The organism is Paenibacillus agricola (genome assembly GCF_011440305.1).
In the GTDB taxonomy this organism is placed as follows: domain Bacteria; phylum Bacillota; class Bacilli; order Paenibacillales; family NBRC-103111; genus Paenibacillus_S; species Paenibacillus_S agricola.
The window spans coordinates 427,577-485,247 of the sequence record NZ_JAAOIW010000003.1 but is presented as its reverse complement, the minus strand read 5'-3'; the positions used below and the strand labels follow the sequence as shown (position 1 = coordinate 485,247).

48 protein-coding genes and 1 pseudogene (1 of these 49 cut by a window edge) are annotated in these 57,671 nt (G+C 45.0%); 40 read left to right on the top strand and 9 right to left on the bottom strand.

What is annotated here, in order from left to right; genetic code table 11:
• The 19 genes from G9U52_RS10160 to G9U52_RS10070 all read left to right on the top strand — a co-directional run.
• A protein-coding gene (locus G9U52_RS10160; RefSeq protein ID WP_166148950.1) for an NAD-dependent epimerase/dehydratase family protein crosses the window boundary here: on the top strand, positions 1-163 show its final stretch. It extends 800 nt beyond the left edge of the window; only the last 163 of its 963 coding nucleotides appear in the window; the start codon falls outside the window, past its left edge; the stop codon is at positions 161-163.
• A 67-nt stretch (positions 164-230) separates the two neighbouring features.
• A complete protein-coding gene (locus G9U52_RS10155; protein WP_166148948.1) occupies positions 231-1,319 on the top strand; it encodes a YheC/YheD family endospore coat-associated protein in 1,089 nt (362 codons plus the stop codon).
• A 190-nt stretch (positions 1,320-1,509) separates the two neighbouring features.
• Positions 1,510-1,878, top strand: coding sequence for a beta/gamma crystallin family protein (locus G9U52_RS10150; RefSeq protein WP_166148946.1), 369 nt, complete (start codon positions 1,510-1,512; stop codon positions 1,876-1,878).
• Positions 1,879-2,042: 164 nt separating this feature from the next.
• Positions 2,043-2,333, top strand: coding sequence for a hypothetical protein (locus tag G9U52_RS10145; protein WP_166148944.1), 291 nt, complete (start codon positions 2,043-2,045; stop codon positions 2,331-2,333).
• A gap of 11 nt (positions 2,334-2,344) precedes the next feature.
• Positions 2,345-2,683, top strand: coding sequence for an alpha-helical endospore appendage domain-containing protein (locus tag G9U52_RS10140; RefSeq protein ID WP_166148942.1), 339 nt, complete (start codon positions 2,345-2,347; stop codon positions 2,681-2,683).
• Positions 2,680-2,988: a hypothetical protein gene (locus tag G9U52_RS10135; protein WP_243767246.1), complete on the top strand. Its 309-nt coding sequence runs from the start codon at positions 2,680-2,682 to the stop codon at positions 2,986-2,988. The genes G9U52_RS10140 and G9U52_RS10135 overlap by 4 nt, the downstream gene beginning before the upstream one ends.
• A gap of 59 nt (positions 2,989-3,047) precedes the next feature.
• Positions 3,048-3,323 carry a hypothetical protein gene (locus tag G9U52_RS10130; RefSeq protein ID WP_166148940.1) on the top strand — a complete coding sequence of 92 codons (276 nt, stop codon included), beginning with the start codon at positions 3,048-3,050 and terminating at the stop codon, positions 3,321-3,323.
• A 328-nt stretch (positions 3,324-3,651) separates the two neighbouring features.
• Positions 3,652-4,860, top strand: coding sequence for an S-layer homology domain-containing protein (locus G9U52_RS10125; RefSeq protein ID WP_166148938.1), 1,209 nt, complete (start codon positions 3,652-3,654; stop codon positions 4,858-4,860).
• Positions 4,860-7,535 (top strand): CARDB domain-containing protein, encoded by a 2,676-nt coding sequence (locus tag G9U52_RS10120; protein WP_166148936.1) that lies wholly within the window; start codon positions 4,860-4,862, stop codon positions 7,533-7,535. Before G9U52_RS10125 ends, G9U52_RS10120 begins: the two co-directional genes overlap by 1 nt.
• 64 nt (positions 7,536-7,599) lie before the next feature.
• The gene (locus G9U52_RS10115) at positions 7,600-11,214 is read left to right on the top strand and encodes a glycoside hydrolase family 78 protein (RefSeq protein WP_166148934.1); all 3,615 of its coding nucleotides are present in this window, start codon (positions 7,600-7,602) and stop codon (positions 11,212-11,214) included.
• A 172-nt stretch (positions 11,215-11,386) separates the two neighbouring features.
• The gene (locus G9U52_RS10110) at positions 11,387-12,214 is read left to right on the top strand and encodes a sensor histidine kinase (protein WP_166148932.1); all 828 of its coding nucleotides are present in this window, start codon (positions 11,387-11,389) and stop codon (positions 12,212-12,214) included.
• Complete coding sequence (locus G9U52_RS10105; RefSeq protein WP_166148930.1) at positions 12,214-12,885, top strand: response regulator; 672 nt, start codon at positions 12,214-12,216, stop codon at positions 12,883-12,885. Before G9U52_RS10110 ends, G9U52_RS10105 begins: the two co-directional genes overlap by 1 nt.
• An 81-nt stretch (positions 12,886-12,966) precedes the next feature.
• Positions 12,967-13,638: a YcnI family copper-binding membrane protein gene (locus tag G9U52_RS10100; RefSeq protein WP_166149500.1), complete on the top strand. Its 672-nt coding sequence runs from the start codon at positions 12,967-12,969 to the stop codon at positions 13,636-13,638.
• Between the two features lie 278 nt (positions 13,639-13,916).
• Positions 13,917-14,393, top strand: a complete 477-nt coding sequence (gene mscL / locus G9U52_RS10095) for a large-conductance mechanosensitive channel protein MscL (RefSeq protein ID WP_311764849.1) — start codon at positions 13,917-13,919, stop codon at positions 14,391-14,393.
• A 54-nt stretch (positions 14,394-14,447) separates the two neighbouring features.
• The gene (locus G9U52_RS10090; RefSeq protein ID WP_166148926.1) at positions 14,448-15,314 is read left to right on the top strand and encodes a helix-turn-helix transcriptional regulator; all 867 of its coding nucleotides are present in this window, start codon (positions 14,448-14,450) and stop codon (positions 15,312-15,314) included.
• A gap of 192 nt (positions 15,315-15,506) precedes the next feature.
• Positions 15,507-16,538 (top strand): zinc-dependent alcohol dehydrogenase, encoded by a 1,032-nt coding sequence (locus G9U52_RS10085; protein WP_166148924.1) that lies wholly within the window; start codon positions 15,507-15,509, stop codon positions 16,536-16,538.
• A gap of 41 nt (positions 16,539-16,579) precedes the next feature.
• Positions 16,580-17,767: an alginate lyase family protein gene (locus G9U52_RS10080; RefSeq protein ID WP_311764842.1), complete on the top strand. Its 1,188-nt coding sequence runs from the start codon at positions 16,580-16,582 to the stop codon at positions 17,765-17,767.
• A 236-nt stretch (positions 17,768-18,003) separates the two neighbouring features.
• Positions 18,004-18,564: an RNA polymerase sigma factor gene (locus tag G9U52_RS10075; protein ID WP_166148922.1), complete on the top strand. Its 561-nt coding sequence runs from the start codon at positions 18,004-18,006 to the stop codon at positions 18,562-18,564.
• Positions 18,551-19,861, top strand: coding sequence for a hypothetical protein (locus G9U52_RS10070; RefSeq protein WP_166148920.1), 1,311 nt, complete (start codon positions 18,551-18,553; stop codon positions 19,859-19,861). Before G9U52_RS10075 ends, G9U52_RS10070 begins: the two co-directional genes overlap by 14 nt.
• A gap of 140 nt (positions 19,862-20,001) precedes the next feature.
• Here the strand turns inward: G9U52_RS10070 and G9U52_RS10065 are convergent, their stop codons facing one another.
• The 3 genes from G9U52_RS10065 to G9U52_RS10055 form a co-directional block, all read right to left on the bottom strand.
• A complete protein-coding gene (locus tag G9U52_RS10065) occupies positions 20,002-21,384 on the bottom strand; it encodes a rhamnogalacturonan lyase family protein (RefSeq protein ID WP_166148917.1) in 1,383 nt (460 codons plus the stop codon).
• Between the two features lie 55 nt (positions 21,385-21,439).
• Positions 21,440-22,303 carry a carbohydrate ABC transporter permease gene (locus tag G9U52_RS10060; protein WP_207952879.1) on the bottom strand — a complete coding sequence of 288 codons (864 nt, stop codon included), beginning with the start codon at positions 22,301-22,303 and terminating at the stop codon, positions 21,440-21,442.
• Positions 22,304-22,448: 145 nt separating this feature from the next.
• Positions 22,449-23,363 carry an ABC transporter permease gene (locus tag G9U52_RS10055; protein ID WP_243767245.1) on the bottom strand — a complete coding sequence of 305 codons (915 nt, stop codon included), beginning with the start codon at positions 23,361-23,363 and terminating at the stop codon, positions 22,449-22,451.
• A gap of 225 nt (positions 23,364-23,588) precedes the next feature.
• Between G9U52_RS10055 and G9U52_RS10050 the strand changes: the two genes are divergently transcribed.
• From G9U52_RS10050 to G9U52_RS10035, 4 genes are all read left to right on the top strand, one after another.
• Entirely contained in the window at positions 23,589-25,736 is a 2,148-nt protein-coding gene (locus G9U52_RS10050) for an AraC family transcriptional regulator (protein WP_166148913.1), read from the top strand.
• 166 nt (positions 25,737-25,902) lie between these two features.
• Positions 25,903-27,435, top strand: coding sequence for an extracellular solute-binding protein (locus tag G9U52_RS10045; RefSeq protein ID WP_166148911.1), 1,533 nt, complete (start codon positions 25,903-25,905; stop codon positions 27,433-27,435).
• Positions 27,436-27,459: 24 nt separating this feature from the next.
• A complete protein-coding gene (locus G9U52_RS10040; protein WP_166148909.1) occupies positions 27,460-28,845 on the top strand; it encodes a polysaccharide lyase 11 in 1,386 nt (461 codons plus the stop codon).
• 462 nt (positions 28,846-29,307) lie between these two features.
• On the top strand, positions 29,308-30,507 hold the full coding sequence (locus tag G9U52_RS10035; RefSeq protein ID WP_166148908.1) for a site-specific integrase: 1,200 nt from the start codon (positions 29,308-29,310) through the stop codon (positions 30,505-30,507).
• Positions 30,508-30,667: 160 nt separating this feature from the next.
• On the opposite strand, the gene G9U52_RS10030 is transcribed toward G9U52_RS10035, so the two are convergent.
• Positions 30,668-30,856, bottom strand: coding sequence for an aspartyl-phosphate phosphatase Spo0E family protein (locus G9U52_RS10030; RefSeq protein ID WP_166148906.1), 189 nt, complete (start codon positions 30,854-30,856; stop codon positions 30,668-30,670).
• A gap of 473 nt (positions 30,857-31,329) precedes the next feature.
• Here G9U52_RS10030 and G9U52_RS10025 point away from each other — a divergent pair, with 473 nt between their 5' ends.
• A complete protein-coding gene (locus tag G9U52_RS10025; RefSeq protein ID WP_166148904.1) occupies positions 31,330-31,551 on the top strand; it encodes a hypothetical protein in 222 nt (73 codons plus the stop codon).
• A gap of 90 nt (positions 31,552-31,641) precedes the next feature.
• On the opposite strand, the gene G9U52_RS39220 is transcribed toward G9U52_RS10025, so the two are convergent.
• Positions 31,642-32,532, bottom strand: coding sequence for a hypothetical protein (locus G9U52_RS39220; protein WP_207952878.1), 891 nt, complete (start codon positions 32,530-32,532; stop codon positions 31,642-31,644).
• Positions 32,533-32,832: 300 nt separating this feature from the next.
• On the opposite strand from G9U52_RS39220, the gene G9U52_RS10015 reads away from it, so the two are divergent.
• From G9U52_RS10015 to G9U52_RS09965, 11 genes are all read left to right on the top strand, one after another.
• On the top strand, positions 32,833-33,027 hold the full coding sequence (locus G9U52_RS10015; RefSeq protein WP_166148902.1) for a helix-turn-helix domain-containing protein: 195 nt from the start codon (positions 32,833-32,835) through the stop codon (positions 33,025-33,027).
• 333 nt (positions 33,028-33,360) lie between these two features.
• A complete protein-coding gene (locus G9U52_RS10010; RefSeq protein ID WP_375790243.1) occupies positions 33,361-34,335 on the top strand; it encodes an ABC transporter permease in 975 nt (324 codons plus the stop codon).
• A gap of 35 nt (positions 34,336-34,370) precedes the next feature.
• Positions 34,371-35,249 (top strand): carbohydrate ABC transporter permease, encoded by an 879-nt coding sequence (locus G9U52_RS10005; protein ID WP_166148900.1) that lies wholly within the window; start codon positions 34,371-34,373, stop codon positions 35,247-35,249.
• Positions 35,250-35,305: 56 nt separating this feature from the next.
• Positions 35,306-36,808 (top strand): extracellular solute-binding protein, encoded by a 1,503-nt coding sequence (locus tag G9U52_RS10000; RefSeq protein ID WP_166148898.1) that lies wholly within the window; start codon positions 35,306-35,308, stop codon positions 36,806-36,808.
• Between the two features lie 23 nt (positions 36,809-36,831).
• A complete protein-coding gene (locus tag G9U52_RS09995) occupies positions 36,832-37,923 on the top strand; it encodes an amidohydrolase family protein (protein WP_166148896.1) in 1,092 nt (363 codons plus the stop codon).
• A 27-nt stretch (positions 37,924-37,950) separates the two neighbouring features.
• Positions 37,951-38,997 (top strand): amidohydrolase family protein, encoded by a 1,047-nt coding sequence (locus G9U52_RS09990; RefSeq protein ID WP_166148894.1) that lies wholly within the window; start codon positions 37,951-37,953, stop codon positions 38,995-38,997.
• A 72-nt stretch (positions 38,998-39,069) separates the two neighbouring features.
• The gene (locus tag G9U52_RS09985; protein WP_243767244.1) at positions 39,070-40,209 is read left to right on the top strand and encodes an amidohydrolase family protein; all 1,140 of its coding nucleotides are present in this window, start codon (positions 39,070-39,072) and stop codon (positions 40,207-40,209) included.
• Positions 40,185-40,595, top strand: a complete 411-nt coding sequence (locus G9U52_RS09980) for a Rieske (2Fe-2S) protein (RefSeq protein ID WP_166148892.1) — start codon at positions 40,185-40,187, stop codon at positions 40,593-40,595. Before G9U52_RS09985 ends, G9U52_RS09980 begins: the two co-directional genes overlap by 25 nt.
• Before the next feature lie 49 nt (positions 40,596-40,644).
• Complete coding sequence (locus G9U52_RS09975) at positions 40,645-42,930, top strand: AraC family transcriptional regulator (protein ID WP_166148890.1); 2,286 nt, start codon at positions 40,645-40,647, stop codon at positions 42,928-42,930.
• Between the two features lie 62 nt (positions 42,931-42,992).
• The gene (locus G9U52_RS09970) at positions 42,993-44,102 is read left to right on the top strand and encodes a mandelate racemase/muconate lactonizing enzyme family protein (RefSeq protein ID WP_166148888.1); all 1,110 of its coding nucleotides are present in this window, start codon (positions 42,993-42,995) and stop codon (positions 44,100-44,102) included.
• A gap of 340 nt (positions 44,103-44,442) precedes the next feature.
• A complete protein-coding gene (locus G9U52_RS09965; protein ID WP_076236846.1) occupies positions 44,443-44,667 on the top strand; it encodes a helix-turn-helix domain-containing protein in 225 nt (74 codons plus the stop codon).
• A 205-nt stretch (positions 44,668-44,872) separates the two neighbouring features.
• On the opposite strand, the gene srtD is transcribed toward G9U52_RS09965, so the two are convergent.
• Positions 44,873-45,550 (bottom strand): class D sortase, LPxTATN-specific, encoded by a 678-nt coding sequence (gene srtD, locus G9U52_RS09960; RefSeq protein ID WP_311764841.1) that lies wholly within the window; start codon positions 45,548-45,550, stop codon positions 44,873-44,875.
• Positions 45,543-46,994, bottom strand: a complete 1,452-nt coding sequence (locus G9U52_RS41645) for an ice-binding family protein (RefSeq protein ID WP_207952877.1) — start codon at positions 46,992-46,994, stop codon at positions 45,543-45,545. Before G9U52_RS41645 ends, srtD begins: the two co-directional genes overlap by 8 nt.
• Positions 46,995-47,536: 542 nt before the next feature.
• On the opposite strand from G9U52_RS41645, the pseudogene G9U52_RS39880 reads away from it, so the two are divergent.
• The 4 genes and pseudogenes from G9U52_RS39880 to G9U52_RS09935 all read left to right on the top strand — a co-directional run.
• A pseudogene (locus G9U52_RS39880) lies at positions 47,537-47,632 on the top strand (LuxR C-terminal-related transcriptional regulator); the annotation flags it as partial.
• Between the two features lie 639 nt (positions 47,633-48,271).
• Positions 48,272-51,754: an immunoglobulin-like domain-containing protein gene (locus G9U52_RS09945; protein WP_166148884.1), complete on the top strand. Its 3,483-nt coding sequence runs from the start codon at positions 48,272-48,274 to the stop codon at positions 51,752-51,754.
• 74 nt (positions 51,755-51,828) lie between these two features.
• Positions 51,829-54,018 (top strand): S-layer homology domain-containing protein, encoded by a 2,190-nt coding sequence (locus G9U52_RS09940; protein WP_166148882.1) that lies wholly within the window; start codon positions 51,829-51,831, stop codon positions 54,016-54,018.
• Between the two features lie 586 nt (positions 54,019-54,604).
• Positions 54,605-55,069: a cysteine dioxygenase gene (locus G9U52_RS09935; RefSeq protein ID WP_166148880.1), complete on the top strand. Its 465-nt coding sequence runs from the start codon at positions 54,605-54,607 to the stop codon at positions 55,067-55,069.
• A 686-nt stretch (positions 55,070-55,755) separates the two neighbouring features.
• Here the strand turns inward: G9U52_RS09935 and G9U52_RS09930 are convergent.
• Positions 55,756-56,154 (bottom strand): hypothetical protein, encoded by a 399-nt coding sequence (locus G9U52_RS09930; protein WP_166148878.1) that lies wholly within the window; start codon positions 56,152-56,154, stop codon positions 55,756-55,758.
• The gene (locus G9U52_RS41640; RefSeq protein ID WP_166149488.1) at positions 56,135-56,368 is read right to left on the bottom strand and encodes a transposase; all 234 of its coding nucleotides are present in this window, start codon (positions 56,366-56,368) and stop codon (positions 56,135-56,137) included. Before G9U52_RS41640 ends, G9U52_RS09930 begins: the two co-directional genes overlap by 20 nt.
• A 389-nt stretch (positions 56,369-56,757) precedes the next feature.
• Between G9U52_RS41640 and G9U52_RS09920 the strand changes: the two genes are divergently transcribed.
• A partial coding sequence (locus G9U52_RS09920) for a MerR family transcriptional regulator (protein ID WP_166148876.1) occupies positions 56,758-57,671 on the top strand: 914 nt, incomplete at its 3' end.

Genomic DNA, 57,671 nt, shown 5'->3' with positions numbered 1-57,671 from the left:
TTATTTACCCGAACAGCCTGGTGATCCGTTTGCCACAAGCGCCGACATTTCGCGAGCCCGTGCGGAGCTTAGGTATAGTCCAGCCTTCTCACTCGACGAAGGAATGGCGGAGCAATGGAGCTACATTTCCGGACTTTACCAACCGACAAAGGAACATGGATAGACGAGTTCGGCCATTCAATTGATCTTGCTATAGGTTGGTGAATAGCAAGGGGGATCGGAGGAACAGGATGATCGGAATTCTATATAGCGCTCGGACGTTAAACAGAATGATCAACGGAAAAAGCTTTGAAAAGCCTGCTTTTTATGTGGAGGCCGCTCATAAGGCAGGTGAAGAAATTGTATTCTTTTCAGTATATGATATCAATTGGAAAAGGGGTACGGTCTGGGGCTGGGACGGAACAAAGCGAGTACGCTTAAAAAAGGTACTACCCCAAGTCATCATAAACCGAACGAGGACGAATACATTCCACTACAAAAACACGATCTGCCGGTTAAAACAGATGGGTAAAACTATTTTTAACGAACAAAACGTTGTCTCCAAATTAGACATTCACAACATTCTGGTCAAAAATCCTATGCTGCTCCCTCATCTACCTGCAACCTCATCAGTGACGCATCATGCCGTGGAACAGCTTTTTGGGGAAAACACCAGCTTGTTTCTCAAACCGAGAACGGCCTCCGTGGGAGACGGAATTATCCGCATACGGAAAAAGGACAACAACATGATCGCTGAAATCAACGTTCTCGGACGAACTCTGCGAAAAAAGGTCAGTATCGATCAGATTATCGATATCGTTAGAAAGAAGAAACGTCGATATTTAGTACAGCAGGGAGTTTCTCTAATGCCATACCAGGGAAATCCGGTCGATTTCCGCGTGTCCATGCAAAAGAACGGCAGCGGTTGCTGGCAGTATACAGGAATGGTCGGGAAGGTGGCGAAAAAAGGGGCCATCGTCACCAATCTCCACTGTGGTGGAACATCGATGAAGGCTTCGGAACTGTTTGCCCATTGGGGCTGGGATGGAGCTGAAATCGAAAGGAAAGTCGTAGAGCTAGGGTTGCGTATTGTACAGACGCTTGACAAGGAGCTGTCCCAAATTGCCGATCTCGGATTGGACATTGCCGTGGACGAACAACAGCATCCTTGGTTTATCGAGGCCAATTTCCGCGACATGCGAGTTACGTTCCGCGATGCCGGAGAAAAGGAGACATGGCAGTCGAGTTATTCTGCCCCCGTTAATTATGCAGCCTATTTAATCGGACAGCTCAATGAGCGTGAGGACCAGCATCAGCAGCAACTTAATGGTTCTGGCTAAGTGGATTAATTTATTCGAATAACAAGATGGCCTGAACCCTTTCTACAAACGGGTTTGGGTCGTTTTTATGCTAAAATTGCTGCACAGATTCCATTGCAAATTTAGGGTGGATGGCTTTAAGTCACTTGTCCATGTCAATTAAAAGGTTGACTTCATATGATGTTGTATCACAAGTAGGGAGGTAGTTTTATTGGCCAATATAGATGTCAGATTGTCCATTTTTGAAGACAATAACTTTGGTGGCAGACGGATTCGATTCACACGAGGTGGAGTAGCGATTAGGAACATGAATGCACTCCGTTTCGACGAGGAACTTTCCAGCTTCCGCCTGCAAAATGTTGTAAACCGGAACTTGGTCACACTGGTTCTCTTCTCCCGTAATAATTTCCAAGGCAGTTTCCGAGTATTTCGTGGTAGCCAGAGCGTAGCCAACCTAGGTAATTTCAACAATGAAACCGAATCGCTAATCGTTGTCGGCCGAATCCTGACAAATGCCCAAATTGACAACATCCGATCCACAGGAGTAGCACCAACAAACATCTTAGAAATCCGTCAGTAACTCTTTGCCCTTTGGCAAGGTTAACTTCTGTTAACGCTGCCAAAGGGTTTTTCTTTGGAAGGAATCTTATAATGTCAGAACGATCTAAATATGAGTAACTTTCTACGATTCTGTAGCATAGGTTACATGAGGGACTGACTTCAAGGGAGGGGAGGGGGATATGGGTGCAAAATCAAATTACAAAAATGGTTCATTATATGGCTGACTCGCAAGAGCAGGTGGCCAATATTATTGAGGCTAAGCGCCATGTTGCTGTTCATATATCGCTGCTCAATCAACAAATCCCAAAAGCAGACGCAAGGATGGGAGAAATTGAGTCACTGATGGAGCATTCTCTTCTTGTTACCAAGAGTATTACCTCCTATTTGAATAGCTTAGCAGATTTAGAAGACGCTTTAGCGGAAAATCTTAGCTGCGTTATGAAGGAAATGACTGATCAGCCTGGGGATGAGTAGGAGGTGATGCTGTGAGCAGACCAGAATCGTTTAACCGAATGTTGACAGCAGCAGCAAAGATTCAATTAAATATTGCTCTTATTTTGGAAGCGAAGGCTATTGAAGCAGACAAGTCGCGCGGTTGGATTTGCAATAGCCTGGATATTTCTGCCTATGGGGATCATGCCCAGCAAGTGAAGGAAACGATGGCTGTTCACGACCAGTTAATTGGGCTTATCGACGGTCTATCGAAGTTGGAGAGTGCGTTAGCCAAGAATCTGAAGATTATTCTCAATGAGAAGGAAGAGGAAGAAGCCATGGGCGGCGGAGGTATGGGTGATTTATTTAATACTGGTGGTGGCTTCAATTGACAGACCTGCTTGGGAAGCAGATCTATCATCAAGAGCAACTTATTAAGCTGCACCTTTTGACATCGCTTGCCCGAAGCCAACGGGCGCTGACCCATATGCTGGAATCCGTAGCGGATGTAAGCACGAACTCGAAGGAAACAGCACAGCAGTTGGCTGACAATATCGAGGTAATATCCAAGTATCAGCGCCAGCTTACTGCGAAAATTACCGGCATTACCATACGGCGGCGGGCGAGAACTCAAGGGCGTAACGGCAAGCCGTGGCTGAACCAAACTTTTACAAGAATCCGGATAGAACAACAATAGCACAGACCGCCACCAACAGCAGCCTAAAAAGATACATGGCAGGAGGTAGATCAGGAAAGATGACGATAATCAAAAAAAAAGAGCTTCGGACGATCCCCAAACCCAGCACTCCCAAACCTATCACTAAGAGGAAAACCACAAAAAAACCAAAAGAGACCACAAAAAAAACGGTGCTAAAAAGAAAAAAACCTTCACTAAATAAAGAAGATTCTTATAATCCTGAGTACAATAAAGGCTTTGATAACGGATACGATGAAGGCTTTAAGGCTGGGCATGCTAAAGGGACTGAGGAAAGCTTGGAACAAGCCAATGGCGATAGCTACAAAGAAAACTAACTTTGGAATGATGTATGGGCTGTTACCAGTTTTTGTAGACTTTGCGAATAATTTGTTGTTGCAAAAATTATCGATATTCCGTTATAATCTAATTCATATAGGTAAGATATGGGATTTATGAGATATAATTTCATATTGTATATGTCGGAAGCACCGCCATTCAAAGGGGTTATTACCTGAGTTTGGGGTGCTTTTTTTGTGAATTCTTACGGTGACTTAACGGATATTGAAGCTTAAGCTTAAGCTTAAGCTTAAATCCGGTGAAAAGTTGCCTTCTAACAAATACGAGAGTCAATAGAAAATAGCGTTATAAAAGGGAGAGAATGAGATGAAAAAAATGATAATGATCGCAGCTACAGCTTTATCTATCCTAACAGTCCATACAGCAGCTTATGCAGCAGATTTAACCGACCTTACTGGGCATTGGGCAGGGAAGAGCATTAGTACGGCCATAACAAAGGGCTATGTAGACGGATACCCTGACGGCACGTTTAAACCCGAACAAAATATAAGCCGTGCCGAGTTTATCAAACTGGCGGTTACGGCTTTGTCATTTAAAATCAATCCGAATCCGTCAGCTCTATGGTATGAACCCTTTGTCCAATCCTCGGTAACGAACGGCTTACATATGTACGAGGACTATACAAGCGGGGATATCGATACACCGATCACACGCGAAGAGATGGCAAGGATCGCCGTTAGAAGCGTAGGGGAGAAGAATACAGACGCTTTAAAGTGGATGTATTTGGCTACCAGCAAAGGGATTATTAATGGCATGGACGACCAAGGAACGATCGGAGCAGAGGAACCAACAACTAGGGCACAAGCCATAACGGTTATCGAGCGAATGCTGAAGCTTAAATCCGGTGAAAAGCTACCAACGGATAAATACGCAACTTCTGCCGCTGAGATTGCCTGGCACCGGACGAATGTGTATACGATGGCTCCTGAATATTTCGGCGTGGGGGCTGCACGTGGAAATCCCTTTAAGTTTGAAGAGCTTCGCTATGAGGATGGCAAAGGAAATTATTCAGAAACGGAAAAGTACATCGTTGTGGATATGGGCGACCCTACTGATCCGAACCGGAAGTTAATTCCGGATAATATGAGGTGGATCATGGCTATTGGTAATGAACGCACATCAACCAAGGATGTACCAGCCAATGCCTATGCCTTCTTATCATTTGATCATTTCTATGTGGAAAGCGATACTCGATTACCAGGCTTTCTATACTCTTATTTGGACGTAAGGAACATGTATGTCACAGGCGATAACTTTGGGAAAGACGGGCAGTTGCTTGATGTTACCCCGTATGCAGAATCTGCTGGGGACGGGCCGTATATCAAATTCGGCCGGATCACTTTGCCCGCAGGTACCCACGATATACGGCTAGTAACAGGGCAATTGGTTCCCAAGATGAAAGGTGTAGATGGAGAGGGATTTGGTATCTATAAAAGACCTGCACAAGGATTGGGTGAAAAAGGAAGTCCAGTTTTTTTTGAATCTGTAATCAATAAATCTTTGGGAGGAAAGTAATGGTGAAAAAGCTCCTATATATAACCATAGCTTTGTCTCTATTCCTAACAGATTTTCTTTTTGTACTCCAACCAAGTGAAGCTCAAGCTGCTGAAATGCTGGCTCCCCAAGCTGTGACTTACCAGGATGGGGATATGCTCTTTACGATGACTGACGGCAACTCCTATGGTTCCAAGCAACAAAGTGTAACCCCGAATGAGGTCACGGTCATAAACCCTACATCGGATCCCATTACCAAGGTAGAGTTAAGGGACGCAAATACCCATACGGTTTTGCAAGAAATGGTCCATGTTAGCGGGAACCAATATAAAGCTGCAGCGCCTATTTCACAACAAGGACAAATCATAGTAGGAACTCCCACCTATGTATCGCTTGATGCTGGCTCCTTTCAATGGTTTAGAGATCCCAACAAAAAAGTTTGGATGTTTGATTATGATGATCCTGCAGCAGAGGGAGGATTAACACATCGTTTTTACAGAAACAAAGATAACGCTATATATGATGCTCCACCACCAAACTCTTGCTTACAACATAAAGGCGGGATGCCTTATGGCCTTCCCGCGTATCCGTCTGGATACGAATCTACCGTAACCTTTTGTGACAGTGCCTATGATTATAGGGAAGGCATCTTGCCTGTAGCGGAATTAAGCGTATTAAGTAATACCTCCATAAAAATGAATACAAGTGATGCTGTACATCTGGAGTTCAACACTAGCGATTTTCAACTGGATGATGCAGGTACATTAAAGGCAGCTAATATAAGCGGAATGTCTACCGACTATATTGACATTCCAACCATGGCCTACCGGTTTAGCTTTACCACGCTGTTTTCAACAAATCCGGATGAACCACCCGACGATAGTCCCGATGGCCGCGTTCTGACTTGGTACAGCAACTGGAAAATCAAGCTAACTGGCTATGTCTACAAATACCCAAAGCTCGAAGCTGTAGCCTACACCACGGCACCCACGGCTAAAACCGACTTAAGCATACCGTCCTTAACCGGTCCCTCCTGCATCGAAGCAGGAACCAGCGCTACCTTCAGCTACAAAATTTCCAATTCCGGACCCGCGACTTCAACCGTATTTAAAGTCAAAATTAGTGCCGATGGTACGGAAATACATACATTCAGCTATCAAAATGGCATAGGGATGGAAACCGTGAATGGCAATTTTAATTATACCTTCCCAGCAGCAGGAACAAAGTCCATCACGGTACTCGCTAATAGCGACAATGCTCTCGATGAAGAATCGACAACTAACAATTTAAAGACCGTTCCATTTACAGTGGTAGCCGATTGTGATCCAGCAGAGGAAGAACCCGGAGGCTGCAGCTTGGGGGCGGCTTGCCCCGGCGAATGGACGGGAACCTTGACCGTCCATTATCCAACGATTGATTGGAAGGACCCTAACGATTTTCAAGTTACCCTCATCAACCCAGCCAATGGCTGTACAGCCCAAAAAGGCAGGTTCTTGGTATCCCAAGGAACGAAACAATACGCTTATGGCTGGGCAACTATCGTTGGCACCACAGACAGTACGGGCTTTGGCTGGGGGATGGGCGGTTCCTCCACCTACCCTGCCAATATCGATGCCGGTACGGTGACAGTCCTTTATACCGTGGAAGACAGCTGCGGTAGCATTTCCAACATCGGCCCGGAACCGTTCGAAATCGTGAAGGTAGCCGGTGCGCCCACTGTTATCTTATCTTGGTACGATAGCGCCACAAATGCGGAAGTAACCGATGTGATCCAAGGGACAAACGTTTATTTAAAACCTAAAATTACAGATAGCCAGAATGAGAATGTGACGCGGCTATGGAATTTCAACAATGGATCCCCTTGGGCCTCCGGCTTGCCAGCAGCTAAAGCATGGGCAACACCATTTACAGCAGCCCAATACACAAATATCGTTGCGTCTGAGAAAGGCAGCCATAAGGTGTGTGTTACGGGGACAAATGAATCCTTAGTAGCTGCCACCGGTTGTGCGACACTTTATGTCATTGGACCTGAACCTATAGCTGTGATCGATGTTGGGGGATGGCTGAAAGAAGGCCGCCGGATCGAACTATCCGGCAGCCGGAGCAGCAGCCCCAAAGGATCAGCGTTGTCGTATGCTTGGACGATCGCACCTATTGCTGGGCAAACAACCGGTACACAAGCTGAGATCCAGTACATAGCCCCGTTGTCGGGTGTTGTCAAAGACTTTAAAACGCCCAAGCTGGGCAATTACCAAGTCACGCTAGTTGTTACCGACACCGAAGGCTTAACGGGGACAGCGTATAAGGTTGTTATTGTAGCGCCAGACATCCCGCCGATCAACTCCATTGTCGGCAACAATGTAGCGACAAGGCAACCCTCAGACCGGGGGCTGGGCACCTTTACCTTGATCGGTAATGCTTTTAGTATCGACCAAGACCTGATTGTCAAACGGCATTGGTCGTTCTCCTATGACTATAATAATGACGGGATTTTTAATGAGCCTGGCACAGTTGAAATTGATGAAGATACTTTGGTCATGGGCTGGGAATATCCCTATACATCAGGATTAGAAACGTTACGGATCTTCAAAACAGGAGTGAATACGATCCAGGTGAAGGGGGAGCATGTAGGGAAATATAATACGACCTTTCGGGCAACCGAAGCTCCCGGGCAGCCTACCAACCTCATCCATTAAATAATTAGGGATAGCTAGGGGCGCTAGCCGTCCTTTTACAGTAAACAGCAAAGGGAGGGTACATTTGGACAGCAAACGCATCAAACCATGGGTCGCCATGCTCTTGGCTATACTCATAGCCCTTGTTCCTACGCCTTCAGCGGAAGCCATTGGGGACAGCGTAACCACCCAGTTCGCTAAAGAAATCATCAATAATAATCCAGAAGTTGCCTTTACATTAACAGGGATTGCGACTGAGCCGGAACCTATGAATGTTTCCTCTTTTTCCACAGCCGATTTTATGGGAGGAGCTTGGACCAATACCGATTTTGCCCTTGGCGCTATCCCCAAAACATGGGCAGCAAATCCGCATGATAATTCGCTTGGCAAAACCTATAATGAGGCAATTGTTATACATGGTACAAATGATATCCCCAAACAAAGGTTTAACTTCGACAGGAGGTCAACCACCAAGGCTTACTCCTTGCCCCCAGAGGAGCAGGTAATCACAACTCCTTATTACCCTGCAAGCTGCACCACTACCCCCGCAAATAATGGCGCTGGCATTGCCAAGACAATGACTGGTGGGGCAGACCTTTATGGGAACCGGTATGCCATTTGCAATACCAACTACTTTACCAAGCTTGATGGGAACACAGGGGCCCCCCTATGGTCATTCCCGCTGCCTCTCTCCTATACCGATTATACCTTCTATCCCATCCATACGGGGCTGGCATTTAACGCAGACAATACATTAGGAGCTTTTGAGCTGGTTTACCAGTATTGCAATTCGGACTGGGCTCCTTGTCTTTCCGATACATGGTCAGGCGGTTATTATCTTTTCAATAACTTGACAGGGGCATTTAACCCCACCTCATATGCTCGCTACGTGGAGATAAGGGATGCGATGCGCCCCGAATACAAAGGGCAGCTTTGGAACCCCAGTCTAGGTGCCTTGGGAAATATGACATTGAAATTTGATATCAAGTATTATAGTGGCGACGCGAAATCAGATTTATATAGCTTTGATCCTGGCCTCGTAAAGCCTACATTATTTGGCATGGCGTTCCGCATGCAAGATTACCGGAATATGTACAGGCTGGAGGCTACCAAGGACGACATCAAGCTCATGCGGATCGTGAATGGCGTTAAGTCGCAAATGGAGGCTGTCACCCGGCCCCTGACTGGGGACAGCTGGCATTCGTATAGGGTAATGTTGTCGGACGGAAGAATCCGGGTCTATGAAGACGGCAACCTAATCATGAACAAGACGGATGCTGGCTTTACCAACGGAGGCTTTGGTCCTTTCACGGAAAAACCTACAACCCAATTTAGGAATGTACAATTCCAATGGGCAAACGCAGACAGCAGCTTCGAAACGCCCGGCGCGGCTATTGTCGATACAGCCGTCACATATGAAACTTCCTATGGCGATCCCGAGAATGATGTGCGTTTCGATGCAGGCACGCGTTGGAAATATGACCAAATCCAAACACAAAGGGCTATAGATATGCCGTTATCCGCCAAATTAATCTCAGCTACTAAATTTTTGGATTTCTATGATGGCAAGTCTGGCATTGTGCCGCTTACGATAGTCGGCGGGCCTTTATTAAGCTTTAGCACGGTAGGGCTTTATAAGGTAGATTACCAAGTGCCTGATACCCCTCACCAGAGCAATGCAGCGCTTGCACCTTATTCTGAATATTCAGATTGGTACACGCAATATCTGGTAGTCCATAGGAGGCCCTTGGCAAACTTTGTATTGGCACAAAGCCCAGTTGACCGTACTGTAACTTGGGTAGACTATAGCTTTGATCCTGATCGGTGCTATAGCCATAATAATTGCCAACCGGAATTTTCAACAACCCGTGGCATTTATGCCAAGAAATTTTATTACATCACGCCAAGCGGGAACCGGGTTGACAGCAAATTGGTACGCCCCTTGGAATCGGGCACCTATACAGTGGCAATGGCTGTGCAAGATGAATATAAAGCGTGGAGTGATTGGTACGAGCAGACCTTGGATATTGATATCCCTGCTGCACCTAACCATCCACCGACCGTGCAGCTTACATTCCCAACAGGTACTCAAGCAAACCCTACCTTGGTTTCCTTGCAGCCTACGGTTACATGGAGCCAAGGGGACATTGACCCTGGGACGATATATAGCACCTTTAATTTGAATATTAAAGATGAATGGGGCAATTGCATCGAGTGCATTAAAAACCAAGTCATGGATACACCGCTAACCTATTGGGCTTGGACGATGGACAATTTGCTGGAGCTGGGCAAGAAATACAGTGTCCAGGTGCAGGTAAGTGATGGTGAAGCATCATCCAGTTGGAGTGAAGTGGGATGGATGGCAACGAATTCGTCACCTGTGGCGACCATGACCTTCCCAAGTGGAACGCAAGCAGCACCGTCGATCGTTTCGACTTTGCGCCCGACCTTAACCTGGACCCAAACGGATCCCGATCCAGCAACGGTATTCCATTACTTCCAGCTCCAAATTACGAATGAAGCCAATAATGTCATGGTTTTGGACAGTGGCAAGCTATGGCAGGGGACAAGCTCGACAGCTGGCAGTTGGCTCGTACCTAGTGACCTCACAGCAGGGCAGAAGCTCAGGGTACGGGTTAAGGTCTGGGACCAAAATGGCTCGGAGTCGCCATGGTCAGCCCAAACCTGGCTGTACATCAACCGACCACCAATGGCTACGATGACGTATCCATCTGGAACCGAAGCAGCACCGACAAGGGTGACCACATTTAGACCCACCATAACATGGAACCAAACGGACCCTGATCCGAACCCTACGTTCACTTATTTTCAAATTCAAATCACCAATGAAGCCAATACCATCATGGTGCTCGATAGCACCAAGCTTTGGCAAGGAACCACTGCAGCATCCGGCAGCTGGACGGCCACAAGTGATTTGCCAGACGGGCAAAAGCTAAGGGTGAGAGTTAAAGTCTGGGATGAGTTCGACTTGGAATCCGGCTGGTCGGCACAGACTTGGATGTATATCAATAGACCGCCTGTAGCTGAATTTGATTGGTCGCCTAAGCCAGCATATGAGGGAGATGCGGTTGTGCTGGTAAATTTATCGACAGATCCCGATGGTGATCCGCTTACCTCCAGCTGGCAAATTGAAGGCCCAGGCTATAGCTCCACCCAAGTGACGCCTAATGCAGCTATTCCTGCTGCTGTGACGGATCATCATCCTGGTGATTATATCGTGACGTTAACCGTTACCGATCCCTATGGGGCATCGGATCAGGTAACCAAGCCGGTGCAGGTTGGTGATTTGCAGATTCAAGGCTTTGTCGACCATACCGCACAGTGGGACTTAAACCGCAAAGCCTATAATCGGCTGAAGTCGGGGGAAGAGGAACGGCCGCGACCACCGCAAATGTTTTGGTCCGGTGAGGCTTTTGTCCTGTCTGCGCTAACCAATGAGCCTGCTACGCAGGTTCAAGCTGCTATGTCCTATACAGAGCTAAGAAGCCCCTTAGCATCTACAGATTTTACAGCTTGGAAAGCACAGATGTTCAGAAACGATTTTGAAAGCTTGCCTGATAAGGAGTACACATTTCAATTTACGGCGGTATGGCCCAATGGTCATGTGGAAATAGCGGCTGTCACGATTACGGTAAGTAATCCATGGGTCGACTTTACAAGCAGTGTAAGAAAAGAATAGGCTATTAGCTAGCTCCTCGATAAGTGTATAATGGAAGGGACGAGATTGACGGAGGGGTTCAGATGCAGAAACGGTGCTCCCCGATGGGTTACAGCCACCCGTGTGCGGAAGGATCCTCTCTAACTCTGATAGGCTCTAGCCTTTAACAATTTGATAAAGCGAGTTGAGCGGTATGCCTCTTGGAAAGCTAAAGCTGCTGGCGGTTCTGGTGCCGCCCATTATTATTGGTAGCTTTGAATATATTCGCCATGACTTTTTACTGTCTGAATTAACGATGGAAGCTGGGAATGTTTACATTACGATGTTAACCCTATTGTTATCCTACTTATTTGCCAGCTGGATGTTTCGCAGTATTGAGCGGACCAATGAACGTTTGGCTGCTGAGGAAGCCCGCCGCGCCGTATATGAAGAACGCGAAAGGCTGGCCCAGGAGCTTCATGATCATATTGCGCAAATTTTGTTTTTCTTAAACGTCCAATTGAAAAAAGGGGATTTGCAAGAAGCAAGATCGGCCGTTTCGGAAATCGATCAGCATCTCCGGCAGGTGATTTACAATCTTCGCACTGCACCTGAGCATGGTGCTACCTTTGATTCTCGGTTAACTACCTGGCTGGAAGAATGGAGCGGGCTTAGCGGGATCGCTGTTGAGCAGCATCTCGAAATTCCCGACCAAGGCGTATCGCCGACCACAGAGGTACAAATATTTGCGATTATTCGCGAAGCGTTTACGAACATACGCAAGCATTCGCAAGCCGATCACGCTACGATTGAGCTGCAGCTAACCAGTAGCCCTGATTTAATAAGGCTGCTGGTCATTCGCGACAATGGTGTCGGCATCAATGATAAGAATAGCCAGCTTGGCGAACCGGATCGGCATGGGGTCAAACTGATGCGTAAGCATGCCGCAGAGCTTGGTGCCGAGCTTAAGCTTGCCACGCTTGATAGCGGAGGCACGGAGCTAAGTGTGTTCGCATCCGGTGGAAAAGGAGGTAAAACCTAATGGATTACCGAGTATTAATTGCCGATGACCATCCGCTTGCACGCAAAGCGATCCGCCTGCTGTTGGAGCCGGAGTCGGGCTTTGAGATCGTGGCCGAGGCGACAAATGGCGAGCAAGCTGTTCAGCTATGCCAGGAGCTGCTGCCCGACCTGGTGCTGATGGATATTCGAATGCCAGGTATGAATGGCTTGGAGGCGACACGAAAAATTAAACAGCTTTATCCCCATACGAAAATTGTTATGCTATCTGTATCTGATGACGTCGCTGATTTATTCACGGCGATCCAGAATGGAGCGCAGGGATATCTGCTGAAAAATATGGATCCCGATGAATGGCTCCTTTACTTGAAAGGCCTGCTGGAGGATAACAGTGAAATTTCCCGCGGCATGGCAGACCGGCTATTTCAATTATTCCGTTCTGCGCCGGTACACGCAGAGGGTTCGCCTAAGCAAGGCGGGCTTACCTCACGGGAATACGAAATATTGGCCTGTGTTGCAAGTGGCCAAAGCAACCGCTTAATCGCAGAGCAGCTCATCATTACAGAAAATACGGTCAAAAACCATATCAAAAATATATTGGCCAAGCTGGAGCTGGATAACCGTGTGCAGCTAACCGCCTATGCAATTCGCCATGGATTGACACAATACAGCCATAGAAAGAATGATAAATAGCCCACTTGAGTCATGCTTTTTCCCCTTAGCTTAGCTTACATTAAGACTAAGACAAATGATGCTTAAGGGGACGAATCAATGATGAAAAAATGGAATGTAATGCTAATGGCCGGATTATTATTGACAATGCTTGGGGGCGGGGTAGCAAGTGCCCATGTAACCGTACAGCCTCCAACAGTGGTACAGGGCAGCTATGAAAAATTTGCTGTGCGTGTACCTTCAGAGGATAAGGAGTCTCCAACGGTGAAGATAGAAATAAAGTTCCCAATGGATACGGTCACGATCTCACGTTTTGAACCGAAGCCGGGCTGGAACTATGAATTGGCCAAGGATGCAACTAATAAAATTACAGGCGTAACCTGGACAGCTACGGGCGAAGGCTTATCCCCAACAGAATTCAGCGATTTTTTTATGCAAGGTAAAGTAGCGGATAACGCGACTGAGATTGTTTGGAAAGCGTATCAAACCTATAAGAATGGCACTATCGTTGAATGGGTAGGTGCATCAGGAGCCGAGAAGCCAGCTTCGGTCACGAAGGTAACGCCTATACCAACTGGCGCAGCATCAACAGACAGCCACGGTGCCACAGCGGCGCCAGCAGCGGGAGGCGCAGCCCCTGCTAGTACGGTAGCAAACCCAGCGCTCAGCGCGCCAGCCCCTTCGCAAACACCACTATATTTGTCACTTGTTGCTTTGGCGCTTGGTGTAATTGCGATTTTTATTGCCTTATCCAAAAGAAAAACAAACCGTTAAATCCGTAATCTTCCCATAGCTTTACAGCGGCCAATTCGTCTTAATGTGAATGTTATCATTTTAATCAAACCTCCGGTTCCACTTTCTTAGTGGAGCGGAGGTTTTATATTTATCTGAATGAATGGAGGTGAATGGAGGTGAATGCTGGTGGCCAAGCTGCGGCTGCTAAAACCGCTTCTCAGCTGAATGCTAGGTTTATTTCCTCGACCTGAAATGAAAAATCGGGTATCATAAAGAAAAAATGCTCTGGAATGAGGAATGTAGCAATGGCATCGAAAATCATCAAGGAATTCAAAGAATTTGCTATGAAGGGCAATATGATCGAGCTGGCGATTGGGGTTATCATCGGCGGTGCATTCGGCAAAGTAGTCACTTCCATTGTCAATGATATCGTTATGCCGCCTATTGGGCTTTTATTAGGAAGGGTCAACTTTTCGGGTCTATTCGTCAGCTTAAATGGGGTTCCATATGAAAGCTTAGAAATAGCCAAAAAGGCTAACGCGCCTACACTTAATTATGGCCTGTTTATTAACACAGTGCTCGATTTCCTAATCGTGGCGCTCGTCATTTTCTTTTCCGTTAAGCAATTAAACCGCTTGCGCAAAAAACAAGAGGTGCCTCCAGCGCCTAAGAAAAATACGAAGGATTGCCCTGAATGCTTATCGGAAATTCCCGAAAAGGCAGTACGGTGTAAATATTGCACAGCCAGACTGGAAATGACGGCATCGGATAGGCGCCCTGAGCTTACCAACTAAAAAAAATATACGGGACAAGCTATAATTCTATAAGCGTATAGAGGGGCAAAGGTAATGAATGGTTTAAGAGACTCGCAATTACAATTGCTCTGGACGGCACGGATTGATTATGCCGAAGGCAGTCGGGTGGAGGCTCACCAGCATGCCGACTTCGATCAATTCTTTATTGTGCTTTCGGGGGCAGGCCGGGTCATCTCCGCAGGAGAGAGCTATGTGGTACAAGAAGGCTCGGCGTTTTTATTTATGCGAGGCATTACCCACAGCTTTCATTTTACGGAAGAAACACTTACGTTGGACTTCAAATTTCGTCTGCTGGATCCGGCACTTATAGATGTACTTTCCCATGTACAAGCAAGCTGTTTATGCCAGGGCTCGGATTTGTCCGAGATTAAGCAATGGTACAAATTGTCGCTCATGCAGATGAGGGTACCCGAATCGGTTCATCCGCTGCGCATCGAAGCAGGCTTTAAAAGCACCTTGGTCTCACTGCTGTTGAACGACGCATCATTGCCTGCCGGGCCTTCCACAGTGCTTGCTAATATTGACGAAAACGAACCGATTGTCGCCTATATGAAAATTAACATCGCCGAAAAAATCACTTTGGACAGGCTTTCCAAAAGGTTTGGATTTAACCCCAACTATTTGATTAAAGTATTTAGTGATCGGACAGGCCTCACGCCTATCCAATATTTACAGGAAATCCGGCTGCAGCAAGCGAAGGAATATCTTGAATTCACCGCGTTGCCGATTACGGAAATTGCCGGGAAAGTCGGCTGGTCCTTGCCGTATTTTAGTACATTTTTGAAAAAACGTGAGGGCTTGTCACCTTCTCAATACCGTAGCTCCCTGTTAAATGAAGTCGGCAAAGATATTATTTTGGAGCATGATTTTGCCAACGAATGGATAGTCAAACACGACTGACACTCCCACCAGCTCACAATGTCTTTTAAAATGAAACCCTTCGCGACGCTGCGGAGGTTTTTTTGGCATAGAAACTGAGGATTGCTAAAAAACTGCTGAGGATATGACATATCCGGGTAGCGCTTATTGTTCTATAATTTTGATGAAAAGGTAGCAACGATCAACCACCTAAGAAAAAGAGGAGATAGCGACATGGTCAGAAAAATGACAGTTCCACCAATGAAGCTGGTCGACTACGATGGAGAAGGTACCCAGCTATGCGCAGTCGTTGAGGAAATCGGGAATATAACCTTGAAGAGGGCATTGATTCCGGAACCTGCTGAAGGCGAGGTCAGAGTAAAGGTAAAATGGGTCGGCATCTGCGGCAGTGATGTTGAGGTGTTCCGCGGGGCACGCGAGCCTGAATTTGTTTCATATCCGACACGGCTTGGCCATGAAGTGGCTGGAATTATTGACAAGGTAGGACCGAATGTTATAGACCTTAAGGTTGGCGACCATGTAGCGCTACGTTATATCTGGGGGGCATTCGCCGAATATGTATGCTGCACACCTTTTTCAGTTAAGGTGCTGCCTAAGCAGCTGCCATTAATCGAAGGCTCGTTGATTGAGGTATTGCCTGGCATTATCCATACCGCAGAGCTAGGCGATATTTCGCCGCATAAAAATGTGCTGATTACCGGGCAAGGCGTCAGTGGTCTCGTCATGACCCAGGTCATTAGCCTATACAGCCCGCGCAATCTGGTTGTGACGGATTTGTTCGATGAGAAGCTTGCGCTGGCACGTAAATACGGGGCGACCCATACGTATAAAATCCCATCGCCGGATGCGAATACGATGGACATCGTGGGCCAGGATTTCCCGGACGGCTTTGATGTCGTCATTCCTTGTTTGCTCGAAGGTGACGGGATGGTGGATGCTATTAACTCAGCCGCCCAGAACGGGCGGATTGTGATGTACGGCTGCATTGGAACCTGCCATAAGCCGGTTGATTTTTTCAAAATCCATAAAAAGCGGCTTGATATTTTTTCAACGGAACCAAAGCGGGATATCGATAACCGGAATTATTTTGACAGAGGGCTGCAGCTGGTATTAGATGGATTAGTCAACACAGAGGAAATGATCACCCATGTCGTGAAGCTTGCGGATATTGCGGAGGCCTTCAAGCTGCGCAACGAGCATAAGGGCGATACGATTCATGTGATGATCGATTGCGAGACCGTATGAGGGACTTAACCTTTCAGGCAGACAATAAGGATGGGAACAATGTGAAGAACAACTTAGGGAAACATACTGAGAATGAGAACGAAACTGAGACCGATCTGGAACGCAAGGCTATAAGCAGCCTGGAGGACAAACGCGGACAAACTTTATCACTGTTTGACAAAGCTTGGATGATAAAGCATGCTGATGCATCGCTGACAACAGTCCCTATTCATATAACAGATGCAATAGCCCCGAAGAGCGCTGGGGGCATTCATGATTATTACTCCAACGGCGACTATTGGTGGCCGAATCCGGGAACGGTTGATGGGCTTCCTTATATCCGCCGTGATGGAGAGAGCAATCCGGATAATTTCGATAGCCACCGGATGGCGCTGCGCACTGCGAGAACCCATATTGCCCATTTGGCAGCAGCCTATAGGGTGACTGGCAAGGAGGCTTATGCGGAAAAAGCTGTGCAGCTTTTGCGGGAATTTTTTCTCGATGAAGCGACCCGGATGAATCCACATCTGCTGTATGCCCAAGCAATTCCGGGTATATGCTCCGGCCGAGGTATCGGCATAATCGATACCTTGCATTTGATCGATGTTCCGGCTGCTGTTGAAGCTTTGAAGCCATCCCCCGCGCTGACTGCCGCCATATATGAGGGGCTGAAGCTGTGGTTCAGCGACTACTTAACGTGGATGAGCACTCATGAGAATGGCATCGAGGAAATGAATGCCGATAATAACCATGGAGTATGCTGGTTTGTGCAGGCTGCGGCTTTCGCATGGTTTACCGGTAATGAGCAGATGTTAAGCTTCTGTAGAGCTCGCTATAAGGAGTCGCTGCTTCCCGGACAGATGGCGCAGGACGGGAGCTTTCCACGCGAATTGGCAAGGACGAAGCCGTATGGTTACGCGATTTTCGTGCTGGACAATATGGTCACGTTATGCCATATTCTTTCGACACCCGAGGATAATCTGTGGAGCTACACGCTGCCTGACGGTCGGGGTATCCGCCAAGGGCTCAGCTTCCTGGTTCCTTATCTGGAGAATAAGGCAGCCTGGCCGTATCCGCCCGATGTCGAGCACGACGAAGGCTGGCCAGCGAAGATGCCGGCACTTTTATTCGCAGGGCTTGCCCTTCATGAGCCTGCTTATATCGAGCTATGGCAAAGCCTTGATCCCGATCCGGTCGACCCAGAAGTGCGACGCAATATTGCTATTCGCCAGCCGTTGCTGTGGCTGTGAAAGCTATCACGATCACATATAAAGCGATCCTTTCCGCGCACGGCGGATACAAGGGTCGCTTTTTTGCAGCTTATACAGTTCGTTACCTGCCGAGCTTGCGGTTAATTCCTTGATAAAGCTTTTCGAATTCCCCATAAAACAGTAAACTAGGTAATGAGGAAAGATGCTGTTTGAAGAGCAGGCCTCAGCTTTGAACTAAAATCATGGGTGGATCGTCTAATAATTGAGGTGGCAGTGTGGATTCCAAGTTAGATTTTGAATATTTAAAATATTTATCTGAAAGCTCTGATAAAAAAACGATTTTGGAAGAATTGATGACTGCATACGGCAAAGATGTATGGAATTATGCCTACAGTATGACTCGCAAATGGGATCAAGCGGATGATATTTCACAGGAAGTGTTTATCAAGGTTTACCGCAATTTATATACATTTCGTAACGAAGCCTCGGTCAAGACCTGGATATTAACGATTACTCGCAATATGACCTTGGATTATCGACGCTCTGCTTTTTACCGAAAGGTTACATTGATGGGCTTCATTAGCACCTCGGGAGAGCAACAATCCACGGAACAAAGTGTTATTGATAAATTGGCGACGAGTGAGATATGGCAAAAGGTTTTGGGGCTTCCTACCAAATACCGAGAAGTGCTTATCTTGTATGCCCACTACCAGCTTTCCATGAAAGAGATCGCACAAGTATTAGGAGTTAATGAAGGAACGGTGAAATCAAGATTGTTTCATGCACGCAGAAAACTGGCGAAATTAGAGGAGAATCAGAGCCATGGATCCGATTGATGACGAGTTGAAAAAAGGCATGGTAAGCGGTCCGCTCATTCAACATGGGTTCTCCGACCAACTGAAAAAACGTATTGAGCAACGAGTTGGGGAGGGGAAAGATAAATCCAACTCCAAGTGGATGCTATGGTTTAGCGGGATAAGTACGGCTCTAATTGCCGTTACCGTCCTGATCACGGTCAATTGGCAGCAGCTGAACGGAATGGTGGCAAGCCAACCGTATCTGGACAAGCAAGCTTCATATGAGCAGGCAGAGCCACTCGCTACTGTGACGCTGCAATCAATGCCTATTCGCTCCGCGGTGCTTATCGGTCTGCGGGAGGATCATCCTGCAATAAGCAATAGCTCCCCCTATAGCACCTACCGTACCTTGCTGCTGGCTGCTGAAAAAGGGGAGTTTCGGTCTATTGCCGATGGTGAAGGGATTTTGATGCCTTACAAATCGGAATTTATTAAAATTATTACCCAGAGCCAGACGAGTGTGAACGAGGAATCACGGACACTGCACGCTGCTGTGGCTACTGGGAGAGGCGCCGAAGGAGCGCTTCAACTTCAACAGGAGGAAGCTCCACCTGCCAAGCCGCTAAAAAATGCCGAAAAGCTGCTGTTCGCAGGCAATCGGTACTTAGCTTTGTCACAGACGATCCGGCAGCGAGACCAAGGAGAGGCGAATCAATCGGAATACGTCTGGGTCAAAGAGCTGGACGATTTACCTGCTTTGACGAAATTGCCTAAGGCAGACAGCCTGATGCCCACACGCGATCCGCATTTATCGTTAAGAAAGCTATATGGTGACTCGATCAACCCTACATTAAAGGCTAAACCATTAAAAGCTCCCCAGGATCCGGGCTTTCATACCGCAGCCGGAGTGTTGGAGCAGGCAGACGAGAATGGCGAGAGCTGGACCATTAGCCGCAGACAGGGAAAATGGGTCGCCCAAATGGCTTCTTACAATGTGCAGCCCGAGAAGGGCGCCTACCGTTTCCAGCTTGAGGATATGCCGCTGGCGCTGCCGGAAGCTGTGGTTGCTTATGACCAGCTTGCTGCTGACTGGGATGATATCAGGAAGCTTCGCCCTAATGCGATCGATGCTTTCTCATCACCAAATCGCGAGCTGGTGGGTGTGGTGTCGGACACGGATATTAAGGTTTATCCATTCCAGGATAAGCTTATCGCTGAACCGCTGCTGTCACTGCAGTTGGCTCCCAATGAATCCGTTGTTATGATTCAATGGGCCACCCAAGAGCCGTATATTGAGCAGTGGAAACAAAAGGGACGGCTGCTTCTAGGCGAGTGATTGTCCCATTAGAAAAGGATGCTGCCCATATGGCTGCATCCTTTTTCTACAGTACGCCTAGCTGGGGCGTCATCATTAGGATTACATGTTGTGTGTGGAGCTCATAACACCGATGACCTTGTAAGCAGGCTTGGTTACAATTACAAGCCGCACATCAAGTTGAGATTATAGCCAACACCTGTTAATCGTTGGGCGCTCGCATAAAAAGGATGCGCATATCTCGCTTTGGCTTCTTCGCTGTCTACAGCATTTGCATCTGCCCAGACTTTGATGCTACCATCCGGGTAGAACATCAAAAGCTGCTCGCCCGGCAGGTCGAGAAACTTCGATGCCATGGCTACGGTGCCGCCTACGCTACCAAGCGTGTTGCCCTTGCGGTCGAAAACCTCGCCATCGCCGCCTGGTATGCCACGGACAAGCTCGTGAAAGCCGTCGCCGTTTAAGTCAACGGGAACCGTACGGTAGATGCTGTAAGGAAGCTGGAGCGCTTCTCCGCTTGCAGCATCGTAAGTGAATTCGTTCATATCCTGATGGAAGCGCCCATCAGGTCCGCAGGTTTTGGCGCCGATACGGATCGCCATCACGACATGGCTGCGGTCATCGTTCAGCCGCGCAGCCCAGCCCATATCCATATGCCCGGCATCGACGTCGCCCCACTTGCGCTCGCCTGCCGTGTCGAACATAACGACTCGCGGGCTCGCTGCATGGTCGCTTTCCCGCACAGTAAACACGCTCAACTCACCGGAGTCCTTATCTAGGATCGGCTGGATAACATCGGAATGCCCTTTATAAACATCGCGGTCCGCGCAGAAAAGCTCCTTGCCTTGGTCCAGCTCAATGCAGCGTTCACCCCAAAAGATTTCATCCGTACCATCCTGGTTGAAATCGATAACGGGGCATGTGTGGCTGCCTCGGGCACCGGGATCGTTTTTGCCAATCACGGTTTCCCAGCGTGGCGACATATCCTGGCTCCAGCCCTGCAAATACATATTGCCGTAAGTGCCCTGCGCGGTTACGAGTACAGGCTCGCCCTGCACATAGCCACCGGCGATAAAGTTGCGGTATAACGGGGACATTCGCTGCTCTTGGTCGCGGTATTCCCAAGGATATTGCCCCAACGTTTCGCCAGTGCGGCCATCAACGCGCTCCAAGGCGCTATTGCGCACGCTTAGCTGATGCTCCAAATTCAAGTTATGGACGAACCAGATTTCATCCGTTCCGTCTTGGTCAAGATCAAACACATAAAACGGGCAGAACCAGATGCCGGGAATAGCGCCAGCTCCCAAATCCCGCTTCCATAGGAGCTCGCCTTCTGCCGTATACACCGCCAGCTTCAATGTGTCCGTTGGAAAAAAGAACATTTCGCTAAAAGGGTCGATATCGAAATCTGCACTGTACACCAAGGCAAAAGTACCGCTGTAGCCCTTGATTTTTACAGGAAATGCTCTGAGCATCCCGACCTCGCAGCCTAATGAAAGCTCCAATACCGGTTTTAAATCCATAGCTGGCTGAACATTACTCATATTTGTTTCCTCCTAGACATGATACCCCGATGGGGCTCGAATTTTTGCAAAGTCTTTAACCCTTAACTGCCCCGATCATGACACCTTTAATGAAGAAACGCTGGATGAACGGATAAGCCAAGATGATAGGCAGCGAAGCAAGGAAGATTGACGCGGTACGCAGCGAGAGGGAAGAGACATCGTTTTTCACGGATGACATATCCCCCATAAGAGCGGACATTTCCATATGGATGACCATATCTCTCAGGAATAGCTGCATCACCTGGAGACTCTCGGAATTCGTATAAATAACAGCATCCATAAACGCGTTCCAATGATGTACGGCGATGAAAAGCCCGATGGTCATAATGGCCGGCAATGATAAGGGCAGATAGATTTTCCAAAAGATATATAAATCGTTGGCTCCGTCAATTCGCGCTGATTCCTCTAAGCTATCAGGCACATTTTCGAAAAAGCTGCGCAAGAGGATCACATTCCATGTGCTGATTGCCGCTGGAATGACCAGCGCCCAGATCGTATCCATCAGCCCTGTGGCTTTGACGATCAAGAAGGTGGGCACGATCCCGCCGTTAAACATCATTGTTAAAATAATATACAGCATGAAAAATTTACGACCCGGCAAATAGGAGCGCGACAAGCCATAGGCAAGCGTAAGCTGCAGGATCAGGTTAATAGCCAAACCGAGTGTTGTTCGTGTAATCGTGACCATAAAGGAATGGAGAAATTTTTGGTTCTCCAGAATCATCGCGTAAGCGCTTAGATTAAAGCCTTTCGGATAGAGCATCAGCTCGCCTTCTGTAATTAATTTAGGGTCACTGACGGATGCTAGGATGACATAATAGAAGGGCAGGAAGGTGAATAAGGCGAATAACGTTAATAGGGCGCCTATAAAAAAGTTGGGCTGCAGGCTAATTCTCAATAGGTCCACTCCTTAGTTAAAATTGTTTAGGCAATATCCTATGGATAAGGCGTGCTGCATGGCCAAGGCATTCTTCCGATTGCTGTAGTTTAATGCTTCTCCAGAATACCTTGACCATTCCGCTTGTATCCATATGTTCTTGAGCCTACCATAACGATACATCGCTATATCTGCGGGCAAGCCGGTTCGTGCCCCAAATCAGGAAAAACCCGATCGCGGATTGGAATAAGCCAATAGCTGCGGTAACGCTGAATTGCGCGCCTTGCAGGCCAATTCGATAAATATAGGTGCTTAATACATCACCCACATCATAGATGGATGGGTTATATAAAATGTAAATTTGCTCGAAGCCTACATCCAGCAAATAACCTATTTTCAAAATAAGCATCAAGATCACGGTGTTGCTGATGCCGGGAATCGTCACATACAGCAGCTTTTGCCAGCGGTTAGCGCCATCGATCGTAGCGGCTTCGTATTGGTCTTGGTCAATCCCGCTTAATGCGGCCAAGTAAATAATAGCGCCCCAGCCGGATTCCTTCAGGATGGAGGAGAGAATGACAATAGGCCGGAAATATTCCGACTTGGTCATGAAGAACACAGGCTCCATACCAAAGTATCGCAAAATATTATTAACAAACCCTTCATTGGGAGCAAGCAACTGGATAATGATTCCGCCGAACACTACCCATGACAAGAAATGGGGGAAATAGACGACTGTTTGAATCGTACGCTTAAACATCATGTTTTTCATTTCATTGAGCAGAACTGCTAATAAAATAGGGATCGGAAAAGCGAATAACAGCTCATACACATTAATTAATAAGGTGTTTTTGACGATAACAAAAAAATCGTTATTGCGGAACAAAAATTCAAAATGCTTAAGACCAACCCACGGGCTGCCCCAAATGCCTTTAGAAAAATTGTAATTCTTAAAAGCGATAATGACGCCATACATAGGCAAATATTTAAAGATGAAATACCATAGCAGGCCTGGAAGCATAATCAGATATAAGTATTTGTATTTTAGCAATGTCCTCGCTGAGCTACTGATTGCTTTCAAAAGTATCGCCCCTCTTTCCGTTTTGATTTTTATTATAGAGAGGAGAACTGTAGGCGGATATGGCTATTATCTTTAATCATGTACATATCTATGGAATGTGCTGTGTATATTTTTATATCCAAAAATTTAGGTATTGGACGCTGACCTAATGATGCTATAATTCAATATGAAATGAATACGTTTTCTTGAACAGCTTATTAGCCTATTATGGAAAGGGAATGGGACATGTTAAAAAAGAAATGGTGTGCATACCGTCAAACTATTCTTATCTGTTTTCTTGTAGCTGTCCTGATTTATTCCTTTGCTTACTTCGTTTATTTGGTAAAGGTGCAGGTGGACGAGTCTGAGCAATTTGTGGAGTCTTTAAGAAAAACGCATGAGAAGCTTTCTACGGTTTTATTCGTTCTGGAGGACCAAATCAACTCGATGTACCTGCAAGCTTCCTTGGATTCGAATTTATTTTATTGGATGCAGCAAAAGGAATCTAACGTTTCAAATATGTATATGTTAGGTGAAATCCAGCAAAACTTCATTAAAGTGATCAACAGCAACCCCTTGATCGTGTCGATCTATTTGTATAACAAATCGAATAACACGGTGTTATCAACTAACCATGAATTTACACGTTTGGAGCAGTTTCCAGACCGGGACTTGTTCGAGCGAAGGGCAGAGGCTGGCGGCAACCAATGGGTCGAGGCTAGAGCGGAAAAGGCGGGCTATGGCAATCATAAAACCATTCTCACCTTTGTCGGTAATATTCGGGACTTGGGTTGGATTGCTATTAATGTAGATGAACAAAGGCTATTTGTTGATTTCCCGGCGATGCATAACCTGTTATTAATGGGGAAGAAAAATAATATCCTTTCCTCCCGTATCCATTTATTCGAACCTATGCAGCAGCCATTTATTGACCAGCTATCACAACTTGCCGTGACCGCTCATGAACCGGAAACGATTGACAATAATGATGTGTTCGCTTCTGCTAGAACACCGGGTGAGTGGAAAATAGTTTCCTTTGCTCCACAGATTGAAAACACGGCGGGATCGAAGCAACGGTGGAATGTCATTATGATGATGTTTGTGACGATGACAGCGGCGGCTATATGTATTTACATCTATATGAGAAAGCATTACTTCAGGCCGATTGTGCAATATCAAACCCGCTTTGACAAAAACCTGGAGGATCTCAGGCATAATTTCATCTTGAATATATTAACAGGCAAGCTTAAGGCACAGGATATATGGGGCAAAGCCCAAGAGATGAATCTCCAGTTTCCCACCGACCGGTATATGGTAATCGTTTACCAAATTGATGATTATTATGAATATTTGCTTTCCATGAAACAGGATGAACGTTTCTTTATGGATAAAACGATTTATAGCGCGATCAAATGGACGTTTATGACCAAATATGCCGCCTATACGGTTAAGGCTGAGCTGGAGAAAATCGCGATCCTGGTTTCGATCCCTGATGATGGCAAGGAAGAACAGTTTGCCCAACATGTAATGGGTACAATTAAATACTTGCAGCAGGAAATAAAAAATACCTGCAATTTAACCGTTTGTGCTGGCATCAGCAATTATCCACATGCGCTTGGTAATGTGCATACGGGATATTTTGAAGCGATAGCTGCAGTTGGCTATAAGGCCATCTATGGAAGGCATAGCGTTATTCCGTATAAGGAAATTCCGACCAAGCACCTGAACCAGACCGTATTTCCTTCTATCGATATGAATGAATTAAACGGCTTTATTAAGGAAGCGGAATTAGTGCGGTTCGAGCAAAAGCTGAATGTGATCATGGGTGAGGTACTAAACGGGGGCACCTTCTCTTTTGAGTTTCTGAATGCGGTTTTGTCCAATGTGCTGTTCGGGTTAGTTAAGCTGGCATTGGAGCTGCGTTATGATATCTCCAATATTGTTAAAGAGGATATATTTATGAAGCTGTATAGCACCGAGTTTGCTGACGATAAGAAGCAGTATGTGATTTATGTAGCTAAAGCGGTCTCCGATTATATTCATGAGCGAAAAACAGGCAATAATAAAACCTTCCAGCTCATCCGTGAGTACATCGATCATAATTTTGATAAACCGATTTCGTTAACTACCATATCGGATGCACTTGGCATTAACGCCTCTTATGTCAGCTCTTTAATTAAAAATGAACTGGGCTACGGCTTTGTCGATTATTTAAACCACCTGAGGATTAAGAAGGCGACTTTACTTTTAGAAGATAAAAGCATGGCGATCAACAAGATCTCAGAAGCTTGTGGGTATGATACGGTGCACTCCTTTATCCGTAATTTTAAAAAGATCCATTTCTTCACGCCAAGCGAATACCGCAATAAAATCAACGAAAACCATCATGTATAAAAAAATAAACATCGTGGATTCCCTGTTTTTTTACATGACATAGAATAATGTTCATTGCCATTTTCTCCGCTACAATCAACAATAGCCTTATACTTCTGAAATCCGTTGCTGGTGTTGGCGAGCAGAAGCAGAGGTACACATGAAGAAGGAAAAGGGAGGTTGTTTCATGAAACATCTATTAAGGAGCAAGAGAGCAGTTGCTGCCAGCTTGTCATTATCTCTTATGGTCGTTGCCGGTTGTAGTGGTGGCGGAACCCCCGCTGCGACACCTGCTGCAGAAACGAAGAAAGAGGAGACGGGTCCTGTCACCTTTAAAGTGGCATTCGACTACAACGTAGATCCTCAAGGCATGTCGCTTACGGACAATGAATACATTAAATATTTGAAGGAAAAAACCGGTGTCGAAATTCAAATCAATTCCCCAGGTACAGCGGGTTATGTGGAGAAGATTAATGTACTCATGGCGTCAGGTAACTATCCAGATGCTTTGGCCCTTAGTGATGGGGACAAGGATTTAATCCTGAAATATGCTAATGATGATTTGCTGGCGGATCTTTCCCCTTATATTAATGATACTGCCAAGTATCCAAATATTAAAAAATATATGCCGGATAGCTCTTGGCTACCCGTAACGGATAAGGGCAAGGTTTGGGCATTCCCGTACAATCGTCCCGATGGTCTGAGCCAAGTTGTATATGTGAATAAAGAATGGTTAACCAAGCTGAATTTACAGCCGCCCAAAACGATTGATGAGTTTTACACGGTTATGAAGGCGTTTGCAGAGAAGGACCCGGATGGTAATGGCAAAAACGATACATTCGGTTTACTAACCAACAGTACGGTTGATGCAGGCGCACGAATTTTTAAGGCAGGCTTTAATGCGGAGGCCTATTCCATTAAGGATGGCAAAGTAACACCGCCGGAAATTACCAATGAGTACAAGGAATATTTGAAATATTTAAACAAGCTGGTAGCTGAAAAAATATTGGACCCCGAGTTTCCAACGATCACATCTGCCATTTTCCAACAAAAGTTTAAAACACTTCGTTATGGCGTCATTTCTGGATTCTGGCATTATCCATCTGGCTTGGAAATTCCCAAGGATGTGATGGATAAATATATGGCCATTGAGCTTCCTGCTCAAAAAGATGGAAAGCCCTCGGTATTCACCTATCCGAGCTTAAACCGTCATTATATCGCCATACCGAAAAGCACCAAAAATATTGATAGGCTGATGAAATTCCTCGATTGGGCTGTATCGCCTGAAGGCATGAAATTCTCGATGATTGGGATTCCTGATGTCAATTACAAGGAAACTAACGGGAAAATCGAAGCAGCTAAACAGCTTGCCCCTATTCACTGGGCGTTCTCGCTAGTTCGTACAGGCCAATTGAATGATGACATCAAGAAATATATTGGTGTTGTGTATCCTCCACAAGCTGTAGACAACCTGACGATGGCTAATAAAATCGGCAAGCTGGATACATTGCGGGCTGCATTGCCGTATTATCCAGATCTGGCTGGATTTAACCTGAAGAAAATTGTTGATGAGTACACAACCAAAGCCGTTCTGGGTAATGCAGATGTCGATAAAACTTGGGATGAGTATGTGGCCCGCTGGAGATCTGCCGGTGGCGATAAAGCGATCCAGTACTGGACAGATTGGTACAATAAAGAAGGCAAAGCAGTAGTGAAATAAGGAGAAATAAGGGAGGGATATATCATGAGTACATTAGCTAAGCAGATTAGAATGGAAACGGTCGTAGAGCTATCTGTCGGTCAGAAATTGGGGCAGCTCCGCTCCGTTCCGGTTAAAATTGGCGGCAATACACGTGCCTTTTTGGCAGCTTATGGAGCGGATTTCGATGTGGATCCTTCCGTCAATATGTTTTATTATCCTACGGATACATTGAAATTGTCCGTATTTACAGAGCAGGGCGAAGTGATATGGAAAAAGGAGCTAGGGCGCACCGTTGTGCCTGGAATCTGGTTTTGCCCTGTTTACGCTTTTGACTTGGACGGAGATGGTGTAGACGAAATTTATTTCGTTAATAATTTAAACCCAACTCATCCATTATGTGTGAAGGAATACCGGCTAGAGCGGTTGGATTCGCGAACCGGAGCCACAACCGGACAATGGGAATGGAACAATGACGGAGGCAAAGAAGAGCCTCTTAGCTGCACCTTCCGTAACTTTATTGTTGGTGGCTATGTTCATGGAGAGCCTGTGCTAGTTACGTGCCAAGGCACTTATTGGTCGATGCACTTACAGGGCTGGAACCCGGATATGACTTTGCGCTGGCAAGTGGAGATTAAGAAGGATGACCCGGGTGCACGGGGAAGCCACGTTTCGCCAGTCATCGATTTGAATGACGATGGCATTGACGAGCTGATGTGGGGCGAACGGGCGATCTCGCTGGATACAGGCGAAGAGCTATTCTGCGCTGACCGGGATGTGTATAGCGGCCATTCCGATGTAGTCCAGCCGTTGTTCAACCAAGCAACGGGCAAATGGTCGCTCTTCACGGTACGCGAGAGTGACCCCGAGGCCACCCCGCGCGTCGTTATGTTCGATGCCCAGGGCATCCGTCGCTGGGGCGATGTCGAAGCCGGCCATATGGATATCGGCTGGGCGGCCAGGCTCCAGGACGATCGCAGCCATGTGACGATGGCGATCCGTATTGGTGCCAAGAGCTGCGGCCCAGACGGACGCTTCCACCAAAGCATGGACGAATTCACCTATGATGCCGAAACCGGCAAGCCGTATGCGCTACCTTACAGCATCTACCGGACGATTCCGGTTGATCTCAACGGTGACGGCTATCATGAGCTCGTTCGTGGCATGCCCGGTGGCGATGGCGAGATCTTTGACCGCCATGGCAACACCTTTGGAAGCGTAGGCGGCACCGTCGCGATGGCAAATAAATTCCTCGACCTGCCGGGCGAGCAGCTCTTATCATTCCGCCCTGACGGAACGGTGCAAATCTGGGCTGACCGCAACGCCGAGGATAACGCAGAGGCATTAAAGCGTTACAGCCATCCTTATTACAAGGCCTGCCAACGGGCCTATGGAGTTGGTTATAATCTTTATATCATTACCGGGATTTAATGAAGCAAAAGCTGCATAGCGCAAAATGATGACAAAAGCGATCCATACCTTAGCGGGTATAAGGGTCGCTTTTGTTTGAATAACTAACGCTAATTTTATATAGCCCTTATTTTCTTAATATTTCCTATTTCCTATGCTTGGCATTATCAACTGACAGGGCGCAATGAGCTGGAATATTTGAAAATCAAAGGATGCTTTGTTTACCTGCGCAGTAAGCCCATTTTTCCGCGTCACTGCACCATTAATTGATCCCCTTCATAAACTAACTTTGACTGTATCCCTACACCTTGTAATGATACAAAAACCCGAGCAAGGAGGGGTGACACTTTGAAGGGCAGCGACCTATGGTAATAAACCCTTTAAATATAGGATTTTTAGAGGAAGATAATATTTTTGATGCAAATTTGATGCAAAATGTTATAATGGCATCATTTCAATGTATTTGGAAAGGTGGCGTGATGCATGGCGAGTAAAGATGAGATAAACGAAGTCGCAAAGCCGAAGAAGATCGCAGCCAAGGACAAGATAAATACGAATGAAAACGTGAAGAACGGAAAGCCTTATTGGTTCCAAGTCATGGTTGATGGGAAAAGAGTCACAAGACGTGGATTCCGAACCCGTGGAGAAGCAAAGAAGGCACGTGCCGAATTAGAAACACAGTTATTCAAAGGTGATTATATAGATCCATCTAAAGTAGCGTACGGAAAGTATTTCACGGAGTGGCTTGAGGCACGTGACAACATTGCGGATTCGACAAGAGAGATGTATCAATCCTATTGGAAGACGCATATAGATCCATTTATTGGTAAAATCCCTCTTTCCAAGCTATCGCCTTTAGACATTCAAAAATTCATTAAATCCTTACGTGAGAAAAATTTGTCTGACGAGATGGTCAAGCGTATATACTCAACAGTGAACGCATCGTTGAACTCGGCCGTCTCCATGGATATGATATCCAAAAACGCAGCCTCCAAAATTCCGAAGCAGGATAAGCCAAAAGTTGAAAAGCATGAACGGGAGATTTGGAATAATGAGTCGATCCGGATCCTGCTGGAGAAATCCAAAGGGGAAACTCGCTATTGGGTAGCTATTTTCCTGGCTGTTATGACTGGTATGCGGCAAGGTGAAATTTTAGGACTCCAATGGAGTGACATCGATTTTGATAGAAGTATTATCAACATTAGAAGAAGCTTAAAAAAGGACAAATCAGGATATTCACCCCTTAAAACCGCTAGCAGCAGACGCACTATTAGTATTTCACCTATGACGGTTAAGATATTAAAAGAATTGAAAGAACGCGTCGAACTGGAGAAAGACTTTCTCGGTGATGGTTACAAGGACAACAATTTGGTAGTTTGCACGAGCCTGGGAACACCAGCTAAGGCTTCTAAGGTGCTGCATGCGTGGAACCGGTTATGTGAGAAGTATAAGCCTGAGGGTGAACCAGATATAACCTTTCATGATCTGCGTCATCAGAGTGCCAGCATCATGCTTAATGATGGTACGGATATTAGGGTTGTCTCCAAGCGGCTTGGTCATTCAACCGTTACTACAACGCTGGATGTGTATTCTCATCTGCTGCCAACTGCACAGGAGAACGCGGCACTGATCATGGATAAATCGGTCGGGTTTGATTATGAGGAGCCTGCTTTGTTGCAGTGAATATATTCGGGAGAGTTTATAATTTAAGTGGAACTCTTGAGGGAGTTGAGATCATGGAATTTGATGATAAGTTACTTCCAATTAAAAAGAGTAGATTTGTAAATACCATTGGGAAAAGAAAAAGACCCAAAAAATAAGTCAACCCGTAAACGAAAGTACCCTAGCCGGTGCTTTTTCTTTTGACCTTATTTTCAACCCGCTGTTTGAATATCTGACAATTAACAATATATTTATCCAATTTTTTACTTATCATAATTACCTTTTCATGGGTAAGCTGGCCTTGAGTTTCTGCTTCTTGGATCATTTGTTGACGTAAAGTTTCAATATTATGTAAGAGAAATGATTCCATCCGACTTGATCTCCGTTCGTATGTTTTTATAATGACAAATAGCATTATAAAACAGGAAACCTGCAAATATTGTAATAAGATGTCGTTAGTATTATGAACAATGTGTGAACAGTGTATCTTTGGTTCTTTTGCCATTTAACAAAACGAGGTGGTAAATCACTCGCATTGTTTGCAGTGCTTCCCTTCATAATAGAAACCTTTCTCAACAATAGAATGTTTGTGATTAGCCCAATAAGTCTTGCTGCAATTGTCGCACTTCCAGAAACCAAGTGCATACCGAGTTAGGTGGAATACGGCGATGGGTAAATGGGTGGCTACGAGGAATGCACAGATACCTGAATATTTAAAGAACTGAGCTGAATAGTAAAGCAAAGGTACACGCTTTATAGTTTCCATTGCGATCACTCCAATCAATAAAGTATTAACTAGTATAGGTATATACAAGAAAATTAAACGTGTGTGAGGTGGTGTTCATGGCAAAAAGCAAGTGGAAAACGAATGTTGAACCTAAGCTGGAACTTATCAAGAATTGGAGCTTGTCTATGGTAAATGCCCATTCAGGCGCGAGACAAAGACAACCTTCTCATAGCTTCCTGATCAGTGGAGCGAGGTATCTTGAAATTGAAGCAACTTGGCCACCTTCGCAACAAATATACCGTCTTACCCAGTGGAAACTTAGTGAAGGCGAGCTGTAGTGGATATTTGCTGTGCTATGAATCTATAAAACACAGCAAAGCCTCAATTCCGAAGAAAAGAGGCTTTGCTGTGTTTTATAGCATTATTTTTTACTTACCCTTTTTTACTTCAGATAGTGCCATAAAGATGGCATTGGTAGTTCCTCCACCTACATTATTGAATGAGTAGGCAGAGACAGGAACACCCACAATTGTTGCTTGATCGCCATCTAATAAATCGCCAGTTGAGCCCATAAGTATGCCAACAATTGAGTTTTGATTAGCATCTACAATGTGTACAGTAGCAAGGATTCCAATAGCTGTATTTTCCTCTGTCACTTGAACGACATGACCTGTTATTTTTGCCATTTTATTCAAATACGGAGCTGCATTTTTGAATAGAAGTTTAGTATTAATGCTAGAGTCTACCTCAGCTCGTGCAGCCTGTTTGTCCTCATCGGTATTAGCTGGAAACCATTTGTGGTTTTGAACGATAAAATTATAAGTTAGGTCATCCATTTTTTGTCCAGTAGCAATTTTAGGGGTTATTATTTTCATAGCATTCGCTGTTACTTTAGTATCAGCTTCAGCTTTAGCTTTAGCGTCAGCCTCAGCCTTTGCTATTGCTTTTGCCTCAGCCTCAGCCTTTGCTTTTGCCTCAGCTTCGGCTTTCGTTTTTGCATCGGCTTCGGCTTTTGCTTTTTTTTCTTCTTCTTTTTTCGCTTGCTCCGCCGCATCAACTTTCTTTTTAGCTTCTGCCTCCTCTTTATTTAGAGCCGGCAGGGATGCAGTAACAACTGTTGAAGTTTCTCCTGCCGTAGTTGTCGCAGGCGTACTAGGAGTAGGAGAAGCTATCATTGCCACACAAAATAGAACAAATGTTGCACCGGATAATAAGAAATATTTTTTGTGCAAGCCCTTTTTTTGGAAAACCGCAATAATTGCCCCTATAAAACAACCAATTGATGCAAGAAAACTCATAACTCCAATAAAAGCCCACATACTGTACTGCCTCCTCATAAATTTACTCTGTTGGTAATTATTTCTTTGAATCGTATATACTATACCAAAAATATTAGTATAGGTATACAGAACTAATTTATTTATTTTTTTTTGAGAGAGGGGGTATGAAATGTATAATACTTTCAAAGAAAGGATGGTTTCCTATAGTTTCCTTGTCGAATGATAGGTCTATGATACTGGAATATTACAGATTGTTTTTTACAGAAAATGGAGTTTTATTCATTGTAGAAGTATAGGACATGATGAATCAAGAATACAAGTGTAATGAGGTGATGATAAATGAACATAGACGATGAGTACAAAAAGGATACCCTTGAAGTTGCAGATATAAAAAAAATTCTCGGTTGTGGGATAAATCAAGCTTACAAGCTGGTGAATTCCGGAGCTTTTCATGTCTTAAGGGTAGGGCGAAGAATTAAGGTTCCCAAGGACTCATTTTATACATGGTACAAAGGACAAGGGCAGGAGCATTAATAGTGCTCCTGTTTTTTTATTTGCTTCTGTATTTGCCATATTGATTCATCGCAAAATCAGTGCTGCGCCACAGAGGATGAAGATGGTTACAAACAATCATATACTGCTACTATGGCTGGGTGAGGAAGATCAATCAACTTTCTTGGAAGGCTGGTGCAATCCTCTAGCAAGTCGAAATTTTCCATGAGTTTGACTGGTTTAGGAGGTAGGAGTAGCTTTTAGAGCGGCCATCCCGGGTTGGTTATCTAATGATTATTGACGATAATTTTCCTTTTTTACTATGATATACAAGTCAGCTATCCATTAACTATTCCTTAGAGAGGAGGAACTATATTGAAGAACGAGACCGCCAATTTACCTGAGCAAGCTACGACCGTTTATCTCGGAAAGCAAAAGCATGTATCCAGAAGAAGGCTCCCAACCATCAAGAAGTATTTTTGGCTTTACACCATGATCCTGCCAGGATTGGTCTATTTCCTTTTATTTAAATACTTGCCGATGTGGGGTATGGTGATTGCCTTTCAGGATTATATATCATTCCTTGGGGTTGCGGGTAGTCAATGGGTCGGACTCAAGCACTTCATTAATTTCTTCAACGATCCCGATTTCTTTATGTTGTTTCGAAATACGATTCTGCTTGCTTTATATAACTTGTTTTTTTTCTTCCCTCTGCCGATTATTATCGCATTGATGTTGAATGAGTTGAAAAACCAGGTTCTCAAGCGTTGGGTACAGAGTCTGATCTATATCCCTCATTTCATGTCCTGGGTCGTTATTTCTGGAATCGTTTACATTTTATTAACTCCTGAGGCAGGAATTATTAACGAGCTGATTGTAACGATGGGCGGTGACAAAATTAATTTCCTGGCAAATTCCAATTGGTTTAGAACTTTAATTATATTGGAGGTCATCTGGCGCGAAACCGGTTGGGGTACGATTATCTTTCTAGCTGCTCTTGCTGGAGTAGATCCTCAGCTCTATGAAGCGGCGAAGATGGATGGGGCTGGGCGGATACGACAATTGTGGAATATCACCCTACCTTGTATACGCAGTACCATTGTGATTCTGCTTATTCTTAGGCTCGGGAATTTTATGGACTCCGGCTTTGAGCAAATCTTTCTGATGATGAATGCGATGAACCGGGAAGTGGCTGAGGTTTTCGATACTTACGTTTATACGTATGGCATTGTTCAAGGGCAGTTCAGTTACAGCACCGCTGTCGGCTTGTTCAAATCGTTGATTGCTTTAATTCTGGTAATGGGTGCCAACTATGCTGCCAAAAAATTTGGGGAAGAAGGCATTTATTAGCCTTCACAGCTGCATTTTGAAAGGAGGTCGCCGCAATGATAGAAGGACAAAACTGGAGCAGTAAGCTCTTTAATTATATGAACCAAACGCTGCTAGTTATCATTTCCCTGATTACAGTTATCCCGTTCATACATGTGTTAGCCGTTTCTTTCTCGGATGAAACCTCCATCATTGACCGCAAGTTTGTTCTATTCCCGGTTGATTTTTCACTGGACGCCTTTAGATATATATTTTCCACCGATACTGTGTTCATTAGTTTGACCAACACTATCTTCATTACCCTGGTTGGCACGTTTGTCAATATTTTATTGACTGCGCTTATGGCCTATCCGCTTGCACGAAGAGATCTTCCCTGGCGCAGCTCGATCCTGTTTCTGGTGACCTTCACCATGCTCTTTGGAGGGGGAATTGTTCCGACATTCCTGATTGTCAAGTGGTTGGGTTTGTTGAATTCTTACTGGTCTCTAATCATTCCTACCGCAATCAGCGCATTTAACTTGATTGTTCTGAAAAATTTTTTTCAGCAATTGCCTGAAGGGCTGGAGGAATCGGCTAAAATAGATGGCTGCCATGATTATGGCATTTTATTTCGGATCGTGATTCCGTTATCGCTTCCAGCGCTAACAACATTTTCCTTATTTTATGCGGTATCTCATTGGAATTCCTTTTTTCAAGCCATTTTATACATTAACGATTCGTCCAAATGGCCCATCCAGGTGCTGCTTCGACAGATCGTGCTTCTCTCTCAAGGAGGCATAGGGGATTCTGTTGCTACGAGCAATGTGATGTATACGCTTCCGGATACTGTCAAAACGGCAGTAATTGTAGTCGCCACGGTTCCAATTTTATGTGTGTATCCCTTTTTGCAAAAGCATTTTGCCAAAGGCGTTATGTTAGGATCGGTAAAAGGATGACCGTCCCAAAGGGTGGCATTATTTATACACAATTCAGTTATGGAGGATGAAAAAGTATGCAACGAAATAAATCAAGCCATTTATTCAAATTATTTTGTGTGTTTATGCTGGTCGTCATTGTAATTACTGGCTGTTCGAGCCCAACCAGCACTGCACCTGCGGAGGGGGCCAAGAAAGGCCCAACCAAAATTAGCTTAATGGTCATCTATTATGCAGCCGAGCCGCCTAAACCCGATGTAGCCGCATTTAAGAAGCTGCAAGAGCTAACGAATACAGAGCTTGATATTACATGGATTCCGAGCTCTGCTTATACGGAGAAACTGAACGTGTCTGTCACTTCAGGCGATATGCCGATGGCGATGTTCGCCAGCCAGCCAATGAATGCAACCATAGTCAGCAGCACGAGAGCCGGCATGTTTTGGGAAATCGGGCCCTTCCTGAAGGATTACCCTTTGTTAAGCCAAATTAATAAGCTGGCTTACCATAATTTGAAAATCGACGGGAAGGATTACGGGATTCCACGCTCTCAGCCGGTTGGTGTTGACACGGTTATTTACCGCAAGGATTGGTTGAATAACCTTGGATTAAAGGAGCCTAAGACGATTGAAGACGTCTACCAGCTGGCAAAGGCATTTCAACAGAATGATCCCGACAAAAACGGTAAAAACGATACGATTGGGTTTGCCACGGATACTTCACTTGCAGGATTAAATATTGTCCTTGCCTGGCATGGAGCGCCAAACAAGTTCAGTGTAGATCCAAGCGGCAAGTTTACCGCTGATTTTATGACCAAAGAATATGTGGATGCTTTAAGGTTTTTCAAGCGCATGTATGACGATAAAGTCATGAACACGGATTTTGTGTTGACTCAAACGGCTCAAAAGGTTGATTTGATCAGGAAGGGCATAGCGGGTATGTATTTCGAGGCCAATTTTAACTCGGCGGAACGCCAGTTGGATATTAGAACCCATACGCCAAAGGCGGAAATTGACATCGCTTATCGGATCGCAGGCCCGAAGGGAGAACGCGTGCTCGCTGCTCTTGGTTATAACGCCAGATACATGTTTTCAAAAACAAGCGTGAAAACGGAAGCGCAGCTTAAAGACATACTTGCTTTCTTCGAAAAGATGCAGACCCCGGAAGTGGTTACTTTGCTGAAATGGGGAATTGAAGGTGTTCATTACAAGGTTGATAACGGTAAGAAGGTAAGTATCGATGAGGTTCTGTATAATAAAGAGGTAGAGCCGCTCAAGTTTCTCAGACTCGATAAAGAGAACGCCGATCTAACGGGCAACTCTACACTGGATACAAAAGTGAACGAAACTTATGCTGATATGGAAAGCATTGCCGTGCCAAACCCGGCCATCGCATTAATCTCGCAAACCATGACGGAAAAAGGTGCGCAGTTAACGAAAATTATCGATGATGCCAAGATCAAATTTATTCTGGGTGAGTTGGATGAAGCAGTGTTTAAACAGGAAGTGGATAAGTGGCTAAAAAGCGGTGGCCAAAAGATTCTTGATGAGTATGCCGTAGAATATGCTAAGGAGAAGAAATAAAAGCTGAGAAGAGGTGTATGGGTATGATTCAAGACACAGCTCCGGAGCCTGGCATTTCAAAGACGGCTTTTGTAAAGAAGCAAAAATTGATCGATTGTGATGTCCATGTTTCCCCGCAGCATCCCGATCAAATTCGTAAGCATATGGCAGCTAAGTGGCAAGACCGCTTTGCGATGAGCGGACGGGATTTGTATGCGCATCCAACCTACGTCAACCGGACAGATGCCCACCCGCCAAGCGGATTGCCTGTTGGCTCGGACCCTGATTTTTTGCGAAAGCAGCTAGTGGACGAATACGGGATGAATCACCTGATTTTGATTCAACGCCCGTTTACGAATCCGCTTCCGAACCCGGAGTTTGCAACCGCTCTTACGGCAGCATGGAACGATTGGATAGCTGAAACCTGGCTCAAGGCATATAACCACGACCATGTATTTAAGGGATCGATCTGTGTATCGACTCAAGACCCGCTCGGGGCTGTACGGGAAATCGAACGTTGGGTGGGCCACCCGCACTTCGTGCAGATAGTAACCGATTCCGCAGCCGCAGCTGCATATGGGCAGCGGCAGTTTGATCCTATTTATGAGGCATGCGAACGGCTCGGATTACCATTCGCTATGCATGCGGGTGCGGACGGAACCGGCATCACCTCGATTCCTTCATCGGGGTACCCGACACATTATATCGAGTGGAGCACTTTACATGTGCTGTCCTATCAGACACATCTTGTTAGTATGTTGGTTGAAGGCGTGTTCGAACGCTTCCCAGGTCTGAAGGTTGTATTAGTGGAAGGCGGTGTAGCTTGGCTTCCGACTTTGCTCTGGAGGCTCGATACGCAGTACGAGCGCTTCAAGAAGGAGCTTCCGTGGCTGAGTAAAAAGCCAAGCGAGTATGTGCGTGACCATGTGCGCGTCACCTCGCAGCCGATTGAACGGCCCTCGGATCGGCATCTGCTGAAAATGCTCCAGCTCATGGATGCCGAGCACATCCTGATGTTCTCAAGCGATTATCCGCATTGGGATTTCGACAGTCCAAGGCTTGCGTTCCCGAAGCTGCCCGAAGCCTTGCGTAACCGCATTTATTATGAAAATGCCCGTGAACTCTATCGCTTATAGGCATAAGTCGAAGGAGAGAGAATGACTATGAGCAGCAGCCAACTGAAATTAATTGATTGCGATGTCCATGTATGTCCGCGTCATGCAGATGAGATCAAAGCTTATCTAGAGCAACCATGGAAGCATCGGTTCAGCATGCGCAAAAACACTTATTACAAAAATCCTAACCCTCCTTTCGATAAAATGCCTCCGGGGGGAGGCGCGGCGGGAAGCGATCCCGATTATCTGAGGAGCCAGCTGATAGACCGTCTGGGCATCTATCGTGCCATTCTCATGACGCAGGCGCATGTAACGGCGGATCATGATCCTGACTATTCAAGCGCAGTAGCGACAGCATACAATAGCTGGCTTTCCGATACCTGGCTGGGCAAATATAATGATGACGGTGTGTTTAAAGGCTCGATTGTCATCAACCATCGAGACCCCTTGGCGGCCGCCCAAGAAATTGGCCGTTGGGCGAGCCATCCGCACTTCGTTCAGATCCAGATGGATACCGGTGCCCGTGCTCCATTCGGGCAACGGCAGTATCACCCGATTTTCGAAGCGGCTGAGCGTAATGGACTGCCAATAGCGATCCATCCGGGGGGAGAGTCTATCGGTGTCAACAAGCCGGTCTGGATTGGATATCCCTCGCATTACACGGAATATATCACAGGCTTCAGCTTTGCGATGCAGTCTCATCTAGTCAGTATGCTAACGGAAGGTACTTTTGAGCGCTTCCCGAAGCTTAAGGTCGTCATTGTTGAAGGAGGGGTCACTTGGCTACCAGCTCTGATATGGAGGCTGGACCAAGAGTGGAAGGCTCTTCGTTCGGAGGTACCCTGGATCACTAAAGCTCCGTCGGAATATTTGCGGGACCATGTCCGGTTCACCACACAGCCCCTGGAAAGACCTGCTAGTGACGAGGATTTGTTAGAGGTTCTGAGTATGATGGAGGCTCACAATTTGCTGATGTTTTCCTCCGATTATCCAGAGAGCGACTTCGTTTCACTCGATTCCTCACTGCCGCGATTACCTGTCGAATGGGAAGCGAGAGTACTATTCGAGAATGCAAAGCAATGGTATTCGTTATAGATTAGGAAGTCTGTTGTATCCGCTTTCAAAATTGTGGTTAAAACCTTATTTTGTTAGGAGGTAGGGAATTCAATGAATCAACAGGTAAAAACAACCTTGGAGAAGAGGACAGAAGATAAGAAATACGGAATCATTGATTGTGATGTACATCCTTCGCCCAAAAGCACGGATGAGATTCGTTCCTATATGGCACAGCCATGGAAGGACCGGTATCAGGGAAGTACGCGTGGTTTCTTTGGGAATCCGGTTCATGGGGCACGCCTGGATGCAAAGCCCCCTCTGGGTGGACCAACGGGGTCGGACCCAGATTTCTTACGGGAGCAATTGATCGATAAATATGGCCATGCACATGCGATTCTACTGCCGAGGGCTTTCTGTAATTTACAGCCCGATCCTGATATGGGAACCGCTATCGCTGCAGCGTACAATGACTGGCTTGCCGACACATGGTTGAGTGCCTACAACCATGACGGTGTATTTAAAGGTTCGATCACGATCAATCATCAGGATCCGCAAGCGGCTGCGCGAGAAATCGAACGCTGGGCAGGGCACCCTCACTTTGTGCAGGTGATGACCGATTCTGGAGCCCGTGCACCCTTTGGCCAACGACAGTATTATCCTATTTATGAAGCGTGTGAACGTAACGGCTTTCCTTTTGCGATACATCCGGGTACAGACGGAATGGGCATTAATATCCAGCCTTCCCCGGGCTATCCCACTCATTACATCGAATGGCATACTTGTCTTTCCCTAGGCTTTCAAGCGCACCTTGTCAGCTTTATAACAGAGGGCGTTTTTGAGAGGTTTCCTGGCCTCAAGATCGTTTTAACAGAGGGTGGGGTTTCATGGCTCCCCACCTTGATGTGGCGCCTCAATGCCGAGTATAAGGCGCTGCGATTTGAAGTTCCATGGGTGAAGCGACGACCTAGCGAGTATTTACGGGACCATGTTCGCCTATCCTCCCAGCCTTTAGAGCGGCCTGAGGATGACAAAGAGCTGCTTCAGGTGCTGCAAATGATGGATGCCGAGCATATCCTAATGTTTTCCAGCGATTATCCGCATTGGGATTTCGATTCTCCCACACACGCATTTCCAAAGCTGCCTGAAGCTATGCACAGGCGAATCTTTTTGAAAATGCCCGTGAGCTCTACAATTTATAATTCGAAAAGCAAGGAGGAAGTGCATGTATGGGAAGACATGTGGTTGGAGTAGCAACGGATTTACCACCTGGTACGAACAAGATCCTACTACTTGAGGGTCGTTCGGTTGGAGTTTTCAATGTAAATGGTACTTATTCCGCTCTCAAAAACAGCTGCCCGCATCAAGGCGCTCCACTATGTGTAGGAAAGGTAACAGGAATGACATTACCGTCTAATCCGGGACAATACCTGTACGGACGGGAAGGTGAGATTCTGCGTTGTCCTTGGCATGGGTGGGAATTTGATATTACGAATGGTAAATCTATTTTTGACCCTCATAAATGTCTGGTTAAGACTTATGAGGTTGCAGTTGAAGCAGATGCAGATGCAGAAGAAACCCCTTCTGTGGAGACTTATACGGTAAAAGTTGAAGGCGCGAAATTGGTAGTTTATATCTAAACAGGAAGATCAATGTCCAATGAGACCATTCTCATAATCGGAGACCATTATGAAAACACGTTCTAAGTATCTCGTGAACATTTTTTTATTCAGTCTGTTTTTAGGCATGACTCCAGTACTTATGCTTGGCTTTTTCTCTTATTCCAAAGCTTCCACGGAAATTCAAAAGAAGGTTAATGAAGGAAATAACCGGATTCTTGAGCAAACGCAATTTCGGGTTGAGCAGGTTTTGAAAACCGTTGATACAGTGACTAACCAATTTATCCACTCTCCACTGACGATTTCTGTCATGGAGCTTGAAATGAAGCAAGAGCGTTATCAGGATTTTCAACAGGTCAGAGAAGGATTGTATAAACTACAGGCACAGGGTTTGGGGATCTTTGATGTTTTTCTGTACAATATCGAGAAGAATTGGTTGATCAATAATAGCGGTTTTTTTTACAGAATCGATGAAGAAAGCTTGGGACTGCTTCTGGCTTACGCACAAATGCCGGTCATTTCGCAATGGACGATTAACAGAGAGCCCCTGTTAGAAGGAGGGGACGAATTATCTAAGGTACAAACGGTTAATTTGATTAAAAAAATGCCAATCATCTCATCGAATCCGTACGGCTTCTTGGTGAGCAAAATACCGATTCACGAGATCCGTAAGCTATTAACCAAAAACGTAATGCCTGGAACCATGATGGTTTTGGATGCGGATAAACGGATCATAGCCCTTGATGGCGAGGATCTGATTGGTAAGGATACGTCAACTAAGCGAATTACAGAGCTCTTGCAAAGCCATTCGGAAGTGATTGGTAATTTTGAAGCCGAGCTGGGTGAGGAAAAGGTGATGATCTCGTACCGCCAGTCCCCTTACAACGGATGGGTGTATGTATCCACGGTTTCGATTGAGCAGGCAACCCGGGATTCCAAGGCAATTGGGTGGTTTACTCTAGTCACATGCCTGACAATCTCAGCGTTAACTTTAATTATTGCTTGGCTGGGCTCACGCCGGATATATCGTCCTGTCAAAAAGCTGTATACATCGGTGATTGCGGAGTCTGGTGAAGATTCGCTGCTTAATAAGAATGAGTTCGAATCCATCGAATTAAGTGTTCGGCACCTAATGCAGTCCAAATTCAGGATGGGGAATCAAATCGAAGGGCAAATCAAGCTTTTGAAGGAATATTTCTTTTTCAAGCTGTTTCAGGGTGACTTGAGGCGTAAAGAAATGGAGGAAGGCTTGGTCTTTTATGGACTCCCGACTGACTTTGAGCATTCCCTCGTACTGGCTGTTGAAATCGACACGCTGGAGGGAACCCGGTACAAAGATCAAGATCGCAATTTGCTATTGTTTGCGATCGATAACATTATGAGGGAAATTGTGGATGAGCGGCAAAGGATCGGTCCAGTGATCATTCACGATACGGTGGGGGTGCTCATAGGCAGCACCAAATCGACCGAAGATATCCCATTTAGGGATGGGATTTTCGAGCTTGCGATGCAAGTTCAACAAGCGGTACGCACCTATTTGCACATTAAAATCAGTATCGGCGTGAGCCGTGGTATTCGCTCACCTATGGCAGCTTCAGCAGCATTCAAGGAAAGCTTGGAAGCATTGAAATACAGGCTGCAGCTTGGCCAAGAGGTGATTTTGTTCATCGAGGATGTGCAGCTTAGATCCAGTGGCTCCATTCAATATCCACAGGAAACAGAGAAGGAATTGGTTGAAGCCATCAAAAGCATGGATGCCGGCAAAGCACGGGATACCTTGCACCGGTTTATTGTGGAAGTCACTGAGAACAAAATGGGCCATAACCAGTACGAAATTTCTTTGTCGCTGCTGTTGAGCGAGCTGGTCCGGATCGCGCAAGATTCTGGATTGCCATGGAATTGGATCGATGACAAAGATCGTTCACTGTTTAGCGAGCTGATACATCTGAAGACAGGGATGGAAGTGGAGAACTGGTTTTGCGACAACATCATTTTTCCAGTTATTCAGTCCTTAACGGAACGGGAAGAAACACAATATCGAAGAATATCTGACGACATCATCAACATCATTCATACCGAATACGATAAAGTGCTAACCTTGGATTCATGTGCGGCTAGGGTGAATTACCATCCTCATTATGTGAGCAGGGTCTTTTCAAGGGAAATGGGAACCAGTTTTGCGGACTATCTGTCCCAATATCGATTGCAAAAGGCCAAGGAGTGGCTGCAATCAACGGACTTGAAAATTATTGAAATCGCTTTGAAGCTGCACTATACAAACCCACAAAATTTCATCCGTTCTTTCCGTAAAATTGTTGGCATGACTCCAGGACAATATCGAGCTACGTTTAGGTAAAGGTCAGATTAGGGATGTTCAGATAAAGAATGAAAAACTAGGTTGGGAAGTGGGCTATCAAAATGAAAATTGTCAGTATTGAGACTTTTACAACGAAACAAATCAGTATAGTTAGAATCCGGACAGACGACGGAAGAGAAGGCTATGGACAAACTGCCCCCTATATTCATGCCAATATCGCCGCCTTGGTGCTTCACCAACAAATCAGTCCCTATGTACTGGGAGCGGATGTAAGCCGTATTGAGGATATTGGCCCACTTGCAGAGAAGTGCATCGAGGGGGAGCACAAATTTCCCGGGTCTTATATAGCCCGTGCGGTAGGCGGAATTGACACAGCTCTGTGGGATCTTCATGGAAAAATACAAAATAAAAGCGTTTGCGAGCTTCTAGGCGGAAAAAAAACAGCAGTCGAGGTGTACGGCTCTAGCATGAGCCGTACCATTACTCCCGAGGAGGAAGCCGAAAGATTGAAGCGGTTAAAGGAATCTCATGGCTTTAAAGCGTTCAAAATTCGTGTCGGCAATAACTTTGGGCATGATGTTGACGCGTGGCCGGGTAGAACGGAAGCCATTGTTCCAGCAGTACGCCAAGCTATCGGCAAGGATACCTTATTGTATGTGGATGCCAATAGCGCTTTCTCTCCTGAAAGAGCCATCGAGGTTGGGCATATGCTGGAGCAAAATGGCGTATGCCACTATGAGGAGCCATGTCCATATCCCGAGCTTGAGTGGACACAGCAAGTGAATCAAGCGTTAAGCCTATCAGTAACAGGTGGAGAACAAGATACCGATCTGGCCCAGTTCAAGCGTATGATAGCGATGCGGGCTGTGGATATTGTTCAACCGGATGTCTGTTATATAGGGGGACTAAGCCGAGCCCTGAAAGTCGCGAAGCTGGCGGAAGAGGCGGGTATGACATGCACACCGCATTCCTCGAATCTTTCCATGGTCACAGTATTTACTCTGCATATGCTAGGCGCAATCCCTAATGCCGGCCGATTTATGGAATACACAATTGAATGGAACAATAGCTGGACAGACGGACTGTTTTCTCCTCCGCTTGAGGTTATCGACGGCTGGGTAGAGATTCCCAAAGGTCCAGGTTGGGGAGTTACGATCAGCAAGGATTGGCTGGATAAGGCTATGTACCAAATAACTCGTCTGGAACTATAAATAGAGATCAAAACCAAAACTAGTGTTTGATCTGAGGTATGTCCATGGTACAAAGATAGGAGCGTAAATTATGCTCCTGTCTTTTATTTCTCTATATAGTCCATAGTTGATTTTCTTCAAAAGGTGCCGTTGTACTCACTTCGAAATTGGACAAAACCAGAACTCATACGGTCGAAGTGATGCAAATTTGATGCAAAAAGAGAAAAACAAGAGTGATTTTCACAAGTTAAAACTAGTGAAAAGAAGTTGTAAATATATTGGACAAACCCATATATAATAAGGTGTTATTGATTGAATGAGGTTAGACAAAGTGAAACCCAGTAATGATTTATTTTTGCCTTTGAAGGGCAGCGACCACAAAAGTAAATTTTTGCTAACCAATCGTGAACGCGAAGTTTTCGAACTGTTGGTGCAGGACAAAACAACAAAGGATATCGCGCAGCAGCTGTTTATAAGCGAGAAAACGGTGCGTAATCATATATCCAATGTCATGCAAAAACTAAATGTAAAAGGTCGTTCACAAGCAGTTGTTGAGCTGATTAAGCTTGGGGAAATCACAATTTAACTGGTTTGCCGCTCTGGTTTTAAAGCATTGTAGTCTTATCCTTTAAAGCCTTCTTTTGCCCTTTCCTTTAGGAATGTGCCGGGGAGGGCTCTTTGGTTTGATATCCAATTTATAGAAATTTCAAACTGATAGTTTTGCAAAGCTGTACAAATGATGGCTATCCCTTCAAAGATCGAAGGGATAACCATCATTAAAGTTTAGCTTTTCAATTACGTTCACTATTAATCAGATCCGCAGTAAGGATATAACGGTTCGGCGCATCTCCAATATATTCAAATGGATAACAAGTAGTTACGGTTAATACTGCATGGTCTGTTGGTACAATAATGGTGGTATCGTCTTTATCTACAATTTGAAATTTATTGATCTCATAAGTGAATATACCTGCAGAAGTCTGCACGATAAGCTGATCTTTTATTTTCAACTTACCCAATTTCCTAAAAACAGTATCCCTATGCCCCGATAAAACAGAATTATCATTTTCCCCTGGCATCACGCTCCTGGCAAAGTGACCTATGCCTCTCTTTAATTCATCCTCATCCGTCCCATGAAAGATAGGTATAATCTGATCTATTGCTGGAATCGTCAGATTCCCTATATGTTCTCCTTCTGTTGGTCTAATGGGATAAAGGATTTCATTGATATGAGCAACCGAAGTAGTAAGGGGTAAGGGGACAGGGGTGGGAATTTCCACTTGGTCGTTCTTTAGTGTTAGCGGCACAGTTGACAAAGGGGTGTTTCCTGCTGCAGCAACAGATCCAGACTGTTCATGAATTTGGATACCTGCCCAAATCATACAACCAATCCCCAGGATCAATAATCCCAGGGATAGCATATGAGTTACTGTAATCTTATTTCTTCGAAACGACCCGTTTTTATTCATGAGTCTTCCTTCTTACTCTGATCGTTAAACCGATTATTGATAAAACAGCTCCAACAAGGAGTAGATTAAACCATGGTGTAGCCGTATTGGGAAGTTCTCCCCCTGGAGTGGTAGGTACAGATACTGTACACAATGCTAGATCGACTATCTCTCCATTATCATCAGGAATAAATTGTGCACCTATTTTATAAGCCCCTACAGGTGCATTTTCAGCAGTATAGGTTACATCTTCACTACCATGTACTTTGTAAATTTTGCCGCCAAGATTGAAAATCCAAGTACCTGTTCCTTTTGCATCATTCGGTAGGATCGCATGAATAGTGATGTCCCCTTTGGAGTTCAGTAATACGCTGACTGAGGGAGAGGTACAAACTTCTGTGAATGGAACAGTTGGTACTCGTGGTACTGATGGTACTGGTGGTTCAGTTGCAGGTGGTTCAGTTGTTGGCGGTTCAGTTGTTGGTGGTTCAGTTGCAGGTGGTTCAGTTGTTGGTAGTGCAGTTGTTGGTAGTTCAGTTATTGGTAGTGAAGTTGTTGGTAGTTCAGTTGTCGATGGTGAAGTTGTCGATGGTGAAGTTGTCGATGGTGAAGTTGTCGATGGTGAAGTTGTCGATGGTGAAGTCGTTGATGGTGAAGTCGTTGATGGTGAAGTCGTTGATGGTGAAGTTGTCGATGGTGAAGTTGTCGATGGTGAAGTCGTTGATGGTGAAGTCGTTGATGGTGAAGTTACTGTTGGTGGTACAATCACTGGTGGTATGACTAAAGCAGCACATGCTCCCGGGACGTTAATGCTAGTACTCGCAGCATTAGCTGTAACTGCGGTCTGTGCCAAAACTCTGCCATTAGTTACCGAGCCAGCACCGATTGTGATAGCGGATTTACTCATCAAGGTTCCCTCAAGGGTGCTGTTCGCCCCAATGGTAGCGACATTGACTACCCAAAAGATATTGCAGGATTGAGCCCCATATGTTAATTGAGTTACCGTGCTTGCTGCCGTAGAAAACGCTCCATCAATTTGGAATATGAAAACCCCGTTGCCACTAAGTGTCGTATTAGATCCAATTGTAACAGCACCAGTAAAGTTATGTACCCCCGGTGATAGTGTTTGACCCCCAAGATCAGATGCTACCCCGGTAAAATCAGCTTGTTGTGAGCCTGCATGGGTAATGGCTGCCCCCAAATTGGTAAACGCTGTTGTATATGCTGTATTAGCTATATCATTGGAGCCGGTAACTACCGCAGTTCCTGTTGCGCCGCCGCTTCCCAGACTGCCTGTTACGTAGGTTTGACCTGTAACTGTAGTGGTTGCACCTAAAATACCATAAGCACTTGCTGTTCCAAGATTTGGTGCTATGCCTATTGCTCCTACCGGTAAAGCGAAAATGGTAAGCGAGAGAACTAAAATAAGTAAGTACGAGGTCGATTTAAAGTATTTGGATCTCATAAGTATAAGTACACCTCTTCAATATGTATTGGGAGAAAACACTCCTCCTACCAATTACCCCCATTCTATGAGATTCGAATCAAATTATATCATTTTGAAGGACTAGGAGATTAATTTACAGCTTTTGAACTATTTGTACTTTGTATTCGGAGTTTGGAGACAGGGAGAAAGTTGTAAAGTTAAGGGAAGGATTTCTAGAAGAATTAGCTGGGGGAAGCAAAATATGAATTGTATCAGGATGGGAATCTTCAAGAGTCTTGGTTTAAATAATCAAAATATGATAAAAATGAAATCATCCAAGCCCATTCATAATTAGGAATTTTTAAAATAAGGGGAGGATTAGGCAATGAAGTGGTAACAAGTAAGAGATTTGTTTTTCCTGACCAGTTTGTCTTGCTTGGTCTGGATATCCTGAAAACATACGGATTTATCGTGGAAATGAACAAACTCGAACTAAATTCGCCTCATTTCGCTGAACAGCTTAAACTCCAAGGATCGCTTTCGCCATTTCATTATTTGTAACAAGCCAGTTACGGTGTATTTCAAACCACATCTCCAATGTCATGCAAAAACTAAATGTAAAAGGTCGTTCACAAGCAGTTGTTGAGCTGATTAAGCTTGGGGAAATCACAATTTAACTGGTTTGCCGCTCTGGTTTTAAAGCATTGTAGTCTTATCCTTTAAAGCCTTCTTTTGCCCTTTCCTTTAGGAATGTGCCGGGGAGGGCTCTTTGGTTTGCTTAGCCCCATATTTTGAGGGAACCGGAGATTATGGACCTAGGAAAGAGCACAATATATTGCCTTCTCTGAATCAAGTCAGCCCACTTTACATTTTCCTTTGGGAGATTGCTTTAATGGACTTTTTTGTTTTAACCGAGCATTAACATTTTCGTCTAAAAAAGTAATCATGAAAATAGAGGCACAGAGGTATTACTACCATTACTATGGGCTTTTTGTAATTCAGGATTAATTCTATTTACATACAAGAATCGACAGCATAGTATGATAACCTTTTTTAATATAATGAATTATACTCTATATATGGTACAAATTGTATCATAGGACTCTGTGTTTTTTGGCCTATCCTTTATGAGGGAGGAGGTGAACAGATGGGAAAAGTATAACTAGGATTGCCCGATGAGATGAGAGCTATCAATATTAATATTTTCGCTGTTGGTTGTATCTTGTTGATAAGGTTTATACAAGAACCACTGGGCATTCATATGGAAAGAAGTGAATAGATCACTTACTTAATAATTTTATTTAAGGAGAAACAAGATGAAAAATAATCTGGGACGAATGCAAGTATGTGCTTTGACTGCATTCATGTTAGGAATTCAGTCGCCAATAGTGACAACCGCAGAAGAGACGCTCACAAATGCCGCAAGTGAAAAGGCTATCTCGGTTCGTACATATACTTCACCTCCGCTCATTAGAACAAAGGAGACACCATCTGTTAAAACTGTAACGAACTCGGTCTACTTGGACACAGTAATTCCCTTTATAGATGAAGTGGCAGATACATCAAAGCCCATCATACTTGATACCATGTATGATGGCGCCTTTGAGGTGCCGGATGGGCATTGGTTTAAAGATCGAGTTAGACTGGATAGCGCAGCTACCGATATAAACACCGTGAGCTTGACAAAGGATGGTGCTTCGGTAGCCGATTACACCTTGGGGCAGTTGATTTTCGATGAAGGCATGTATGTGTTGGTGGTCACGGACTATGCAGGCAATGTAACAACATTGCACTTTGCTATCGATCGGACGAATCCTGTTATAAATGGGGTAACGCCTGGGCAACGCTACAATAGCAGTGTAACACCGACCAGCCCAGACACCAATATTGACTGGGTGAGCTTGAGGAAGGATAACCAGAGCGTCGAGGGTTACACTTTGGGCCAGCCGATTAGCGACAGCGGCACTTACTTCTTTCAAGTGCAAGACCTTGCAGGTAATTCACGAATGTTCTCATTCACTATTGAAAGGGTTGCACCCGACATAAACGGGGTGACGCCTGGGCAACTCTCCAACACCAGTATAACACCGACCAGCACAGCTACTGATATAGAAACGGTTAGCTTGACGAAGGACGGCGTGGCGGTAGCGGGTTACACCTTAGGCAAAGTGATTAGGGATAGTGGGACGTATGTGCTGGTGGTCACGGACCATGCGGGCAATGCGGCAACGGTTCCATTCACGATAGAGAGTAATGCGCCTGTTGTGGGTGGGGTAACGGACGGGCAACTTACAGACACAAGTGTAACACCGGCCAGTCCAGACAATGATATAGAAACGGTCAGCTTGACGAGGGATGGTGTGGCGGTAGCGGGTTACATGCTGGGCCAGACAATTAGCGATAGCGGGGCGTATGTGCTGGTTGTCATGAATCACAGAGGCAATACGACAATTGTTCATTTTACGATTGGCGACAGGGCTGCTCCCATCATAATTGATACCATGTATGATGGCGCCTTTGAGGTGCCGGATGGGCACTGGTTTAAAGATCGAGTTAGACTGGATAGCGCAGCTACCGATATAAACACCGTGAGCTTGACAAAGGATGGTGCTTCGGTAGCCGATTACACCTTGGGGCAGTTGATTTTCGATGAAGGCATGTATGTGTTAGTGGTCACGGACTATGCAGGCAATGCCACGACATTGCACTTTGCTATTGATCGGACGAATCCTGTTATAAATGGGGTAACACCTGGGCAACGCTACAATAGCGGTGTAACACCGACCAGCCCAGACACCAATATTGACTGGGTGAGCTTGAGGAAGGATAACCAGAGCGTCGAGGGTTACACTTTGGGCCAGCCGATTAGCGACAGCGGCACTTACTTCTTTCAAGTGCAAGACCTTGCAGGTAATTCACGAATGTTCTCATTCACTATTGAAAGGGTTGCACCCGATATAAACGGGGTGACGCCTGGGCAACTCTCCAACACCAGTATAACACCGACCAGCACAGCTACTGATATAGAAACGGTTAGCTTGACGAAGGACGGCGTGGCGGTAGCGGGTTACACCTTAGGCAAAGTGATTAGGGATAGTGGGACGTATGTGCTGGTGGTCACGGACCATGCGGGCAATGCGGCAACGGTTCCATTCACGATAGAGAGTAATGCGCCTGTTGTGGGTGGGGTAACGGACGGGCAACTTACAGACACAAGTGTAACACCGGCCAGCCCAGACAATGATATAGAAACGGTCAGCTTGACGAGGGATGGTGTGGCGGTAGCAGGTTACACGTTGGGCCAGACAATTAGCGATAGCGGGGCGTATGTGCTGGTTGTCATGAATCACAGAGGCAATACGACAATTGTTCATTTTACGATTGGCGACAGGGCTGCTCCCATCATAATTGATACCATGTATGATGGCGCCTTTGAGGTGCCGGATGGGCACTGGTTTAATGATCGAATTAGACTGGATAGCGCAGCTACCGATATAAACACCGTGAGCTTGACAAAGGATGGTGTGGCGGTAGCCGATTACGCCTTGGGGCAGTTGATTTTCGATGAAGGCATGTATGTGTTGGTGGTCACGGATCACACAGGCAATGTCACAACATTGCACTTTGGGATTGATCGGACGAATCCTGTTGTGAATGGGGTAACGGCTGGGCAACGCTACAATAGCAGTGTAACGCCTACCAGTCCAGACACCAATATTGGCTGGGTGAGCTTGAGGAAGGATAACCAGATCGTCGAGGGTTACACTTTGGGCCAACCGATTAGCGACAGTGGCACTTACTTTTTGCAGGTGGAAGACCTTGCAGGCCATACACGAATGTTCTCATTCATTATAGATATTGATGTACAGATCTCGGATGCACAAGCGGTAGACGGAGCAAAATCGGTATTGGTAATTACTTTTAGCGGTAGTGATACGGTATCGAGCGTAACTCAAAATGTAACGTTTCCAACAACAGGAACAAACGGAACCGCAATTGCATGGGTATCCGATAACACAGACCTTATTACTACGACAGGTACGGTAACCCGTCCTGTACATGGAGCTGGCAATGCGACGGTAACCTTAACAGCGACAATCACCAAAGGTACAGAAACTGTTACAAAAACGTTTGCGTTGATCGTCGTGGCAGCACCAGACGTCATAGTTACAGACCTAATAGCACCAATTGTCACAATGACGAATGTGACAACATTCGCTGTCGGTACTGAGATCACAGGGGTACAAAGCAACGAAGTGGGGACGCTTTATCTGGTATCTGCTTCAGCTACTGTAACGAATAAAGCTTCTCTTGATGCGCTGTTTACAGCAGGTACGGCAATAAGGGAAACGGTAAGTACAGCTAACACAGATATAAGCCTTTCAACGACAGGTTTAACCATAGGGGAATATAAAGTATATGCTGTGGACGCTGTGGGTAATGTTTCGAATCCTTCAAGCGTTACGATAATATTAACTCCTGTTCCTCAACCTTTCATCATTAGTGGAGGAACGCTTAGCAACACTGGCGGAATTAAGGCTACAGTAACGGTGACAAGTAATAGTATGGGTTCAAATGTTCACACCGGCAATGAAGTGGTCATCTTTCAATTGATGAAGGGTGAGATGCCAGTTAGTATCGTTGCTTTGGAGACAGACATTCAATTTTCTGAAGCTCTAACTGCGTACTTTAATGTCACAGGCTCGGACTACAAGGTTGACGTATTTGTAGTGGATAGTTACAGCAATAGCTTTACAGATGTTGGTAACCAATTAGCTAAAGCCATAACTTTAGAATAGTTAACACCATTTATTAGTAGATTCGGGCCCGGGTTTGCCGGGTTCGATTTCCAACATGAAAGTGAGGATATCCAGTGAAGATACGATTATTTAGTATCGCAACAATTATGGCACTACTACTTACTTTAATGCCATTAAATATTATAGCTGCATCGGTGAATGTTACTTTAACAGATATTCCTACAAAAAAACCTGGCGATACGGTTACTATATCGGGCACAACCAGTTTGAATGAAGTTATTATTAAAACGATCCGTCCTGATACTACCATTTTATATTACGATGTTGCAGTTCCTATTAATGGGGGCTACACTACAAGCTTCAAGCTGCCAGTAGATGCCGATTTAGGTAACTACACGGTCGTAGCGGGTAAGGGAGCTGACGTGATTACAGACGAGTTTGCGGTGACAACAGCGGCAGTTGTAAGAACGAATGCGAACTTGAAAGCTTTACAGTTAAGTGAAGAAGCATCGATAGACTTTTCTGCCGATAAACAGGAATATACGACTAGTGTAGGAAACAGTGTTACAAGTATCACAGTTTCGGCAACTGCAGATGATGCTGAGGCAACCATTACAATTAATAGTGAAGAAACGTCCACTAAACAAATTAATCTAATAGAGGGTTCCAATACCGTCTTGGTAGAAGTAACGGCTCAAGATGGAACAACCCAAAAAACCTACAGTCTTATCATAAAAAAACCAGCTCTTCAAATCGTAGTCCCAAATGTGCCAATTCAAGTATCTACGGAGCCACTAAGCATTTCTGTACCAGCAGGTTCCACGAATGCGACCATGCAAGTCACGACTGTTACTATAGGAACAACAAAACATGCCACGCTTCCGCAAATAGAAGTGAATGTTGTTACTTCATTGGGGATAGTTAGGGTTTCAATTCCTGCCGGCACCCAAATTACAGCTCCGTCAAGCTGGGATAATATCATTAAACTCCCGGAGGTTAAGAGCAATAGTAGCTTATCTGTAGCTGGTGGAGAGGTTAGCGCAGTTATTGAAGTTGGATCACCTGATGTTACTTTAATTTTTGATAAAGCAGTACGGCTTCTTATTCCAAACCAAGCAGGAAAAGCGGTGGGCTATATAAAAGGTAACGTGTTTACACCTATTACTGAAATAATAAGTGCAGATACGCAAGATGCTGCGGATAGAGAACTAGTGGCAGGGGGTGAAGGGAAAATTGATGTTGATAGCGACCAAGTTATATGGACGAAGCATTTCACTAAATTTGCCAGCTATACGCCAGCACCAACGACTCCCAAAAGCAGTTATGGTAGTAGCAGCGGTGGAGGCAGTCCTGTAATAAACACAGATATCATTTTATCCAATGGTGGTACTGTTAACCAAAATGGAGCTGTAATTGTCATTCCGGTCGGGGCAATTACAAGTGATATTAGGGTGACAGTAGAAAAAGTTACTAATATGGCTACTTTGCCTACAGCTACTTTGCTAAAACTTGTAAGTGATGTCTATGAGATTAAAAAAGATGAATTTGGCGAATTTAGCAAATCAGTATCTATTACATTGCCGTTTGACAAAACTGCCATCGATTTGGATAAAACACCGGTTGCCATATACTGGTTGAATGAACAAACAAACCAATGGGTTCAGTTGGACAACACCCAGGTCGATAAAGCGAATTCAAAGGTAAGCGGATCCGTCAATCATTTTACTAAATTTGCTGTCTTAGCTACAGTCAAAATAGAGGCCTCTGCACCCGGTTCTGTAGATTTTTCAGACGTAAAGGGGCATTGGGCGGAAAAAAGTATTCAAGATCTGATTCAGTTGGGGGCTATAAAAGGATATCCTGATGGAACATTTAAGCCGGCAACTAACATTACCCGTGCTGAATTCATTTCGGTCATCGTTAAAGCTTTTAATCTCCCACCAAAAGATGGAAAGGTCTTTGCGGATACCGATAATCATTGGGCACAAAATTCAATCTCCACAGCTGCAATGCATGGAATTATTTCCGGTTACAGCGATACGACTTTTGGTCCTGACGACCTTATTACCCGTGAGCAGATGGCTGTTCTAATTGTGGGTGTCAATAAAATGGAATGGGTTGCCGACGGTAAGGCTTACGCAGATAGCTCGGACGTTTCCGATTGGGCAAAAGCTGCTATAGCTATAACCACTTCAAAAGGATTATTAGATGGTTTTGAAGATGGTACATTGAAACCAAAAGGGAAAACAACTCGTGCGGAAGCAGCAACTGTTATCTTAAGGGCATTATCTTTAAAACAATAATGTAATATAAAGTACTGTCCTAAAGGATAGGTTGCTGCCGGTTGCATCGAGAATGAAATGGTGTCTAAAGCCGATAAGGTGGCAAGTACACATGTATTCAAAATGGTTATGTGATTATCATCTTAGAAGAAGCAAGTATACCGCCAAAAAGCAAGCTCCTATCGGTTGATAGGGCTTGCTATTTGGTTTATTGTCCTTTTTTGCTTACCAATTAAGGTCACAAGATTCCTGTTGTGATCTTTTGGAATTAGATTGTGAGGTACTTAAAAAAATAAGACATCCGATTCGAAAAGCCAATAACAAATGGGTCTAATCTGCATTGTTGATCTCATCGAGCTCTGATTCCTCAAGTTTGGCGATAGCCAACACTTCTTGATCTGTCTCATTTTCCCCTTGAATGGAAGCGGCTGGTTGTGCTTGCTAGTTAAGCTGCTCTTCAATTTGGCCGATTCCAAGCGCTTTGATGGATGGGTATGACTAAACTAATCACACATCTTTACCTACGCAATATATTATAATATGGGCACATTGATTGAAACCACTTGACGCCCAACATACTTAGTGTTGTAAAGGGAGCTGGGTTAAGTTGCTAACTCATTTAGAAGAACGGTTAGGTCGGCTGATTCAGCCTAATGTAGTTGAATTAGGTAACGTACTTAAAGAAATAGTAAATATCGATCAAAGGATAACTCCTTATGTGAAGGAGCCAGAGCAGAATGCATACGGGAGGAACGTGATCTATCAGTGTGAGCATACGGAAATAATCGTGATTATGCTTCCTTCACATTGCGTGACTTCGATTCACGACCACGGAGATTCAATTGGGGCTGGATTAGTTGTTAAGGGGAGATTAAGAAACTGTGTTTTTAAGGCTCAGACTGAGAATTTAGCTATAGAAAAAGCCGAATATCAATTTAGAGAGGGGCAACTTTGTTTTTACTCGCGTGGCATGATTCATCAAATTGTTAATTCTTACAGTGATCCGCTAATTCTGATAAACGCCTATTCTCCTCCCCTTCAAAATACGAAAGTTTATCAATTGGATAAATAAAGAGGCCCAGCAGAAAGGACTGGTAAATGAGGTTTCCTGGGTATACATGGCGTTAACGTACCCCGTACCGTTTCCGTTTGTCTTTCATGGCGGCATCCTCTTGGGATTGTACACGTTCCAATCTCTATTCCCCCCTTTCAAGATCGGCTATAAAAAAACCGAAAGCAACAAGATATTTCTATGAAGAAACATCTGAGGAAAACGGTATTGTCCAGGTTCTCCTAAATTTTTATCATAAGGATATCCTGATCTTGGGCGTTTCAAAGCAACTGGAGCGTGTTGTTGTTATTCTGAATGGCCTCCTTGGCCAACTTGTTGGATTAATCTTCCCCCTGACTGTTGATGCAATATACAGATATCTGTGGAGCACTGGCAAGCCATAAACAAATCCGCGGGAGACTCGCTCCCACGGATTTGTTTATATGATCTTTCTTACAGACCAAGGGTTGGCAGCATAAAGGAAGCTGCATCACAGGATGTGTACACATTGCCTGGCCGCAGTTCAGCTTTCAGGCAGTCCCACTTCAACCAACGAAGCAAAACAACGGATGAAAGCCATTTTGCCCGTAGTGCGCATTATGTAAGGCTCCTTCTTGTTTGAGCCATCTTTATATAAGATTGATCCTACAAGGTTTTTGATGATTGCTTGTTATGCTGTGAATATAGGATTATATATACTTCTTCAATCATAAGGATGAAACCGAAAGCCATTCAGTAGCTTCGGTAATTTCACTGAAGTTCTTGGCCTTATAGGGAAGGTCGTCAAAATTGCTAACTATCCTGCCTAAGCTCAATTTGGCCACTGTCTTTTCCGGTATAGTCATTGCCATAAACCTAAGTCCTGCATCATAAGCTTTTGTAACAAATTCTTGAGCAATCCAAGCCCGGTCTTCAGCCTTGACAACAGATGCTTTGCTAGAATCCATTAATAGTTTCCCGGATTTTCTTGTAGCTAAAAGCTCAATTGCCTTGAGCATGATTCTTTGAAGCTCTTCACCATCAGCAAAGCCTTTCCACTCAACCTTTACCGCTTGTAGCTCTTCATTCCATGAAACCTGTCCTTGATCAGAATTGTAATAAACCATCTTGCACCAGGCCTCTTTTCGTTGTTAAGTTGATACAACTGTAACAAAATAAATTACAGATGTCAAGAACACGCAGTTCAGTTTTCAGGCAGTCCCCAATTAAACCAACGAAGCAAAACAACGGATGCAAGCCATTTTGCCCGTAGTGCGCATTATATAAGGCTCTTTTTTGTTTCCCAGAAGCCGTAAATCCCGAGGAGTCTACATCGAAGATGAAATTGCAAGGCTTCCATCATATCTTCTAAATATTTGATGGTTTCATCATTAGATTTCGCATGAAAGCGGGATAAGGTGGGCTGAGAAGCGAGCCGTTCTTTATTTAAGATGGAAGTGAACGAAGGCTCCGCATGTAAGCTTGGGGAAATCACAATTTATGGAGATTGCTTTAATGGACTTTTTGGTTTTAGGCGTATTACTACCATCAACGAAGGAGAATTGTATCGGAAACGGTGTTACCTCGCCTGTTATTAATATTTACCCGGAAATAAAGTGTTATTTTCCTCTTTCGTTGTCATTTATAAAGTGTCCTGAATAAAATGAAACAGCTATAGCCTAATGGACGAATAAAAATTATTTGAAGAAGAAAGGATGAAGAAATTTACAATGAAAAAAACTTATAAGCTTATTGAGATCGCTCATAAACTTGGAAAAATGCGTACTACTGTCACTGATTGGTCAAACCAATATCGCGAATTTCTTCCGACTATAGTTACTAATGGTTCTCTCAGGTATACAGAAGGAGCCGTAGAAATTTTTGAGATTATTTCCAAGATGAGGGATGCCAATAAATCAATTAAGCATATAAAGGATCATTTACAGGAAATACGCCAGAAGGCTCTTATCAAGATTAGTGAAAACGAAAAGCCTGTATCACCTAATGTTCATAACTTAAACATTCAGTTAAGTAAAGAGACGATGGAATTACGTAATGTTGTCCAGTTACTCAAACAAAAATTAGAAACGAACAGACAACCCAAGGATGTAAAAGACCATTTGCAGGATATCGTTCAAAAGGTTACTATTGCGTCTAAGGATTACGGCACACTTTTGTCGCCGATTATTGATAGCTCAAACATTCAGTTAAAATATGAGGGTGTGTCTGAAGAAGTCGCGGAACTGCGTAATGTCATGCAGACACTTACAGAAACCGTATCCGAAATTATTGAACAAGACATCAAAAGTGAATTAATTGCCATTGCAGAATCCCTGGACACACGATACGATGGTGTATCTGTAAAAGTGATAGAACTAGGTAATATGATGCAGGCACTTACAGAAAATGTAACGGAAATTATTGAACAAGACATCAAAAGTGAATTAACGACGACAGCAGAATTACTGAACACACGGTATGACGGTATGTCTGAAGAAGTAACGAAGCTGCGAAGCGTGATGCAGGCACTTACAGAAAATGTAACGGAAATTATTGAACAAGACATCAAAAGTGAATTAACGACGACAGCAGAATTACTGAACACACGGTATGACGGTATGTCTGAAGAAGTAACGAAGCTGCG

Excerpts from the sequence above, each read along its gene's own strand:
- G9U52_RS10155 (WP_166148948.1), top strand. The coding sequence starts at position 231 with ATGATCGGAATTCTATATAGCGCTCGGACGTTAAACAGAATGATCAAC.
- G9U52_RS10130 (WP_166148940.1), top strand. The coding sequence starts at position 3,048 with ATGACGATAATCAAAAAAAAAGAGCTTCGGACGATCCCCAAACCCAGC.
- G9U52_RS10125 (WP_166148938.1), top strand. The coding sequence starts at position 3,652 with ATGAAAAAAATGATAATGATCGCAGCTACAGCTTTATCTATCCTAACA.
- G9U52_RS10120 (WP_166148936.1), top strand. The coding sequence starts at position 4,860 with ATGGTGAAAAAGCTCCTATATATAACCATAGCTTTGTCTCTATTCCTA.
- G9U52_RS10110 (WP_166148932.1), top strand. The coding sequence starts at position 11,387 with ATGCCTCTTGGAAAGCTAAAGCTGCTGGCGGTTCTGGTGCCGCCCATT.
- G9U52_RS10105 (WP_166148930.1), top strand. The coding sequence starts at position 12,214 with ATGGATTACCGAGTATTAATTGCCGATGACCATCCGCTTGCACGCAAA.
- G9U52_RS10100 (WP_166149500.1), top strand. The coding sequence starts at position 12,967 with ATGAAAAAATGGAATGTAATGCTAATGGCCGGATTATTATTGACAATG.
- G9U52_RS10090 (WP_166148926.1), top strand. The coding sequence starts at position 14,448 with ATGAATGGTTTAAGAGACTCGCAATTACAATTGCTCTGGACGGCACGG.
- G9U52_RS10085 (WP_166148924.1), top strand. The coding sequence starts at position 15,507 with ATGGTCAGAAAAATGACAGTTCCACCAATGAAGCTGGTCGACTACGAT.
- G9U52_RS10070 (WP_166148920.1), top strand. The coding sequence starts at position 18,551 with ATGGATCCGATTGATGACGAGTTGAAAAAAGGCATGGTAAGCGGTCCG.
- G9U52_RS10065 (WP_166148917.1), bottom strand. The coding sequence starts at position 21,384 with ATGAGTAATGTTCAGCCAGCTATGGATTTAAAACCGGTATTGGAGCTT.
- G9U52_RS10050 (WP_166148913.1), top strand. The coding sequence starts at position 23,589 with ATGTTAAAAAAGAAATGGTGTGCATACCGTCAAACTATTCTTATCTGT.
- G9U52_RS10045 (WP_166148911.1), top strand. The coding sequence starts at position 25,903 with ATGAAACATCTATTAAGGAGCAAGAGAGCAGTTGCTGCCAGCTTGTCA.
- G9U52_RS10040 (WP_166148909.1), top strand. The coding sequence starts at position 27,460 with ATGAGTACATTAGCTAAGCAGATTAGAATGGAAACGGTCGTAGAGCTA.
- G9U52_RS10035 (WP_166148908.1), top strand. The coding sequence starts at position 29,308 with ATGGCGAGTAAAGATGAGATAAACGAAGTCGCAAAGCCGAAGAAGATC.
- G9U52_RS10030 (WP_166148906.1), bottom strand. The coding sequence starts at position 30,856 with ATGGAATCATTTCTCTTACATAATATTGAAACTTTACGTCAACAAATG.
- G9U52_RS10025 (WP_166148904.1), top strand. The coding sequence starts at position 31,330 with ATGGCAAAAAGCAAGTGGAAAACGAATGTTGAACCTAAGCTGGAACTT.
- G9U52_RS39220 (WP_207952878.1), bottom strand. The coding sequence starts at position 32,532 with ATGTGGGCTTTTATTGGAGTTATGAGTTTTCTTGCATCAATTGGTTGT.
- G9U52_RS10015 (WP_166148902.1), top strand. The coding sequence starts at position 32,833 with ATGAACATAGACGATGAGTACAAAAAGGATACCCTTGAAGTTGCAGAT.
- G9U52_RS10005 (WP_166148900.1), top strand. The coding sequence starts at position 34,371 with ATGATAGAAGGACAAAACTGGAGCAGTAAGCTCTTTAATTATATGAAC.
- G9U52_RS10000 (WP_166148898.1), top strand. The coding sequence starts at position 35,306 with ATGCAACGAAATAAATCAAGCCATTTATTCAAATTATTTTGTGTGTTT.
- G9U52_RS09995 (WP_166148896.1), top strand. The coding sequence starts at position 36,832 with ATGATTCAAGACACAGCTCCGGAGCCTGGCATTTCAAAGACGGCTTTT.
- G9U52_RS09990 (WP_166148894.1), top strand. The coding sequence starts at position 37,951 with ATGAGCAGCAGCCAACTGAAATTAATTGATTGCGATGTCCATGTATGT.
- G9U52_RS09985 (WP_243767244.1), top strand. The coding sequence starts at position 39,070 with ATGAATCAACAGGTAAAAACAACCTTGGAGAAGAGGACAGAAGATAAG.
- G9U52_RS09980 (WP_166148892.1), top strand. The coding sequence starts at position 40,185 with ATGGGAAGACATGTGGTTGGAGTAGCAACGGATTTACCACCTGGTACG.
- G9U52_RS09975 (WP_166148890.1), top strand. The coding sequence starts at position 40,645 with ATGAAAACACGTTCTAAGTATCTCGTGAACATTTTTTTATTCAGTCTG.
- G9U52_RS09970 (WP_166148888.1), top strand. The coding sequence starts at position 42,993 with ATGAAAATTGTCAGTATTGAGACTTTTACAACGAAACAAATCAGTATA.
- srtD (WP_311764841.1), bottom strand. The coding sequence starts at position 45,550 with ATGAATAAAAACGGGTCGTTTCGAAGAAATAAGATTACAGTAACTCAT.
- G9U52_RS41645 (WP_207952877.1), bottom strand. The coding sequence starts at position 46,994 with ATGAGATCCAAATACTTTAAATCGACCTCGTACTTACTTATTTTAGTT.
- G9U52_RS09945 (WP_166148884.1), top strand. The coding sequence starts at position 48,272 with ATGAAAAATAATCTGGGACGAATGCAAGTATGTGCTTTGACTGCATTC.
- G9U52_RS09930 (WP_166148878.1), bottom strand. The coding sequence starts at position 56,154 with ATGGTTTATTACAATTCTGATCAAGGACAGGTTTCATGGAATGAAGAG.